This is a genomic window from Vibrio sp. JCM 18905, from assembly GCF_055393305.1.
In genome coordinates, this window is the sequence record NZ_AP043880.1 from 1,382,408 (window position 1) to 1,440,078 (window position 57,671).

The window sequence follows — 57,671 nt, forward strand, 5'->3', positions numbered from 1 at the left end:
AACCAATGAAATTGGCTTTAGCTCCTTTTCTCAGTGCTGTGGATTTTACGCGTTGCTCTAGTCCTGCAAGGGTCATTAGCATCAAGGTTGGAGATATTATCCCTCCTTGTGGTGTACCCTCATCGGTGTCGTAGAACAGGCCTTTATCCACAAAGCCAGACTTCAGCCATTGCTCTAACATACGTTTATCTACGGTGATATTTTCCATAAGCCATTGATGCCCGATTTTATCGAAGCAAGCTTTAATATCGCCCTCAAGAACCCATTTTGCTGATTTCTTCTGTGCCAAACATATAAAGCACTGACTAATGGCATCAGCGGTGCTGCGGTTTGGTCTGAAACCATAACTATTGAGGTCGGCTAGTGTTTCAGAAACAGGCTCTAGTGCAAGCAGGTGGAGCGCTTGTTGCGCTCTATCTATCATACACGGAATACCTAGAGGTCTGAGTTTGCCATTCTTTTTAGGGATGTAGATCCGTTTGAGTGGTTTTGCTTTGTAAGTCTTGCGACTCAGTTGATTAACCGCTTTCATACGGCGTGCATCTGTGTTCCAGATGACACCATCTATTCCAGGCGTTTTACTGCCTTTGTTTTGAGAGACTCGCTTAACTGCCAAAAATTTAGCAGAGCGAGAATGAGTCAAGAGCCACTGTAAGGATTTCACCTTACCGTATTTCTTTTCTCTCGTTGCTTTTGCGATACGCATTTGAAGCTTTAATACGTGCGCTTCAGCGGATTTCCAGTCAATAGACTGCCACTGAGCACCGTCAGAAGATGCACTAATCTCTTTCGAGATCATCATTTGCTTTTCTCCTTAAATAAAGTTCTTCAAATTCTCTCGCAAAGGGAGACCAGTCGGAAGTGGGCTCACTTTCGTGATCAGGCATGAGCCTGTATCTGCATCATTACAATGCAACTTTCGCTTTTTCCGACCTCCTCTACCTGCATCACTATCGGCCACAAAGGCTTTCCCTTAGGGAGTGATACAGGCTTACCCTGTTCCGTACGTTACGTAAAATGTCAGGTTAGATGCCCACTCTAGTGCGGGGAGCGTATCGATCACGAAAGAGCATTGCCCAATCTCTTTCCGACTCCCATTGCCTTTTTGGCTACAGCGTAATAACCACTTCCGCTGCTTCATCGTATAACGCACCTTAAATGGATTCACTTACGTTCATCATACTGACTACCTAGCACTCACCCGATTTGTGGTTATCAGGAGGATCTTCTTCTCACGATTCAAATCCCGAACGGGATATTCCCGCTCTTCGTTACATTGTCTGAGCCGCTGCTTTATTCAGGCTCATAGGTTCATCTGGTGATACAGAGGGTTCACTCATAAAGCGGTGAACAACGCTTCATACGACTTCAGGTCGCACGGGCAAAGACGTGTTTGCCGAGTCTGAGTCAACACGTCCTTTGAAAAAATCATTTTCAACTCTTGCTAGTTTAGCGAGCGGTGAATTAACTCAGGTCTGGCTAATCGCTACGTCTGACAAAAGAAAGTGCTACTAGGTCAGCAGACTTAACTCTCAAAAAGGCTATTGCGAAGGGAGTTATTAATAAAGAAAGTATTGGTGTTGACGATGTTTAGTCGCTGGAGCTGTACGTATGAACTACATTGAAAAATATTTTGGTCATACAAAGCCTACTGAAATACTTTTCCGAAATACAAGCACGGCGTTAAACTTAGATAACATGTTTGGCTCGTTTTATTATTACGCCAAAGTAGAAGCAGGTGAGAGCGAGCGACAAAAGCCTAAAGCCTGCGTTTGTGATGTAGCCCATGGTTATGTCGATAGTTTATTGATTACACTGCGTGAACAGCCAAAAGAGCAAACTATTGAATAACTTATGTCACATTAAAGAACAAAAAGCACCGCATTGAGCGGTGCTTTTTTGTGGCTAATCAATCGTCTGACCATAGCTGCTCTAGGTCAACATCTTCACTGTCAGGTTGTTTTTCTTTAGCTAGCTCGTCAACCTGAAGCAGCATAGGGAGGTCGAATGCAGTGCCAGTAATGACACAACTTCCTCTCGATAAGTTGGGAATCATGCTTCTAGACATGCTATCAAGGGTGCTGATAGTGTTATCTATCAAAAACAAATCCCTGTCATTAACAAGTCGATGAATGAAGAAGTTATGAATCTGAGACACAATCGTGGGTGAAATGTCTGCTGGCCTTTGGCTTGATAGCGTTAAGAACATACCAAACTTCCGCCCCTCTTTGATGATTTCCTCAAAGGTTTCAAGTCTATAGTCTTTCCAGCTTTCGCTTTCTCTGTTCGACTGCTGAGATAGAATGTTATGAGCTTCGTCGATAATAAGGTGAATGGTCTTATCGGGTGGGTTGGCTACGCTTGTTTTGTGAGGATTGTAATAATGCTTGGCGACAAGTAGCGGCATGACCTTTTTTATGTCTTGATTGCATTTTCTTAGTGAAATCACCGTTACAGCTTTATTAGCTGGCGGCGTGTCTGTAACTCGAATGACCTTGGTTAGGTTCGTTAGAGAAGATTCAATCCTCTTTAATAGTGGCTGTATGAAGTCAAACTGCACATAGCCACTAATGAGGTCGCGAATCAACTGTATGTGACAGCGAATGCTGAACTGGTCTAGATTGCTTAACCCTTTGGGTATGGTTATAGCGTCAACGTCATCCCTGAGTCTGTTTCTATAACCAGCACCGTCAGCATTAAAATAAGTACCACCAATGGTGTAGAAGACTTTGTTTGTTCCGTGGAACGCAACCGTTTTTAACGTGTTTTTAATCTTCTCATTCCCTAGTGTACTTGTTATGCCACGAATGAGGTCAAGTAGCTCAGGATGGGGTGCTGCTGTGGTAAAAACTTTTTCGTATGTGGTTTTGATGTAGTTTAGAAAGTTCGCTTTTGAATCATAGAGTTGCTTTCCTTTGACTATACGATTGATGAATGGCTTTTGGGTATTTTGAGTGGCTTGAAACAATAAGCTCAAGGTGTCAGTATCCCAGAATTCTGACTTGGCCAGTGGAAACTTGTTTTCTGCCTTGCGAGTGTTGAGTGTATAGATGCGCTTGTGCTGCTCGCTTGTTAGCTGACCGTTGGTGTATTCTCCGTTAAAGTCGATTATAACAAACTGACTTTTGTCTTTGATTAACTTGATTTTTTTATCAAACAGCGTGGTGTACAAATTGGTTAAGGTGTTCGATTTTCCGCTGCCTGTGTTTCCAAAAATCCCAATGTGAGTGTTAAACAGCTTTTGCCAAGGTAAAGAGACTGGGAACTCCTCTTTTAGTAGCTTGCCAATCACAAAATCTCCCCCAACATTGCCATAGATGTCAGAAAGCTTGTTTTCTTCAAGCAGATAAACAGGGTCTTTGATTAAAGGTAGGTGCTTAATGCCCTCAAAGAATCTGCCAGACTCAAAGTAACCAATGGGCTTTAAGTCCACCGTCCTTATGCACTGCTGTTCGTCATCAACTCGTTTCTCGTCTAGGTATTCGCCCTCAACGATACAAATGATTTTCTTAAAGCCACGCTCTATTTGAACATATTCGCGAATGGACACACCTTTGTACTTTGTTCCATCGTAAAACAACGTGTCTTTATTTGAACTCTCAAAGACCTTAATGGACACCTTTACGCCGCGAACGGCTATCACTTCGCCAACTAGAATCGACATGTAAGACTCCTAGCTTGGAAGCTTGAAAACTTCGGTATTGAACAAGTTGAAATCAAGAAATGTGTCACGAGACACTAGTTTTACGTTATTGAAGCTACCGAAAAGCTCTTCCATTGCTTCAGTTGTCGGTATGTCGAAGCAGCAGATGTACATCGTGAGAGACTTGTTTCCGAGTGAGCGTTTGATTAAGTTAGTTATGTGTTCGTCCGCAAACGAAAACCCAAAAACAACAAGTACAGAGTCTTGCTTTTCAAGCTCATAGCTCATTAATCTGAGCATTTGATAGTAGTGTTCATCAAATACGGTTTCATGAAACTTCCACTTTGTAGGGTTTACTATCGGGAGTTTCTTGTATATCTCCCAGAACTTCTTTTCTTTGCCGCTGAACTCTGCGCAAAAATCAATGGAGTCGAAGTCATCTCTATCTGAGTGCTCGTCGTTTAAAATATCTTCTAGCTCTTCTAGTTCACCCTCAATGTCATCGAAGAAATCATCATCGTATTTTGGTTTATTGTCGTCGTAGTTTACTGAGATTCTTGCATCATCTAGATTCCAAAATGCAGAGCCGTGTAGATGAACAAGATTAGCCTGCGGAATCTCGCACTTGTTTTTGCCAAATACGCTGTGTCGAACTTCCAAGGTATCGAAGTTACGAGCCTCAAGGAACTTGCGGCGAAACCCTTTTGCGCCATCATTTAGCGTAAAGTCGAGATTGGCATGGTCTAAGAGTAACTCTTCATAAGCTTCAGCAAAGCAAGAATCATAGTTAGTAGTAAAAATGTTTGCCTTGAGTTGCGATTTATTTCTTGAAGCAATCGCTCTTAACGTTAAAAGCAACTGCTTGTAGTTCTCGATAACGGCCAGTTTTTTCTTGTCATCGGCATCGTTTAGTATGTCAGCGCCAATCTTTATAGATTCGAGGTCGAACATAATTACTGGCTCAATGCAGTTTCTATAGTAATGCATGAAAAGCAGTGTTTTAAGCTCGCTCTTTCCAGTGTCCTCAAAGTATTTCCCAAGCGTTTCAATAGACTCGCCGTCCATCTCGGTCGCAAGGGTAGGGAAAAGCCCGAAGGATGCGCCTGAGCCAATCAGAAGGTTGACGTTGTGTTGCCAGACATCATTGATGCTTATTTCTTCTATGAGTTCCATGGTTTCTTTCTTGAGAGCTTGTTGTTACAGGCATTATACCGAAATAGATTTTTCCCAGTCAGTGACTTAGGTTAAGTATGGGTTGTTTATTGCGCTTGTATTTCGCGTTAAAATACTAGTTGAGAAAAATGTTTACTTTTCTTAATCCAAACACTAAATACAGATGTGAAAATAGAGATGCTGACCTGCTCCACTACTTATTGCTGCCATGGTTAGGCTCCTGGCCTCCTGAACAATTCAATGCATTCCAATTACCACGTAGAGGCGGAGAAACTACTATTGCTTCCATCATGTTTCCTGTTTTCAAGTGGCATGTTGCATATCTTTTCACAGATTACCGACATGACGAAAACTAAGTCAAGTTACGCTTTGCCGACATTAGGATTTATACAGTACTAACACCGAATGGGGCGTGCGACGTGAAGTCGTATGAAGCGCTGTTCACCGCTTAATGTGTGAACCATCTGTATCACCAGATGAACCTAGGACTCTGAATAAAGTAGCGAGTCTGACAATGTAACGAAGACTGGTCATGTACCAGTCGGGATCTAAATCGTGAGAGGACGATCCTCCTGATAACCACAAAATTGGGTGAGTGCTAGGTAGTCAGCATGATGAACATACGTGAATTCGCATAAGGTGCGTTATACGTTGAAACAGCGGAAGTGGTTAATACGCTGTAGCCAAAAGGCAAGAGAGTCGGAAAGAGATTGCCCCATGCTCTTTCGTGATCATTGAACTCTCCGCACCATAGCGAGCATCTACCCTGACATTGCGTAACATACGGAACACGGTAAGCCTGTATTACTCCCTCTGGGAAAGCCTCTGTGGCCGATAGTGATGCAGGTAGAGGATGTTGGAAAAAGCGAAGGCTGCATTGTAACGATGCAGATACAGATTCATATCTGATCACGAAAGTGGGCTGACTTCCGACTGGTCTTCCATTGCAAGATAATTTGAAGAACTTTATTCAAGGAGAAACGCAAATGATGATTTCAAAAGAGATTAGTGCCTCTCCTGACAGTGCTCAATGGCAATCCATCAATTGGAAAGCCGTTGAATCCCATGTTTTAAAGCTTCAGATGCGTATTGCAAAGGCAACACGAGAAGGTAAACACGGCAAAGCGAAAGCATTGCAGTGGATATTGACTCACTCGCGTTCAGCAAAACTTCTTGCTGTTAAGCGAGTATCACAAAATAAAGGCAGTAAAACGCCTGGAATAGACGGCGCTATCTGGAATACGGATACGCGCCGCATGAAAGCAGTCAATCAATTGAGCAGGAAAGCTTATCAAGCCAAACCACTCAAGCGTATCTACATCCCCAAGAAAAACGGTAAACTCAGGCCGCTGGGTATCCCGTGCATGGTTGATAGAGCACAGCAAGCGCTTCATCTTCTTGCACTGGAGCCAGTATCAGAAACACTTGCCGATCCCAATAGCTACGGTTTTCGACCCAATAGAAGTACTGCTGATGCAATTGCTCAGTGTTTCATCTGTTTAAGTCAAAAGAGATCCGCGCAATGGGTGCTTGAGGGAGACATCAAAGCCTGTTTCGATAAAATCGGACATCAATGGCTTATGAATAACATTGCCGTAGATAAACGCATGTTGGAACAATGGTTAAAGTCTGGTTTTATGGACAAAGGACTGTTCTATCGCACTGACGAGGGAACACCACAAGGCGGGGTCATATCTCCGACCTTGATGTTAATGACACTTGCAGGGCTTGAACAGCGCATAAAGTCTACCGCACTAAAAAAGGGTGCGAGAGCCAACTTTATTGGATACGCCGACGATTTCGTCGTCACCTGTGCTTCAAAGGAAGTGCTGGAGAACGATATCAAACCGTTGATTGCTGATTTCTTAGCAGAAAGAGGCTTAACACTCTCCGAAGAGAAAACGCACATTACCCACATCAGCCGTGGTTTTGACTTCCTAGGTTTTAATCATCGGAAGTACAAAGGAAAACTGCTCATTAAACCGAGCAAATCCAACACATTGATGCTCTTGAGTAACTTGCGCGAACTCATCAAGAAGCACGCAATCATCCCTGTTAACGATCTAATCAAGTTGATAAATCCGAAACTCAGGGGTTGGTCGAATTACTATCGACACTGCGTTGCTAAACAGGTATTCGGATATGTAGGTCACAAGCTATTCCATGCGTTATGGCACTGGGCTAAAAGGCGTCATCCGACTAAGTCTAGAACTTGGATTGCCCTTAAATACTTCATCAACCGTCAAGGTCAATGGCAGTTTCACGGTTGGCAGAAGATCATGGATATGGATTGTCAGTTCAATCTGTTTCAAATAGCTAAGGTGCCGATTGAGAGGCATGTGAAAATCAGGAGTGCTGTAACGCCTTTTGATCCTCAATACCAAGAATACTTGGCAAAGAGAAAATCAAAGAAGTTATGTCGTAACTCTTGGCGTGAGCCTACTCTCGCTGCTTTATAAGTTGCTGGGTACCAACTGGTGCCTTCGTGAAGGCTTGAGCCTAGTGCGGTGAAAGTTGCACGCTGGGTTCTTAGAGGGGCGACACTTGGTAACAGGTGTCGTCTACTCGACAGATGTGTTTTAGGTTTTACTCTAGCTCAGCCGATTTCGATTAATAAAGTAAGTTTGAACCCTACAGAGCAGGACATTATCCTTCATCGAACAGCCTTTTGTAGGGCCAGATAATACTCGATATCATCAGGCTTTACTTTTTGCTTATTGCGACCAGAGCGAATATAGAAGTGTTCTCTACCCACCTTCTCTTGGTAAAAGAATAAGTAATCTTTTGATGGCCTTATCTTAACCCAAGCGACGGTATGACCATTGATCGGCACTAGAGTAGTGGATAGTAGTTCGCTTGGCTTTGATTGTTTTTGATTGGTCATCGTTAATAGCACGAATGGAGATCTTATCTCGAAAAAGAGAAGTTAGTTGCATCACAAACTTGTCTTCAGAAGAATTATGATAGTGCTCTAGCTCCTCTTCAATCCCATGAAATTTGAGATAGTGTCGCTGCTGTCTAGTGCTCTCTTAAAATGTTTGTTATGCGCGTGGTTGGGGAAGAACCATTTAGGGTAACCTGTCAGATCTTGTCACATCGAAGTAACGAAACTGACAGTTTAGAGTCAGATTAATTCATCTAAATGACCTAGATATAACTTCTAGGTGACCTGGCGAGTTTATGCATTATCTTCAGCGTTAATTAGTGACTAACGCTTCATCTATAAATTTTGATATCTTTGTATGGCGGCTAAAAGCCTTTGATATAAGGAGAGATTCGTATAGAACCGACACATCTCCTACAAACACAACTTGGTGCTTTGCTCTGGTTAACGCTGTATAAATTAGATGTCGGTCAATGACCCTCGACTTTTTGATTACAACAATTACACGGTCAAATTGACTACCTTGGCTTTTATGAACTGTCAGTCCGTATGCATGCTCTAAGTGCTTTAACTCTGACGGGTTTAAGGTTACTTGTGTACCTTCAAAGTCCACAAAAACCTCTTGATTGGTTGAGTTGATTATCTTACCAATAGATCCATTTCTAATCCCTTTGGAATAATCGTTTCTTGTATACATGACAAGCTCACCAACCCTCAAGGTGCTACCATTTATAGCGTGTTGTACTGTTCCATATTCGGTATCTGTAAACTCTATAGCATCTCCCTTGGAAAACTTGTCATGTATGAGCGTATTTAGGCTTAGAACGCCGCCTGAGGAGGATTTAATTGCAGACAAGAGAAGGACATCATTATTTTCACCGTTTCCACCTAATTCTTCGTATAGCCGCAATGATTCTGTCTCAATATCTGCGTTGCTACACTGAACGAAACTAACGCCTTGCCCAATACCTTTATAGGGAGCGAAAGGGATGGGTTCTCTCGTCATTGGATAGCATCTCACTTTGTTTGCTACCGTAGGTATGCCAGAGGCTTCTGACTGTCGCTTAACCGATGTCAGGTTAGGATTGAAAATATTTTCTACACCAACGAGAGCATGGAAAATAAGACCGATTCCGACTGGTGGTAACTGTTCTTCATCTCCCGTCAGTATAATTCTCCCATTACTTGGAATTCTTTTTAGTAATTGATATATAGAAAGAATATCTATCATGGACGCTTCATCAATGATGAATGTAGCATCCTCTGGAATGTCATCCTGATTGACGTGATACATGAACGCTGCAATTGTCATGGCTTGACGTCCTGTAGCCTCCGTAATTCTCATGGCGGCTTTTCCAGACAATGCCATCAAATAGATTTTGCTAGTCAGTTTTAAACTTTCCAATGCGAAACAGATAGCTTCAAGTACGGTTGTTTTGCCGCATCCAGCACCGCCTGTCAGGACAGATAGTCTGGCAGCAGTACAAATCGATACTGCATGTTGTTGCTCTTCAGTAAGCTCAAAACCAACTCGTGATTCGTATTGCGCAATAATGGCATCAATATGCTTGCTAACAATTGGATTTAATGGATATTTAGTAAGACTAGATATTATTGAAGCGACACCTGATTCAACGATATCCATGCTTCTGACCTGCGCTATGTCTTCGTCAACAATTACTTCTTTATCTTCAATCGAGATATCAATAGCTGTCAGGGCTAAGTCACCAATTTTTCTTCTTAGTTTCTGCCTTAATTCTGCAAGTGGTAGGCACGTGTTACCTGATTTGAATCCTTCATAAAGTGTTTCTTTTGCATACGCTACAAGGCGTTCTGGGGAGTCAGATTTAAAGCCAAGCCGATTTATTGCATACTCATCCAGGGCTTCTAAACTCGCCATAAACATTACAAGCACATAGGGATTAGCTTTAATCTTGTCATAAGCACTTAGCCCCCATATTTTTAAGACAGATTCACCCACATATGCTGGTACACCTAAGTCGTCTAATAGCTTTAGACAATGTAACTCTTGATACGCATTCAGACCATCGATCAACGTCTGAGCAACGTGTGCGCCTAAGATAGGGGTCAGCCTATCAGCATCATTATTAGCCGCAATTTGGTATAGTTCGTCGCCATAAAAGGACACTAGTTTTTCAGCCTTTACTCCACTTATCCCTTTGAATACTTTGGATTCTGACAGGAGTCTCTTTAAATTTTCGTTTGCAGCCTTAACAAAAGATATCTTTGTGGGTTTTATGACTTTTTCTTCCTTTGACGTGCCATCTTTCCACGTTATTTTTTGTTTTTCTACGGTGCCTTCGACATGCCAAAAATGCTTTTCTTTGAATATTGAAGGAGTGGGTGCTACATCAAATCCAGCTTTAATGACAAAACGCGTGGGACTATCACAAAGAGTTACAGCAGAAAATATAATTCCTCCCTTTGCCCCTTTACTACGAATGGAACGAATTTGCACATCACCAGAGAATTGCTCCATTACAAGCGTCCTGTTTCCATCATGTAGCTTTCAATCACTTCTAGATGCTTCAGTTTTTCTTCAGTTTTTTGAAGCTGAATTTTGGTTTCGCTAAGTTCTTGTTCTAGTGCAGCATTGCATTCCTGAGCAAATTTCAGAGTCTTTTTATCTACACTATTTGAGATAGCGGCAGATTTTTCACTTACCTGGTCTGTACCAGTTCTTGAATCCTTGGTGAGTATCCCTTTCTTTAATAAATCAGTGACGACTTCATCAAATTTTTCAATGATTTTAGAATTTTCATTAATTCTTTTCCTGTCAAAGCCACATTCTTTAGCGATAGCTTGTTTGTTCAAACTGTGATTGTCTCTAGAGCGATAATCTTCCCAATCTCCCTCAGATTCTCGCTCTCTCACAAATGTTATGAACTTTTGGTAATTAACTTCTGCTTGAGGATTCGCCATTAATTTTCCTTATGTTTTTTCAGCTTTGTCGGATAAATAAACTCAGGGTCAATACCTTGATCTTCCAGCATTTGATAACAGTCATTTAAGCGTAATTGAAGGGCTTCAATCTTACGGGTCAATTCCTGATTCGCTTCCTTTTGTGCTTCATACTTTTCCTTGTAGCCATCAATAGGCGTTGCTCCTTGCGAAGGATCTACGGTTTTATATCCTCGCAGAAATTCTCTGACTTCTTTATACCGCTTCATATATGGTGTGTTGCGATTCAAAGTCATACGAGTTACACCACATCTGTCAGCAATGTAATCATGTCCAAATTCGTGCTTATACTCTGGGTTTTTAATAAAAAACTCTAAACTACTCAGCGCAATAGTTTGCCACTCTGGAGCCTTACTCATCTTTTATATTCTCTGGATTAAATATTTGAACGATAGGAATTTTATGAGCTTCATTTTTTTCTGCGTTTTCATAGGCTTTTAGTGCAGCAATGCAACCGTTTATTGTGTCTATACAAAACTGTACATGTTGGTCTAGAGGTTCTTGGTTATTCAGTTTCAATGAAAGCTCATCGTAGTTTGGCAATAGCGCACTTAGCTGATTTTCATAATGAAGCTTTGTATTGTGAATATTAACTAGAGCTTCTTTATCGGTTGGATCTATTCCAAAATGATTGCATGTTTCACCATCATTACCCCGTAGACACATCATTCCTTTTTGACACGGTGATACGTCTAAATCTCTGTCGCAAGTTCCCCAAGGGGTGTAATGAACAGCAGACATGGTGTGATTTAGAGCTGTCTCTATTTCATCTAGCGAAACGTTATTATTTCTCATACGCTTTATGCGTCTGCCCAGAACATCATCGGGTGGATTTTCAGACATATACCGTTTACGCATTGCCTCAGCTCGTTCTTTCGCTGTTCGATGGTCGTAATGTCTTGTTTGTCCAGGCGTTCGCCCCATCCATAGGTCAATTGCTGATTCGTTTTTTCCCGCCCGAATTAGGGCTGTAGTAACCCAGTGGCGTATTTGATGTGAATTCAAAGAAACAACGTCACCGTTTTCATCTTTAATATCGTAGTTTTCGAATATCGTTTTATGGCGGCTTCCTTTTTCGTCATTGTTTATCCATCGAGTGTAAGCCCTATATGTCAAAGGACATGGAATTAAGCCATGAGATTTTGTCCCTGCGTCAAAAGTATCATTCTTAGCAATAAACAAAAATTCACTAAAAGGCATATCAATTGTATAGGAGGTTGATACAATCTCTTCTTTTGCATCAACGTTATCATTAGCTCGATACACCATCCTTTTGGTGTCTTCATACTCTTTCAAACAAAGTTTGCTAAGCTCTTCTTTTGAGATAATGACTCTTTGTCTTGCGGCTCTTTCGTCACCATACTTACACTTTAATTTACCGACAATTGATTGTGAGTATCGACCCTGAATAGCTTTACTTTCTCTCAACAAACTTACGGTTAGTCCCGAAACATGTATGTCACCACTTGTGCCTATTTCACTACGAGCAAAATGAAGAGCGGGGTCATATCCATGTTCCTTGAGAGCATTCTCAAAATTCTCAGGTCGATCTGGAAAGGTAAATGAATTTATAAATGCTTGAGCACCTTCTTGCTCAACTTTACGAGCAAAGTCTCGGTGAGGCTTTGTTATTTCAAGGATTCTTGCATGGGCATCTACTATCACTTTTTCCCAAATTTTAGGGATAGACTTAGCGAAAGCAAGTTCCCCTTTTTCGACTGGCACTCTGAGGAAATAACGCTGTCTGTCTTCATCGAACCCAAGGCAATCTTTGTGAAGACGAAGTACTTCTCCGATACGTAGCCCTAGACCTTCCATAAAAGGTGTAGCTAGCAATCTAAGCTCATCATATCCATCTTTTGGTTGAAAGTATTCTGGTGTACCGCCTGATTCGACAAGGCGTTTAGCCGCATCAAATTTTTGTTTTATGCGCCCAAAGTACAGACCAATATCTTCAACATGTTTTTCTTTCTGAGCTTCCTTTTTTGTATTCGTGGTTACGTCATTACGTTCCAATGCAGGGTTTTTCATGTTAACTTTAGGCACAAAGGTCTTACAAAAGCTCTTCTTAACTACAAAATTCTTGATAAAAGATACCGAGTCTTTATAACGCTCAAAGGTGCCTCTGGGCTTTTCATAATAGGTTTGTAGTAATGGTATTAGGGCATCAATTTTACTTTGATCCATTGATAGCAATGCGTTTTCATCAAAGTTTAGTGAAGTTCCTAGCCAGGCGATACGACTAAGTAAGCCTGGAATAGTTCGTTCATTTCCAGATTTGTGTTTTTTAATACTATGTAGTGTAAAAAGGCGATATATGTCTCCCCATATCCCTTGCATCAAGACGCTATCTTCAATTTTTGTATGGGAAGTAACGATTGCTCCATTTATATCAAGACATCCTCTAAAATAGATAGTGCGACCGCGATACTGCCAACCGCTCTCATCCCATTGACCTTTTATGGTTCCTTTCGACACTAATGTGTCGAAGTCAACTTGTGCTAAATTCCTCTCTTCATGAACACGGTCTATTAGTGTTTGTAGAGCCTTATTTACTTTTTGAGAGCGAAAATCGATAGGGTTCATCGTTATTTTTCACCCCTCATAATTTTTTGAGCTTCAACAATTTGTAAAGCACCTTCATATGCTTCGCTTAACTGATGTTGAACCGCTCCTGTTGAATTATTTTTGACAAATTCGACTTCTTTCTCGATTACTTCTAGTTGTTTTTGATGATTAGCGTCCTTGAAGGGTCTAAAGCGGCTACAGCCATAGCAACTCACTGTTGGATGATATTCACATAAGGTCTTTTTTAAACACTTCCCAATAGAGAGAACATCCGATACACGAATTAGGCTACCTTCAAGATTATCGTCTTCATCGATAAAATAACCTTGCCATCGTAAAGCGGCATTTTTTAGAGCAGTAGATACTTCAAACGTATCATCGATAAAATCAATAAGATCTTGATTGTATTTAAAATAGTGCTGTACTGATGCGGTTGTTGAATGGTCTAGAGCTAACGCAACTTCTTCAGGTGTCTTGCCCTCCATCACCATGCGAGTGCCTAACGTATAACGGAAACGATAGGCGTTCATTTTAAGTGGATAAGGATTACCGTCTTCATCCCTGCAATACACAGACTTTAATTGCAATAGTTGAGGAATTTCAATGCCAAATGTGGAAGTGATTCTTTTTGAGTTGACATGCCATGCATAAGGAGCCAATAGCTTATGTTTTAAGAATTCACTATTAACTTTTTTTGCTTTAAATAATGGTCTCGGAAGTTCTTTACCGTCTGCATCCATTTCAACTAAGTTGGAATGGTCTTGAATTAATTGATTAATCTCTGCTGCTAACTCTACTGGCAATTCGCGAACAGTAAAGTTCCCTTCGGTTCTACGCAATTGTGCGGCACGCCCCTTTACTCGTGGGATCAGAATATACCAAGCTAGCTTCTTTTTATCGTAATAAATATCGTCTTCACGTAGTAAAGCTAGTTGTATAGGTCTAAGTCCAAATCTTTTGGCTAATCCAACTAAAACGCGAAACTCAGTCTTAACTTTTTCATCCTGTATTGCTGTTGTTATTTGAGAAATTTCTGAGCGAGTGAAGGGGCCATATTCATGATCTAACATAGATACGCGCTCTTTACGTCCAATCGCTTTAACCGCGACTTCAGAAACTTTTAGTTCTAACTCATCTGTAAAGCCCCAGTAATCATTGGCGATACCGTACTTAACAAATTGTCTAATAGATAAGAAAGCTCGCTGATTATCCTTATTTTTGAGGATAACTGAAGATAGTTTTCTGCCTAGTTCTTTCGCAAATTTTCTTTCATTTGAGTAGGTATCTTCGGTAAAGCTAATACCTTGTAATACGTTAAAACCTTCGGAGATATGATTAATTGAAGCTGGAGATCTTTCAATTGCTGTATCTATCCAACATTTAGCAGCGATGTAGTCGAGGTAAGTATCGCCAGAATAATGATCACTTAAGTTATAAAAATCATGGCCTTTACCTACGTTGATTAGCTGAATTCTATTCAACAAACGTCCGCTTAGATCCCGTAACTGAACAGTTTGTCCAAAATAAGTTTCAATCTGAGATGGGAAAGGGTCACAATCACCATTTAAGCTTGAGACGAAATCATATACTTGAGAATAAGGATCAAATGAATCTTCTGATAAATATTGTGTAGCCGCATGCCCCATATTTATTCACTCTTTGCTAAATATTCAGATAGCTTTCTTTGTAGAAGCCCTTTTGTATAGTGCTTAGGCATATTACTGGTTGAAGACCAACCGCCCCAAGTCGTTAATGTATCTTGCATATCTCCCGATTTAGTCATTGGAGAGTTGGAACCTTCATAATCTTTATCAACGGCATCGCGAACTTCAATCCCTTTAGTAACTCGTAAGCGGTGAGGATGAATAGTGTTAACCAGTTCAGGCATTTTTCGATAAAGGCTGTCGATCAAATATGATAGCCCATCGGTAGTCATTGCTCCCCCATCTGATTTACTTACAAATAGGTAGTCTGTTAATTGATCATTAAATGGTTTACGTAGCTTAGGTCTATCTTCTTCAATATAATCAATAAGTAAGTTCGACAAACCTTGAGATATGGGCAATTCTCGCCCTAAGGTTTTATGCGAAGCTCCGTCTGCTCGACCCCGAAAACTTTTACTGTTTTTATCTTCTGTGGTAATCACCACAGTTGGATTGGTTGTTAGTTTCAGATGCTCGTCGTTATTTTTAATTAAAACTAGCTCAGCAGCACGGCAACCTAGCTCAATGAGTAATAGAATCGCACAAGCATTTCTTCTTTGAAGTTCTGGGCTAAAAGGGTTTACTTCATTAAAAAAGTCTATAGTCGAGGGTCTTACAATATCCCTAATTATGTTCACTTCCTCGACTGATAATGACTTAGCTTGGTTCGTATGGATTTCTATCTCTGTCTTGGAGTAGCGTTTTTTCCTAAACCGTCCGATCATCGCAAAAACATGTTTTTGTCGGTCATCCATACGTTCCAAGTCATTCAATCTATTAACATAACGAGAATAATGAAAACTTAAAAATTGTGATATAGAGTCAATTCGACGATTAAAGGTGGACGGTTTGACCACTACACCATCATCAACAGTGTAATTGTAATTCACTAATAGAGCTGAGCTTATAGCCGTAATTTGCCGATGGCTGAGAATTTTAATGGCTGCGGCATCTTCGAAAAATGAGGGATGATGTCTATCGACATACTCATAGAAAACAGCTAAGTCACGTAATCGCGCTTTTACTGTATTTAGCGGTTTGCTATGCCACAAATCGAATCCCCATAGCGCAGCCGATGGAAGTGGGCAGTCGCAATCCTCGGTATCAACCAGCATTGGAAGGAGTTGATTATCATATTTAGGGTGACGAATGTTTTTGACTTTGTATCTCATAAGCGATGTTACATATCCATGTAAGGTGAAATATCCTTATGGGTTTTAGGTTATATCTTAAATGTTACATATTCAAGTGGCGTGAAATATTTTCACTTTAAAATAAAAAAAGGCGTCACAAGGACGCCATTATAAGTAATTGTTTAATAAAAACATTTTTTAGTTAACCACAAAAAATGTTACATATATAAAAACACACCAGTTATATCTTACAACCGCCGCCAGCACAATCGTCATCTTGTGGTTGAACAGCGTCTTTCTGTTCATCTTTTGCGCCATCACGAGTGTTATGGTAGTAAAGCGTTTTCACACCAAACTTGTACGCTGTTAGCAGGTCTTGAAGCAGTTTCTTCATTGGTACCTTGCCAGTCTCGTAACGTGACGGGTCGTAGTTAGTATTAGCAGAGATAGCTTGGTCAACAAACTTCTGCATAATACCCACAAGATGTAGGTAACCGTCGTTCGAACCGATGTTCCAAAGCAGTTCATAGTTGTCTTTAAGTTCAGTGAACTCAGGTACAACTTGCTTCAGAATACCGTCTTTCGAAGCTTTTACTGAAACATAACCACGTGGTGGCTCAATACCGTTAGTTGCGTTTGAAATCTGAGAAGAGGTCTCAGACGGCATTAGCGCAGTCAGTGTTGAGTTACGTAGGCCGTGCTCCATAATTTCTTTACGTAGGCTGTCCCAGTCGTAGTGCAGCGCTTCGTCACAAATTAGGTCGATATCTTTCTTGTACGTATCAATCGGCAGTAAGCCTTTCGCGTAGTTCGTTTCGTCGAATGAAGGGCACTTGCCTTGCTCTTTCGCCAGTTCTACCGATGCTTTTAGTAGGTAGTACTGCATTGCTTCGAACGTACGGTGAGTCAGGCCATTTGCGCTACCGTCAGAGTATTTCACGCCATGTTTCGCTAAGTAATAAGCGAAGTTGATCACACCAACACCTAGCGTACGACGGTTCATCGTCGATTTGTATGCCGCTGGTAGAGGGTAATCCTGATAATCAAGCAGTGCATCTAGCGCACGAACAACAAGATCAGATAGCTCTTCGAAATCATCTAGAGACTTGATAGCACCAAGGTTGAAGGCAGAAAGCGTACATAGTGCGATCTCGCCCGAGTCATCTTCAACGTTAGTTAATGGCTTCGTTGGCAGTGCGATTTCTAGACATAGGTTCGATTGACGAACTGGCGCTACTTCAGAATCAAATGGGCTGTGAGTATTACAGTGGTCCACGTTCTGAATGTAGATACGACCTGTTGATGCACGCTCTTGCATTAGCAGAGTGAACATTTCAATCGCTTTAACCGTTTCTTTCTTGATTGAAGGATCGTTCTCGTACTTCACGTATAGACGTTCAAACTCTTCTTGGTTTTCGAAGAATGCGTCGTATAGACCTGGTACGTCTGAAGGTGAGAATAGTGTGATGTTGCCACCCTCAACTAAACGTTGGTACATCAGTTTGTTTAACTGAACACCGTAGTCCATGTGACGAACACGGTTCTCTTCAACACCACGGTTGTTTTTAAGCACCATTAGAGAGCGAGCTTCGCCGTGCCACATTGGGTAGAATACAGTCGCTGCGCCACCACGAACACCACCTTGCGAACAACATTTTACTGCGGTTTGGAAGTATTTGTAGAACGGGATACAGCCAGTGTGGAATGCTTCACCACCGCGAATCTCTGAACCTAATGCACGGATACGACCAGCGTTGATACCAATACCAGCGCGCTGAGATACGTAACGAACAATCGAGCTTGCTGTTGCGTTGATAGAATCAAGACTGTCGCCACACTCAATCAGAACACATGAGCTGAACTGGCGAGTAGGGGTACGCACGCCAGACATAATTGGCGTAGGTAGAGAAATCTTAAATGTCGATGTCGCATCGTAGAAACGCTTGATGTAATCAAGACGCGTTGCTTTTGGATATTTCGCAAATAGGCACGCTGCTACAAGGATATATAAGAACTGAGCACTTTCGTAAATTTGGCCCGTTACACGGTTTTGTACGAAGTACTTGCCCTCTAGCTGCTTAACTGCCGCGTATGAGAAGTTTAGGTCGCGTTTATGGTCGATGTACGCATCAAGTTCGTCGAGTTCTGCTTTTGTGTAGTCTTCTAGAATATGTTGATCGTACTTACCCATATCGACGAGGCGAGACACGTGATCATGAAGCGTTGGTGGCTCATATTGGCCATACGCTTTTTTACGCAGATGGAATACCGCTAGGCGAGCAGCTAGGTATTGGTAATCCGGAGTCTCTTCAGAGATCAGGTCTGCCGCAGACTTGATGATTGTCTCGTGAATATCTGTCGTTGTGATGCCGTCGTAAAACTGGATGTGAGCGCGAAGTTCTACTTGAGAAACCGAAACATTATCTAGACCTTCTGCAGCCCAAGTGATAACGCGGTGGATTTTATCCAGATCGATACTTTCTTTACGGCCATCACGCTTGGTGACGGTAAGTTGTTGGTTCATTCTGCTTTATTTCCCTAAGAAAACTGATAAAAGCCGTATTTTTGTTTGTTTATGTGCAATATGAGTAAAGCTTGCGGCGGCTTTGTGATCAAAGTCTATCTATATATTGTCGCTTAAACACAACATATAGGGGTTCATTTGTTTGCGGGTTACAAGATAGTGCTATTACACTGATTTATCAAGGTACAGATCGGGGATGACTTGTGGATAACTGACAAAATGAAAAAAATCAGTAAGTGAACACTAACCGATGAGAAAAGGGCAGACTTGAATGGTTAAAAGCACGGTTTTGAGATCGGTTTAGAAATAACCGCATGCAAAAATATTTTCCTTGATCTTTGGCCGTTTTTATCTACGAAAAATAGGTTGGTTAAAATGGAATCTAGAGCACGAATTTTAGGCATAAAAAGACAAAAAAAGCGGCAACTTTGTGCTACCGCTTTCGATTCATTTTCTACAAAAAATGTCAATCACAAAACACATTTTTTAACTTAATAGCGTTCAGTATTTTTTAGTATGAACGATGTAGTTTACATCTACATTACGACCGAGTTTGTAGCTGTCATTTAGAGGGTTGTAATGCAGGCCTGTAATGCCCATTTCTGTTAGGTCTGTTTGGTCTATCATCTTCATCATTTCGGCAGGCTTGATAAACTTCTCGTGCTCGTGAGTCCCCTCAGGAACAATCTTAAGAAGCTTCTCTGCACCGACAATAGCAAACAAGTATGACTTGATGTTTCGGTTCAAGGTTGAGAAAAACACGTGACCACCGGGTTTGACTAGCGCAGCACAAGAGCGGATAACGGAGAGAGGATCTGGAACGTGTTCAAGCATCTCCATACAAGTCACGACATCGTAAGTCCCTGCGTTTTCTATAGCGTGGTCTTCTATTGTGCTCTGAATGTAGGTCAGTTGAGTACCTGTTTCTAATGCATGTAGTCGTGCGACTTCTAAAGGTTCTTTGCCCATATCAAGCCCAGTAACAATAGCGCCTTCTTTCGCCATGCTTTCAGCAAGAATGCCACCACCACAGCCGACATCAAGTGCGCGCTTGCCAAACAAGCCATTTGCTTTTTCAAGTACATAGTTCAAACGAAGGGGGTTAATTTGATGAAGTGGCTTAAACTCGCCTTCTAAATCCCACCATCGAGAAGCCATGTCCTCGAATTTCTTAATTTCACTTGGGTCGACGTTTTGTGCTTTAGTCATAATTGGTTTTATTGCATTCAATCTGAGTCCTTTAGAGGGCGTCAGTATACTCCAACGTTTTATACCCAAACAACCTCGATGTGCTTAGTGAAGGGACAATGACAGAGTTCACTGGCGCGGCAAACGCGACAGGTTCCTGTAATTTTGAAAGCGCTAGCTATTGTTTTTGGTTCATCCTTGAACTAATGCCAGTGACAATACTCTAAAACCTGCATTTTCGCGTTGTGTGGTTAAAGGAATTTACCTCGCTTTTCCGCGTAAAGAGTCCGATTTTGCTCAATATTGACCGAAATATAACCACTAATCAGAAAGATATGGGATGAGTGTGCAAATTCTCGACATTTGATTCATAACCAAGCTCACAACCTGATAAAAGGAGAGGGAAAGTGATGCCGAAGTGATGAATTGTGTGTTATATTTTTGCACCTTACACGTATCGTAATTACGATCAGATAATAGAGGGATAATGGCTCTATGAGCGATTTAGCTAAAGAGATCACGCCCGTAAACATTGAAGATGAGCTTAGAGGTTCATATCTAGACTATGCGATGTCAGTCATCGTGGGTCGTGCTCTTCCAGATGTGCGTGATGGCCTAAAACCAGTACACCGCCGCGTTTTATTCGCGATGAACGTACTAGGCAACGATTGGAACAAACCATATAAAAAATCAGCCCGTGTTGTCGGCGACGTAATCGGTAAATATCACCCACACGGTGATAGTGCTGTGTACGACACAATCGTACGTATGGCTCAGCCGTTCTCGCTTCGTTACATGCTGGTCGATGGTCAAGGTAACTTTGGCTCGATCGATGGCGACTCTGCTGCGGCAATGCGTTACACCGAAGTTCGAATGGCAAAAATTGCCCATGAACTATTGGCTGACCTAGACAAAGAAACCGTAGACTACGTACCAAACTACGACGGTACTGAGCAGATCCCAGCGGTTCTTCCAACTAAAATTCCAAACCTATTGGTTAACGGTGCTTCAGGTATCGCAGTAGGTATGGCAACCAACATCCCGCCTCATAACCTTGGCGAAGTGATCGATGGCTGTCTTGCATACATCAATAATGAAGAAATCACTATTGATGAACTAATGGATTACATTCCTGGTCCTGATTTCCCAACGGCGGCGCTGATCAGCGGTCGTAAAGGCATTGTAGACGCGTACAAAACAGGTCGCGGCAAAATCTACATGCGTTCGAAAGCGGACATCGAAGTGGAGAAGAATGGTAAAGAAACCATCATCGTCACTGAGATCCCATACCAGGTAAACAAAGCTCGCTTGATCGAAAAGATCGCTGAGCTAGTTAAAGATAAGAAAGTTGAAGGCATCAGTGCACTGCGCGACGAGTCAGATAAAGACGGTATGCGTATTGTTATTGAATGTAAGCGCGACGCTGTGGGCGAAGTGGTTCTAAACAACCTATACGCTCAGACTCAGTTGCAAACCACTTTCGGTATCAACATGGTGGCCCTAAACAATGGCCAACCACAGCTATTCAACCTGAAAGATATGTTGAAGTGCTTCGTTGATCACCGTCGTGAAGTTGTGACTCGTCGTACTATTTTCGAACTACGTAAAGCGCGTGAACGTGCCCACATCCTTGAAGGTTTAGCGCTAGCGCTTGCCAACATTGATGAAATCATTGAGCTTATCCGTAAGGCGCCAACACCGGCTGAAGCAAAAGCGGGTCTTATCGCTCGTGGTTGGGATTTAGGCAACGTTTCAGCAATGCTAGAGCGTGCTGGTACAGATGCAGCACGCCCTGAATGGCTAGAACCTCAATACGGCATTCGCGATGGTCAGTACTTCCTGACTGAGCAACAAGCACAAGCTATCCTAGATCTTCGTCTACACAAACTAACAGGTCTAGAACACGAGAAGATTCTTGGCGAATACAAAACACTTCTAGAAGAAATCGCTGAGCTCATGCATATCCTTGCAAGCACTGAGCGTTTGATGGAAGTGATCCGCGAAGAACTTGAAGCGGTTCGTGACGGCTTTGGTGATGCTCGTCGTACAGAAATCACAGCTGCGAGCCATGATATCGACATGGAAGAGCTGATCGCACGTGAAGACGTTGTGGTTACTCTATCGCACGGTGGTTACGTTAAGTACCAAGTACTGAGCGACTACGAGTCACAGCGCCGTGGTGGTAAAGGTAAGAGTGCGACCAAGATGAAAGATGAAGACCATATCGAGCGTCTTCTAGTGGCGAATACCCACGATAACATCTTGTGTTTCTCTACTCGCGGTAAAACATACCGTCTGAAAGTTTACCAATTGCCTCTAGCGAGCCGCACTGCTCGTGGTAAGCCAATTGTGAACATCCTTCCACTAGAAGAAGGTGAGCGCATTACCGCGATTCTGCGTGTTGATGAATTCTCTGAAGACAAATTCATCTTCATGGCAACAGGTGACGGTACGGTTAAGAAAACGCCGTTGAACCAATTTGCAAATGTTCGTTCAAATGGCCTGATTGCGGTAAACCTACGTGAAGACGATTCGTTAATCGGTGTGGATATCACTAACGGCGAAAACGAAATCATGCTGTTCTCTAAAGCGGGTAAAGTGGTTCGCTTTAAAGAAGCAGAAGAAATTCCAGTACTTGACGAAAATGGTAAGCCAGTTCTTGATGAGAATGGTCAGCCAGAGATCAAGTTTAAAGGTGTTCGTCCTATGGGTCGTACCGCCTCTGGTGTGCGTGGTATGAAACTGGCTGAAAATGACCAAGTTGTATCACTTATCGTTCCTTCACACGAAGGCGACATCCTAACAGTTACAGAAAACGGTTACGGTAAACGTACAGCGCTGAGTGAGTACCCGACAAAAGGTCGTGGCACTCAAGGTGTCGTTTCTATCAAAGTTTCTGAGCGAAACGGCCCGGTAGTTGGTGCTATCCAGGTTGTTGAAGGTGATGAAATGATGATGATCACCGACGCTGGTACGCTAGTACGTACTCGTGTGGGTGAAGTTAGCCAGGTTGGTCGTAACACGCAAGGTGTAACGCTTATCCGTACTGCGGAAGACGAATCTGTTGTTGGTTTGCAACGTATTGAAGAAGTTGATGAAGAAGAGCTGCCTGCTGGGGAAGAAGCAGAAGCGTTAGAGTCAACAGACGAAAATACGCAGCAAGATACTCCAGAAGCGCCAGCCGCTGATGATGCAGAGGAAGGTAACGAAGAGTAATCTTTCGTCACTACTCTAATGTGAAAAGCCGAGCCTCAGTTGCTCGGCTTTTTTGTACCTCTATCAACGCAATACAAGCATTAAACCAGTACACTAATACTCAGTTTGTCTTGGGAGCGCGTTATGTCTGTTTGGTTTTTCATTGCCATCACTTTGATGGGATTATTCGTCGTCGTATTATCGCTCAGCGCTTCAAGAGTAAGAGCGGCACAATGGTTCGGTTTTTGTGCTTTGGTACTAGTGTTAACCAGCGCTAGCTTCTTATTGTTGCGTCAATCTCCTCCACAACCTATTCAAGCTGAAGTCTCTCGAATGATGACTGCTCGCGATATCATGCAGGAAATTCAAGACCAATTGCGTGAAGACCCAAACAATGCCGAATTGTGGTTTCAGCTAGGGCAGGGCTACCTACTAGAGGGAGAATTGGATGGCGCACTGATTTGTTTTGATTACGCCATCCAACTAACTGAGCCAGTCGGTGCCACGCAACTTGCTGCGAAAGCGACGACCTTATACTACATTCACCAGCAATCAATGACGCAAGAAGTCAGTTTGCTTCTAGAACAAGCTTTGCAGATAGAACCGCATAATGAAGCGGCTTTGTCGTTGATCGCCAATGATCATTTTCTGTCATTCCGCTTTCAGGAAGCCATTGATACTTGGGTGCTATTACTCGACTCGAACGATCCAAGCTTGGATCGAGTACAAATTATTAACTCGATCAATAAAGCGAAAGAGTTGTTGTAGGCGTAGACTCCAATAAGTAGTAGAAGAAAGGTGGGGGACGAATGAAGAATAAAGCGTTCGGAATATTGGTGGTGCTGTGCGGCTCCGTGTTAGTGGGTTGTAGCTCTTCCGAACATTCTGGCACCTCACCTACGGTTTATTACTCTTCCGGTTATTACGAACCTTGGTGGTACGATCATGACGACTACTGGATTTATTACTATCCGGGTTGTTGCGACAACGACGATGAATACAAAGAGAAACTAGAAGAGTGGTGGAATGGCTTGGATGAAGAGCAACAGCAATCCATCAAAGACAAAGTCGAAGATTGGAAAGACGATGATATGTCCGCCAATATCGATAACATGAAGCGACAGCTTGACGATCATTGGCAATCGCTGCCTGACGAGCAAAAGCAGGAGATTCAAACCAAGTGGGAGAACCGCCCCGAGCGCATCGAGCCTACGGCTTTACAAGATAAAGCCGTGAAAGAAAAGGTTCTACAAAGAAAAGCATTGCCGGAAACGAAGATCCAGCGCCCAGTTACACGCCCAAATGTGCAGATGCCTAAAACACGTCCACATATTCAGCCTAGGCCGAGACTTCCTCGTCGCTAATCTGTTTTCCTATGCCTTCTATCAAACAAAAAGGGCGCAACGTGCGCCCTTCGTTTTATCCATTTAACCTAGTGTAATCGATACTGATCAGTACGTTGCTTCGCGCTCAGCAGCTGCTTTATCCCATTCTGGTGCCACCGTTTCTAGGAAGTGTTTCTTATCTGCGTTCATCTTTTCTATATCCATACCTAGTGCTTGTTGCGCTTTTGCTTTGGTCGAGATATCTGGAATTTGAACTGGGTCAGTAATACCTTTTGTTGCCAGTAAACGAACTAACTTAGTACGAGCGTCAGCAGCGCGATCAACTGCGGTACCGAGTACTTCAAGTGCTACCTCAGGAGCATGCATGTGAACACCGTGAGAAGCAATCGCGTAGTCCCAACGCCATTGTGCATGGCGAATATCTTGTAGGATAGGTTGCATCTCTGCTTCTGTTGCTCCTGCTTCCCATGCTGCACCTGCTTCAAAGTGCGCCGCTACGATTTGCTTCTCGGCGGTTAGCTTCATGTTTAGTACTTGCGCTTTGCGAGTCGAAACGATGCCTTGTAGCTGCTCTTTGGTTTGAGTATGGCATTGCGCACAGGTGTCTTCAAAACGATCAAACGGGTTACCCACTTTGTGGTCGGTGTATACCGTACCGTCTTCTTTGGTTACTTTAGGCATGTGACAGTCCACACACACTACTTTGTTTTTGCCATGAATACCCGCTCTCCAAGTTTCGAAACCTGGGTGTTGGGCCTTAAGCATTGGTGCTTTAGAAACGGCGTGCGTCCAATCTTTAAAGTTCAACGCGTCGTAGTATTTCTCCATATCAGCGACGTTGGTCCCCATGTCCCATGGGAATTTGACTGCTTTAGTCGGACCTGTGAAGTAGTACTCGACATGACATTGAGCGCAGACTGACGCTTGTTTATCTAAGCGAGATTGTTGGTCAAAATTTTTGCCGATGGTGTCAAAAGCACGCTCGACGTATGGGCGAGTCAGTGCCAGTGCGGGTTCGCCTTTCTTGAAGGCTTCAGAACCCGTATTGTGGCAGTCGGAACAACCGATAGGGTTGACGATTTCTGAGCCCAAGCGCGCCCATTTACCTTCAAAATAGCCGTCTTCACCGCGCTCTTCAATTACGCGGGCGACATCTGGGCTTTTACAACTCCAACAAGCCATCGGCATTGGCCCGGAGTTTTCGTCTACTGGTGCGCCAGTTCTGAGGGTTTGCCTCACATCATCAAGCGCGTAAAAGTGACCGCGCGCTTTGTTGTAGTCTTTAGCAAAACCATAACCAGCCCACAAGATCACCATGTTTGGGTCTTCACTTAAGGCATCTTCAATATGCTCGCTTTCCGATGTGGCTTTCCAAGAGTGATATTGGTCAGGATGGTTTTGTTCAAAGGTATCATTGCGAGGCTCTATGAGACCAGTATCCTCTGCCGCCAAAGGAGCACCAACCAAAAATAATTGGCTGGCGAATAAGGTCGCAACCGCGATAGGTGCGCTCATCCAGTGTTTTATGCTCACGGTGTTATCTCCATATTCGTTTTTATTAGCAGCGTTGTGAGGAGCTATTCCAAATAAGAATCGGAGATCTATCGTTAATATTAATAGTGAATTGAATAGATGAAATAGTGACCGAAATTGGCCTTGTTTTAGATCAATTTATGCTAGTGATCTTAATCATGTTTAAGTTCATATACCCCTAAAGTGGTATGTTGTAATCCCCTTTAATCACAGCGTGTTATGGGTATAACCATTCTAAAAATAAGGTGATTAAGGTCGCTTTTTGAACATGTGATTCTACCTCTTAGGAATTATAGAGGTATTATAAATACAGGTTTAGCGTTGTGGCTTTCCAAAATAAGAATTGATGTCATTTGAAGGTGTAAAAATATCTTCAGAGGAAATTAATTGTTGCTCAAATAATAGTTGATAAGAGTTATCAATTATTATCGAGCTAAGGAAAGAAAAATATGGGCAATATAAAATTGACCATAGAGACAATGCTGAAATTTCTCTTCATCTTTGCCATCTATGGTTTTTTCACCGCCGCCCATGCGACTTCTTCAGAGCCAGTTGAAGGTGCTCAAGCTGAGCGTCATCAAGTCGAGTTGATCCGTGACCGAGACTATAAATGTCTTCAATGTCATAAGGATGCTAAAGATACTCTGAATCTATCGCATGATTCGCAAGCGTTATTGAGTCAAGGTAAGCAGCTCAATTGCACTAACTGTCACAGCAACATCGGCCCTGATCACCGTGAAGGTGCACCCGATGTGATTAAGTTTTCTGCTGCGCAATCGAAAGCGGTGCACGACAAAGTGTCCCTTGACCCAAGCTTGATTCTCAAAGCTAATAGCCAGTGTGTGGATTGTCACGCGCCACTTAAGTTAAGAGAAAAGCATTGGACGCACGATGTGCACGCCAAAAACCTCACTTGTTCAAATTGCCACGATGTACACGCAGCGAAAACCAAAGCGTTGTCGTACGACAGAAAACAACTGATCAAGCAGTGTGTGGATTGTCACTCTGAATTTGCCGTCGAACCTGAACTTGCCAAAGAAGAGGAGAGATAGCATGAAATGTTCGAGAAGAAACTTTTTAGCCGGCAGCGGCGCGTTGATTTTAACTACAGGCGTTGCAGGCACTTCCGTTGTTAGCTCCTCTCTTTATGCCAGCAACAGTGAACAAGCGAAACGCATGGGTATGGTTCATGACGAAAATGCCTGTATTGGCTGTACCGCCTGTACTGATGCTTGTCGCGAAGTAAATAAAGTCCCCGAAGGCGTGACCCGACTTAAAATTCATCGCAGTGAACCGATTGGCGAATTCCCAGATGTGGAATACCAGTTTACTCGCGAATCCTGTCAGCACTGTGATAACCCACCATGTGTGTACGTTTGTCCAACAGGTGCTGCATACAAAGATGAAGCGACGGGCATTGTGGATGTACTCAAAGAGAAATGTGTCGGATGTGGTTATTGCTTAGCGGCTTGCCCTTACCAAGTGCGTTTCTTTAATCCAGTCGATCACTCTGCGGATAAATGTAACTTCTGCCGTGATACCAACCTAGCACAAGGTAAGCAGCCAGCTTGCGTGGAATCTTGCCCAACAAAAGCTCTCATTTTTGGTGATTTGAATGACCCAACTAGTGAGGTGAGCAAAGCCATTGAAAGCCATGTTGTCTATCGCGATAAATCGCATTTAGGTACGCAGCCTAAACTGTACAAAATTCCGCATAGCAAAGGGGAGGTGTCATCATGAACGGCTTCGAAAGTGCATTCCACTTTGACTCGTTAGTCTGGGATTGGATTATTGCGATTTACTTATTCCTCGCTGGGATGTCAGCAGGTGCGGTGATGATTTCTATCTATTTAAAACGCAAAGTGATTGAAGGTGATCCCGCAAACAACGGCATTATGAAAGCGATGGCTTGGCTAGCGCCATTTGGCATTATTTCTGGCTTAGTGATTTTGATTTTCCACTTAACTAAACCGCTTGAGTTTTGGAAGATCATGATCTACTACAACCCAACGTCTGTGATGTCGATGGGCGTGATCTTGTTCCAAGTGTACATGCTAGTGCTGTTTGTTTGGATCGGCGTTATCTTCCGCCATCAAATCATCAGCTTTTGTGAAGGGAAGTTACCGAGCAAACTGTTGGATTTTGCCGATGGCATCTTGATTAAAGCAGGGAAAGCCAACAACGCGATTGAGTTGTTCTTGGGCTTTTTAGCGATCATGCTTGCGGCATACACCGGCTTCTTATTGTCTGCATTGAAGACTTACCCAATGCTAAACAATCCAGTACTGCCAATCTTGTTCCTGTTCTCTAGTCTGTCATCTGGCGCAGCAGCATGCTTGATGTTCGGCATCTTGGTGTTTAAAGAGTCGACCAGCAGCCCAAGTGTGTCTTGGGTACACGGATTTGAACGCCCAGTAGTATTGTTTGAGCTGTTTGTCTTAGTGACATTCTTTACTGGGCTTATCTTTAGTGGCGGGCAAAATGAAGCCGCGGCTTGGAATGCCATTTCGAGTGGGTTCTGGGCTCAGTGGTTCTGGGTTGGGGTGGTGCTCATCGGAATGATCACACCGTTGACACTAAACTGGCTAACGCCTTCAGAAGTTCGTCATAGAGGAAGTTACGTTTTTGCGGTCACAACGTTGAGTTTGGTTGGCGTACTCATGCTGCGTACTTTCATTCTCTATGCTGGTCAAATGACCATCGTGTAAGGAGGCTAAATGGAGGCTGAGCTCGGTTTCTTTTTGTTGATATTGGTGGCTGTCGCATCGACATGTGCGACGCTGCTGCATTGGGTTTGCTTTACGCTGCGGAAGAAGGGAGTGTTGCCACACCAAACCGCAACGTCTCATATTATCAGCTTAGCCTCCTTAGTTTGTTTGGCGCTTTTGATAGTCTGTTTTATTCAGGATAATTTTGCGCTTGAGTATGTGGTTACACACTCGAACAGCCAGTTACCTATCGCGTTTAAGATTGCAGCTGCTTGGGGCGGCCATCAAGGGTCTATGTTGTTTTGGGTGGTTACGTTGAGCTTATGGGCCTCTTTTATTGCTATCAAGTCGCCAGTTTGCACTCAATATACAGGCGATTGCTTGGGTATCATGAACTTACTTATTGCTATTTTCGCTTGGTTTACCCTCACCACGTCCAATCCTTTTGAGTATGCTCAGACGCTAGCGTTGGAGGGGCGAGATCTCAATCCGATGTTGCAAGATATCGGGCTTATTATTCATCCGCCGCTGTTGTATTTGGGTTACGTTGGTTATGCCGCGATACTGGCGTTCGCCTTAGCTGCGTTATTAGCGAAACGACCTATAAATGAATGGTATGGTGTTGCCCGTAGTGCCGCTTTCTTTGCTTGGGGTACGCTAACAATTGGAATTTTGATCGGTTCTTGGTGGGCATACAATGAGTTAGGTTGGGGCGGGTGGTGGTTTTGGGACCCGGTAGAAAACGCGTCTTTGCTGCCTTGGTTAATGGGTACCGCACTACTGCATAGCGGTGTGTTGTCGAAGCGTAATAAAGGAGCAATTTGGAGCACCTACGCATTGGCTTTTACGACGTTCAGTTTGAGTATTCTCGGCACATTTGTGGTGAGATCGGGTGTATTAACCTCAGTACACGCGTTTGCGGTTGATCCAACCAAAGGTGTAGTACTTCTTGCTGTTCTCAGCATTTTGGTGATTGTCACCTTTGGTGTGCTCATTATGCGAGGGCTACATATTCCTCGTTTTACGCTCGATTCGTTAATAAGTCGTGCCTACATGGTATACATCGCTATTGGACTTCTCGTTGTTTGTATGGCGATTGTTTTCCTCGGTACCTTTTACCCAATGCTTTATCAACTGCTTGGCTTGGGTAATATATCCGTTGGGGCACCTTACTTTAACAGCCTCGTTTTTCCCCTTACATTACTTGCTCTGACCTTTCTCGCCTTTATGCCCGTGTTGAAGTGGACGAAAGGAGCCAGTTCTCATGCCGTTAAAACCATTGGGTTTGTCGGTATTCATGTTATTGCGGTTAGCGCTATTTTCGTTTTTGCTACTAAAGAGCTTCATATAACGACTTTGATTACTCTGGTATTAGCGACGTGGGTAGTGGTTTCTCATGTGCTATTGCTGTTTTGTGCAGAAAACAAGAGCAAATTAATGCCTATGTTTCTTGCTCATGTTGGCTTTGCGTTGGGTGCAAGCGGGGCAGTATTTAATAGTGACTATTCGTATGAATACAACTTACGGGCAGAGCCTGGTAGCTCGTATCAAAAAGCGGGTATCACCGTTGATTACCATGGGATTGAATGGTTAGTTGGGCCGAACTACACCGCAGAACAGGGAAGTGTTGATCTTTATTTGGAGAGCGGTAAGGCGCTGAACTTTCAACCCGAGAAACGGCATTACCCTGTACGCGTGATGAATATGACCGAGCCCGCTATTCGATCACTATGGCATGGAGACTACTACATCACTTTGGGTGACAAGCTCGACAACAGCGCCTACGCAATTAAAGTGCAATATCGGGCGGGTATCTGGTGGATATGGTTTGGTGGCGCTTTAATCGTAATAAGTACTTTGGGGAGTATGACGAATCGAAGGGGAAAAGGTAATGAGATCGAAAAATACGCTTAAACTGATCGTTCTCATATTGTTAGTTGCGATTTTTGTTGTCACCGCGACAATGGCATTATCCGATAGACCAAACGTGGAGATACAACAAAATCGTGTGTTATCTATCCCGGATTTTACCGCTTACTCACTTATTTCAGGCAATCGAATCACCGATGCAGTACTAGAAAATCAAGGTTATGTGCTATTGAATGTTTGGGCGTCTTGGTGTGGGGTTTGTAAACAAGAACATGATGATTTGCTCAACTTAGCTCGACAAGGTGTGCCCATCGTTGGTCTTAACTATCGAGATAAAGAGAGCGCGGCTAAACGCTATTTGAGCTCTTCACACAATCCATATACCGAAGTTATATCCGATCCTAATGGGCAACTGGCGGTTGAACTTGGTGTAATAGGAACACCTGAAACTTACTTAATTGATCAAAATGGCAACGTTTTGATCAAATATAGAGGTAAGTTAACAATAGACAAATGGAACTCGTTATTTTCGGGGTATTTTAATGTCTCACTTTAAATATGCTTACTTCATTATTGTTTTGTTTTCTTTGTGTTCTTCTTGGGTCAAAGCAGAGCAAATTACGCAGCATGTTGATCTGTTTGAATTTCATTCCGTTGAACTGCAACAAAGAGCAAATGCATTAGCCAAAGCTTTGCGATGCCCACAATGTCAAAACCAAAACCTTGTTGAATCTAATGCACAAGCCGCTAAAGATTTAAGATTGAAAGTGTACTCGATGGTAAACGAAGGAAGTACGGATCAAGAGGTAAAAGATTATTTGGTTCAGAGATATGGGAATATCGTTTTGTATCAGCCACCATTTAATTATTCGACAGCAGCGTTGTGGATCTTTCCTCTATTACTTTTGATCTTTTTTATCCTATTTTCGATCAAAATGATAAAGCGTCAATAATGTGACCACTATTCCACTATGGGAAATAAATCGTGCAGATAACAAACAGAATGTTATCATTTTTCCGAATTTATGAAGATTCCAGTATAAAGAAAATCAACGATTTGAGCTGGAGAAGTAATAAAAGAACTAAGTAGGTGCACGCAGTGGATTCAGTTATATTACAGTTAAAAAAAGACTTTTATTCGCAGATTCGTGCATTGCAAACCTCGAAACTGCCTCAAGTTACATCGTCTCTTGCCGTATTAACCGAAGAAGAAATTCAAGAACTCGAAGCGGTATGGATAGAGCTTACGGTTTGGAAACGTAGCCAAACACATTAAATCATCACCCCTACATACAACTCATTATCAACCCCAGACAAAATTTGTCTGGGGTTTTTTATTGTAGTTTTTCAAAATTGTTATACTATAACAATTCGTCAGCGTGGGGAGTTGTTCTCTTTGGCTGTCTTTAGGGGATAACTGCTCTCAATTGTGATCTCTATATTGAAAAATGCGGTATCAATCCCCATAGTTGAAGAGCAATGAGTGAATCCCATGAATGCAATAACGAAAACGCATCAAGCGCATCAAGCAATAAATCGAGTGAGTATAGATATGGCGGAAGTACGTGCCAGAGTAGATTTTAAAGTCGGGGCTAAAAGTAATATCGATGCTGAAATCCTGTCTTTTCGTGGCCTGAAGACAGATAAAGAGCATGTGGCAGTTATCTTTAGGCAAGCGGATCAAACGCAAGAAACGCCTTTGGTGCGTATGCATTCAGAATGTCTTACTGGTGATGTTTTTCACTCATCCCGCTGTGATTGCGGCGAGCAATTAGAAGAAACCATTCAACGCATGGGCGAATCTGGCGGTATTATTTTATACCTACGTCAGGAAGGTCGTGGTATTGGTCTATACAACAAAATTGATGCGTACCGTTTGCAAAGCCAAGGTATGAACACCTATGAAGCAAACAACCATTTGGGTTTTGACGATGACCTGCGTGATTTCACTGAAGCAGCGCAAATGCTCGAAGCATTAGGTGTAAGTAAAATTCGCCTTGTGACCAACAACCCTAAGAAAATCCGTGAATTAGCAGAATACGGCATCGAGATTGTTGAGGTTGTCAATACCTCTGCACATATTAAAGATGGTAATGAAAGCTACCTAAAAGCAAAAGTTTCTCATGGTAAGCACAATCTAAAATTCTGATTTTATTTATTAAATTATCAGTTTTGCATGTTAAAAGCCTCACAATGATGAGGCTTTTTTTGTATCTAGAGTTGAAAATAAATTGTAAATTTGTATTATCTCGTGACTAATAGTGCAAATAAGAATAATTAGCACTACGAATAAAACAAATAAATTGCTCAACAAGGATGCTTCAGATGAATGCAAAAACAGTTTTAGTCCAATCTATTGCTGCATCACTCCTCATTGCCAGTGGTTCTACCGTTGCTGCCCAAGTAACGAAACAACAAGTCGTTGAACATTATGCAGACGTTGCACATGCAGTCTTTGCTGACTCAGTGACGACGGCGAAAACGCTCGACGTAAAAATCGACGAATTCCTAAAATCGCCATCAGCGGATAAGCTTGAAGAAGTAAAACAAGCGTGGCTAGACTCTCGCGTTCCGTACCAACAATCTGAAGTATTCCGTTTTGGTAACGCGATTGTTGATGACTGGGAAGGGCAGTTAAATGCATGGCCACTTGATGAAGGCCTAATTGACTACGTAGCGACAGATTACCAATATGAACTCGGTAACGAAGGCGCTGCTGCAAACATCATCGCAAACACTAGTCTACAGATTGGTGCTTCTAAACTAGACGTTTCAAAAATTACTCCAGAATTGCTAGCGGATCTCAACGAAGTAGGTGGCTCTGAAGCAAACGTGGCCTCTGGTTACCATGCGATTGAATTCTTACTTTGGGGTCAAGACCTAAACGGCACAAACGCAGGCGCAGGTCAGCGCGCTTACACGGACTTCGTTGTCGGTTCTGAGTGTACGAATGGTCATTGTGACCGTCGTGGTGAGTACCTAAAAGCGGCAGCCGATCTACTAGTTCAAGACCTTGAATGGATGGAAAAACAGTGGTCTGCGGAAGTGAAAGGCAACTACCGTGAAACGCTTCTTAATGATTCTGCGGATAATGGCCTACGTAAAATGTTGTTCGGTATGGGTTCATTGTCTTTAGGTGAGCTTGCTGGTGAGCGCATGAAGGTGGCGTTGGAAGCAAACTCGACAGAAGATGAGCACGATTGTTTCTCAGACAATACGCACAACTCTCATTACTACAACGAGCAGGGCATCTATAACGTTTACACAGGTCTTTACAAGCGTGAAGACGGCACATTGCTTTCTGGTCCGAGTATTGCTGATCTGGTGGCTCAAAAAGACAAACAAGCAGCTAAAGAGATCCAGAAGCAGTTTGATGTTACGCGTAATCAAGTTGGTAAATTGGTTACGTCTGCAGAGAAGAACAACCAACACTTCGACCAGTTAATTGCAGCGGGTAATGCACAAGGCAACACGTTAGTGAATGACACCATCATGTCATTGGTTGCTCAAACCGGTTCAATTGAACGTGCTGCGGGTATCATTGGCATTGATAGCCTAAGCCCTGATACTGCTGACCACGAGTTTTAATCAAAGTACAAAAAATAATTGAAAGGGCTCGTTTGAGCCCTTTACCGTTTTAACTCGCTGTTATCCCACCCCTCTTGTTGTATTTTAGAGCAATGATATGAAGCCATACTTAATTTCGGCCTTGGCCGTGATCTTTTCTTCTACTGCTATCGCGTATGATATGAAATCTGGTGGACAAACGAGCGTCAAAAAAGAAGGCGCCAACGCGTATTCTCTTCCTGCCGCGAACCTTCCTATGAGTAAACGTCTTGATTTTAGCGTGGGCAATAGTTTTTTCCGCAACCCTTGGGTACAAGCGCCAGCGTCTACCGATGCCAGAGATGGTTTGGGACCTCTTTTCAATACAAATGGTTGTCAAAACTGCCACATCAAAGATGGTCGTGGTCATCCTCCAGAGCAAAATGATTTGCATGCGGTGTCCATGTTAGTGCGTTTGAGCATCCCTGCGATGACGTCAGAACAAAAAACAGCGTACATCAGAGACGGCGTTATACCTGAGCCGACTTATGGCGGCCAGCTCCAAGATTTCGCCCTGCAAGATCAAACGCCAGAAGGCAAAATCGAAATTACTTACACCGATGTGCCAGTAAAATTTAAAGACGGTACGACGGTGACACTAAGAAAACCTTATTTGAACATTACCGATCTGGGTTACGGCGATATGCACCCAGATACCGAGTTTTCAGCACGTGTGGCACCGCCAATGATCGGCCTTGGTTTGTTAGAGAGTATTCCTGACGAAACGCTACTTGCATGGGCTGATGCACAAGATGCAAATAAAGACGGTATCTCAGGTAAAGTAAACAAGGTTTGGGATATTGAGAAGGACGATTTCTCGATTGGTCGTTTTGGCTGGAAAGCCGGACAACCGACGTTAATGCAGCAAAATGCAGCAGCATTCAATGGTGATGTGGGTCTGACGAGCCATTTATTCCCCAATGAAAACTGTACCTCGAAACAAAGTATTTGTGACGACATGCCAAATGGCGGCAAACCAGAAGTGAGTGAAAATATTCTCGACTTCGTTGAGTTTTACAGCCAGCACTTGGCTGTGCCAATTCGTCGTAATGTGAACGATCCTAGCGTAAAACTCGGTCAGAAAATCTTTGCTGCAGCTGGCTGTGAAAGCTGCCATAAGACCAGTGTCAAAACGGCGAAGCGACCAGAGTTACCAGCGCTTTCTGAGCAGCTTATCCATCCATATACAGACATGCTTCTGCACGATATGGGTGAAGGTTTAGCCGATAACCGTCCTGAGTACTTAGCAAACGGCCGTGAATGGCGAACGGCACCCCTATGGGGCATTGGTTATACCGAAGAAGTAAACGGGCATACTTACTTCTTACATGATGGCCGCGCCCGTAATCTGATGGAAGCGGTACTGTGGCACGGCGGTGAAGCGGAAACGGCGAAACAAAACGTCTTAGCACTGAATAAAAAAGAACGTGACGCATTGATTGCGTTTCTGAATTCTCTATAAGGAAGCAACCATGAAAAAAACACTGTTAGTGAGTGCGGTTGCCGCAACGTTAAGTTTGGTTGGCTGCCAATCGACAGTCGGTTCGAGCTCTGCCAAGCCTGAGAGTACAAGTCATATTTCTCAAGCGGTCTACGAAGTTGAGTTTCAATCAGCGCAGACATTTTTAGGGCAAACCACAGAACTAGAACAAAGCTTCGCGGATTACTGCACATCAGAGACGAAAGATGATGCGCAAGTAAAACAGCAATGGCACCAAACTATGCTGACGTGGATGGCATTACAAGGTCAAGAGCGTGGCCCTGCTACGGCGTTGGAGCAAAGTTGGAATGTCCAGTTTTGGCCAGATAAAAAGAACACCACCGGCCGAAAAATGTCTGTGCTGACGAAATCTGACCAAGTTTGGAGTGCGGAAAAGATCTCCACGCAAAGTGTTACTGTGCAAGGCCTAGGTGCACTAGAATGGCTGCTTTACGATAAAGCGTCGACCTTATCTAGCAACAGCAATACCTGTGCGACAGGTGTTGCAATTGCTGAAAACCTAGAGAACAAAGCGCAGATCATCGCAGATTCTTGGGCACAAAATCCTTGGAAGTCGTTAGAGATGACGGAATGGAAATCCGAGTACATTTCGCTGCTCTCTAATCAGCTTGACTACAGCATGAAAAAGCTGAGCAGACCGTTAGCTAAAATTGGTCAGCCTCGTCCTTACTTTTCTGAATCTTGGCGTTCAGAGACGTCGCTTTCAAACTTAAAAGCAAACCTTGAAGCAATGGAAGCGCTGTATCTTGCCAACGGTAATGGTCTAGATGCGCTACTAAGAGAGCAAGGCCATGCAGGTCTCGCAGACCGTGTTGTTCACCAGTTTGAAATGGCGTTGGAAACATGGCCGGAAGATAAGAGTTTGTTCACGGCTTTACAAAGTAAAGAAGGCTACCGCATGGTACTCGCTCAATACAATAAGCTAGAGCAATTGAAGTACTTGATCCATGAAGAGGTGGCGATCGAGCTTGGCGTGGTTATAGGATTTAATGCAACCGATGGTGACTGATCAAACCCGCCGAACCTTACTGAAAGCCGCACTCTTTGGTGCGGCCGCACCTATGATGCCATTTGGTTGTGCTTCAACACGTTCACGTCAACCAGCGTTGATTGGCTGCTCAATCATCGGCCGAGATAAATACGCAGCGGTAGTGGCCGATGAGCATGGTATGCCGCTATCTTCGTTGCCGATTCCTGAGCGTGGTCATGGTGTGGCGACCAACCCACAAGGTCACGCTGTGGTCTTTGGTCGTCGACCAGGAACTTTCTTCATGGTGTTTGATTATCGCTCTGAGCAGATGATCAAGCTGCAGCTAGCAAAACCGGATCGCCATTTCTATGGTCATGGTGTTTACTCCCGTGACGGCACGTTGCTATTTGCTACAGAAGGAGAAAGGGGCACAAGCCGTGGGATCATCGGTGTTTATGATGTGCAAAAGCAATATCAAAAGATCGATGAGTTAACGGGTTTTGGCCTTGGCCCTCATGAAGTGATCATGATGCCTGATGGCGCATTAGCGATTGGCGTCGGTGGCGTACACACCAACGGCCGTGAACCGCTCAATCTTGATAGCATGAGACCAAGCCTGAGTTACCTTTCACAAGAAGGTGAGCTGTTGGATCAAGTCTCTTTACCAGATTATAAGTTGAGCATCCGTCATTTAGCGCATGATGGTGCAGAGACGGTACTGTGTGGTCAGCAATATCGTGGAGAGCCGGATGAATACCCAGCTTTACTTGCGATGCACACTCGTGGAGGCGTGATGCAATCTTTGCATGCGGAACCCGAAGAGTGGGCGAGATTTAATCACTATGTCGCGAGTATCGCGGCGACGGATGAATGGATCCTTGCGACTTCTCCTCCGGGCAGTTGTTATGGGATATGGTCCAAAGCTACAGGTAAGTTGGTTGAGTTAAGTGCTTTGCCAGATGCATCGGGAGTAGTGACGTATGGAAAGGAATTCAGGGTCAGCTCTGGTGCTGGCAAAGTGGTTGAGCAAAGGCCAACAACACATAAAAGCGCTTCTTTTAGTGGTGTTCAATGGGATAACCATTGGTCAAAGATTGTTTGAACCCAAATAGATAAAGAAACTTGATGTTAATTTCGACATCAGATTCTTAATTTTAAACCTGCAAGCTGTGAGATATTTGCCATACTTTTCATTATGGCAAGTAGCGCAAGGATCGTTTCAGTGTTTGCTAGGGTTTTAATCATGACGGCACTTATGGTGCCGTTTTTCAGCTTTTCTACCGTCGTTTCTCTCGAAGCTTCTGCACAAACAGAGCAAGAGGGAGCGGTACAAAAGCTGTCTGTCGAAAAAATGATCCATTATCCAGAGGTGATTGACCAGCTTTATCAAAGTACCAATTACCGTTTGAACTGGGAAAATGAAAGCGATATTGAGCAGTTTCTTTTTCAAGTAAACTTGGTTGCTCTTGCTGGCGTCACGGACGAATTCGAGAATCAACTCCATCGTATAAACCAAGTTCGATGGCAGGGAGATAACCTCGACTTTGATTTGGTGATGACAGATTCACTGTTGATGTATCTCAGCTATCTCGAGCAGCTCCCTGAAGAAGGTATCAATTGGTTATTTGCTAACAAAGCCCACGTGATTTTACCTGCTCCTAGCATCGATACTTTGTCCGTACTGAGTAACGAAATTACGGTTGGCAAACTTGGTCAATTCTTAGCAAGTCTTCGTTCTCCTTTACAAACGGACGAAGCTTTTTATTCCGCTTACTCCTCTTTATCCGAGCATGCTCAGTATCAATACCCACTCTATGAACAAACGGGCCTTGCCCGTGTTGGTGACCAATTAGAAAATAAACCGCTTCTGATTGAGCGTATGGAAGTGGTTGGTGTGGATGTATCGTATTTAGATATCACGACCCAACAGTATGATGAAGAATTAGAGTTAGCGGTGAAAGAGTTTCAGCGTATTCATGGCTTGAAAGAGGACGGGGTGATTGGCCCGAATACCATTCGATGGATCAACTTTTCTCCTCAAGAACGATTGCACCTATTGGCGCTGAACTCAGAACGTTCAAGGATTTGGTCCAAAGACAGAGATAATGTTGTCTTTGTAAATGTACCTGGATACGAAGTAACGTATTGGCACGATGGTCAACCGTTGTTCGAGTCTAAAGTTGTGGTTGGCAGAGCCTCAAGAAAAACACCAATCATGTCGGGAACGCTTGACTCCGTCATTCTCAACCCCACATGGAATGTGCCATGGACCATAATGGTGAAAGACATCATTCCTAAAGTGAAACGTAATCCGATGTATTTGATTAACCATAACATTCAAATCATCCGGTCTTGGACGTCAAACGAAATTATTGACCCTACAACCATCAATTGGGCGACGGTGAATCCGAGAACATTTCCTTATCGTATGCGACAGGCATCGGGCTTACACAATGCATTGGGATTGTATAAGTTTAATATGCCAAACCCCCAAGCTATCTATTTGCATGATACGCCAAGTAAAAACTTGTTCGAACGAGATAGACGCGCATTCAGTTCCGGGTGTGTCCGCGTTGAACATGCCGACCAACTGGCGGAGCTCTTATTCAAAACTCAGGGACTAGAAGAGCGCTTAGCGAAAAAAAGGGAAAGTACGCGTCGCTCTAACACGTCGGTTCCTTTAGGAGAACGCATCCAAGTGCACATTATTTATCAAACCGCATGGCTAGAAGAGGGAACACTTTACTACCGAGATGATATCTATAAATACGATCACCGTAGTTGAAATCTTTAAGTAAAATTTACAAAACTAAGAATCTTCTGTTTGTTCAATAATTAAGCGTTAATCACCACGTCTTAAAATTAGGGTGGAGCGATTTATGCATTTGACGTGACAAATGTGTTTGGGTAATGTCCGCGACTTGTTTAGTTGTTGAGCATTGTTTTTTGAAATGGTAAGTCGTAATTTTTCCCGCCGAGATTTCCTTAAAATGACCGCTGGTGGCGTAGTATTGGCATCTGCCTTGCCATCGATTTCATGGGCTTCATTCCCTGACGAGCCACGTGAGTTGGCGATGAACAACCTTAATACTGGAGAGCTCCTTGAAACATGCTATTTCGATGGTAGACGCTATCTTGATGATGAACTAAAAAAGCTGAATGAGTTTTGTCGTGATCACCGTCGAAACGAAGTTCATCCGATGGATCGACGCTTGTTCGATCAAATCAGCCAGATTCAAAAGCTGATCGGTACAGATGCAGAAGTCATTGTAATTTCTGGTTACCGTTCGCCTTTGACCAATGCGTCCCTGCGTAAAGGGGCTAGCGGAGTGGCAAAGAAAAGTCTTCACATGGAAGGTAAGGCCATAGACTTCCGTCTTGATGGAGTGAAATTGTCTACTGTACGCGATGCAGCAATTAGCTTGAAAGCTGGTGGTGTTGGGTATTATCCAAGTAGTAACTTTGTCCATATCGATACAGGTGCTGTGCGTTCTTGGTAAGTCAATAGCAAGCCTCAGCAGGTCTTGAAGTCGCATGGGGTTAGTGTCATAGTTGCGCCAGTTTTAACGCAAATTTGTTTGGTAATAGGTTTTCTATGGCTCTGAAATACCAAGTTGTCCCAGTGACATCTTTTTCTCAAAACTGTTCTATCGTGTGGTGTGATGAAACGATGAAAGGCATCGTTATTGACCCAGGCGGTGACGAAAAGCAACTTGCTATGCTCATTAAAGAGCTTGGCATCGAGATCGTCAACTTGGTGCTAACCCATGGTCACCTAGATCATGTTGGCGGAACAGAGCCGCTGGCTGCAATGCTTGGTGGTACTGAGATCATTGGTCCTCATAAAGCGGATAATTTTTGGCTACAAGGTCTAGAAGGGCAAAGCCAAATGTTTGGTTTCCCATTGACTGAAGCCTTTGAACCGCATCAATGGTTAAATGAGGGTGACACTGTCACATTTGGTAATCAAGTATTAAAGGTATTCCACACACCAGGTCATACCCCTGGTCACGTTGTTCTTTATAGTGAAGAAGCGCGATTGGCGTTTGTGGGCGACGTATTGTTTAACGGTAGCATTGGACGAACTGACTTCCCACAAGGTGATTTCAATACCTTGATTAGCTCTATCAAAGAGAAATTGTGGCCTTTAGGCAATGATGTCACGTTTGTCCCAGGTCACGGCCCTCAATCGACTTTCGGTCACGAGCGTAAAACTAACCCGTTCGTTGCTGACGAGATGCCGCTTTACTAAAAGCGCGTGTACTAAGCATTATTCTGGCTCGGCGGCAGCTAAGTATCGCCGAGTCAGTCCCACAAAATCCTCTGCTTCACGATCTAGGTCACTGGCTGATATAAACAGATCGTAGCCGTAAAATCCTCTTTGATATTTCATACGGTTGGCGAGCATCGCCAGCAAGCCTTTATACTCAACCCCGTTGCTGTTTATGTATGGCTTAGGATCAAGCACCATATCTTCAAACTTTTCTTCACACTGATTCTGCTTCGCACCTAAATAAAGTAGTGCGCGTTGGCTAAGGAGAATTTCTGTCGCTATACGAGGGCAGATCGAATCCAAATAAGGTGAGTAGTGTTTTAGACGAATACCAATCCAAGGTAGCGGCTGATGCCACCCTTCCTGCTGGTAGCTACAAATCCCTATTGACTCAATATTTCGCCATCGGACGACCCATCCGCCTTTAAAAAGATGTTGTTGGAAGTGAGAAGCTGTCAGCGTAAAAGTGACTTGGCTTTTTTTGATCATCAAGATGGCGAAACCAACAATTGCAGACATCAAAATGACCGACAACATGGCTTGCTTCCATCCCGGAGAAATGACAACCAAAAACAGGGTTATCAGTGCAACGAGCAACAAAAGTATTCTGTTGATAGGGGAGTCGGGTTTGAAATGTGAATTTGTTAGGTGCAGCGTTTCCATGCTTATAACCTCATCGAATACTTGATCAAAAATGCGTGGATGACTAAATGTGCATTGACTTGCATTTGAAATAAAAGAAACCTCTGTTTTTATACCCAGTATTCAATAAATCCGTTCATAAAATATCTGATTAAATAGTAGACGTTCTATGCTTTGAGCGCATTTTTCATCGCGTTTCGCCGCTAAAACCTACAAATTGCTTGTGAATTTTGGTATAAAACGCGCTTCAAATTTTCATCCCTGCTGAGATGCAGTGAACTGGAGAAATATTCAATGAGACTTGCTCATAAGCGTAAAGTGCAGATGAAACTGCAAAAACGCATTAAAGCGACAGTAGCAAACTTAGCTGCAGCACCTAAAGCAGTGAAGCCTGTTGCCGAAAAAGCAGTAGCACCTTCTGTTGCTGAAAAAGCTGTTGCGGAGAAAGTAGTAGCTGAGAAAAAAGTAGCTGCAGTGAAAACAGTTGATGTTGCCCTTACTCCTAAGCAACAACAAGTATTAGACATCGTTGTAGCAAATGCTGAAGGTATTAACCCTAAAGGCATTGGTCTAGCTGCAGGTCAAGAAGATACTAAAGCGGCATCATGGGCTACTGGCGCACTGAAGAAGCTTCTTGAAGAAAACCTAGTTCAAAAAGAGCAGTTAGCAGGTAACAAAGTTATCTACAAAGCAGTTTAATTACCGCTACCGTTCTAGATTGAATACCTCGGCCAATGCCGGGGTATTTTTTTATCTTCGTATTGAAAGTAATCCATTAGGTATTGATTTTAACGCTGCCAATAAGTGCTTTGTCACATTTTCTTAAATACTATGTAAATTTTTTGGCAGAGAAGTACGTACGTATCATTTTTCTTTTTACATCGTTAAGGGAAAAGTAACTCATTAATTTTATGATAGTTAAACTTGTCGCATAACGGCTGTCCTACGTAGTTATACGTAATACCTAAGGCTAATGTCTTATTGATGAATTACTCGCTTCCGTGTTCATGCCCATTTCGCATTCGACCACATTGTTACATCTTTTATACCGAATACAGCCAATCCTAATGAAATGGATGACAACAATAACCTTGGTGATAAAGGACGTGAACGATGAGTCTAATCCAAAAATCTTTAAAACGAGTGCTCAAAACAACCGCTGTCGTTGCCGCGATGACATTCGTTGTGACTTCTGCAAATGCTGCTGAAAAAGTCTATCGTTTAAAGCTTGCTGAAACTTGGGGACCTAACTTCCCTATTTTTGGTGATGCGACAAAAAACATGGCAAAAATGGCAGAGGAGATGTCCAACGGGCGTCTGCAAATCCGTATTGATTCCGCAAACAAGCACAAAGCGCCTTTTGGGGTGTTTGATATGGTTAAGTCTGGTCAATACGACATGGGCCACTCAGCGTCTTACTACTGGAAGGGCAAGGTTCCAAACACACTTTACTTCACTTCTATGCCTTTCGGTATGTTACCAACTGAGCAGTATGCGTGGTTTTACTACGGCGGTGGTATGGAGCTGATGGAGAAGGTGTACTCTCCACATAATTTGATGTCTTTCCCTGGCGGTAATACCGATACTCAGATGGGCGGGTGGTTCCAGAAAGAGATCAAGTCCGTCGAGGATTTGCAGGGTTTGAAAATGCGTATCCCAGGTTTTGCTGGTGAGATCTTGGCAGAGCTAGGTGCAAAACCAACGAATATCGCCCCTGGTGAACTATATACCTCTCTAGAGCGTCGCACAATTGATGCCTTGGAGTGGGTTGGTCCATCATTGGACTTGCGCATGGGCTTCCACAAAATCGCGCCATACTACTACACAGGTTGGCATGAGCCAGCAACTGAGCTTCAGTTCCTTGTTAATAAGCGTACTTGGAACCGTCTACCTGATGATCTAAAAGCGATTTTACAAGTAGCAATGAAAACCGCCGCTTACGATATGTACACGCAATCGAAACACGAAAGTGGCAAAAACTGGGCATCTATCAAATCTGAATACCCAAATGTTGAAGTCAAAGACTTCCCGCCTGAAGTAGTGGCTGCGTTGCGAGAAGCAAACGATCGTTTGTTGAAAGAGCACGCAGAAAAAGATGCTTTGGCGAAAGAGATTCAAGAGTCGCAAGCGAACTACATGAATCAAGTTCGACCTTGGTCAGACATTTCACACCGAGCTTACTTAAACAGTCAAGCTCAACAATAACGTTATGACGCAGGCGACGCCGAGAGGTTTAGCCTGCGAACGAAGCCCAAGAAAACTTCATAATGAATGCTCCGCACCATAGCGGAGCGTATCCAAACGTTCCACGGAGTTCGGAATGAGAAGTCTTATTTATATTGAGCGATTATTTAACCGCTTTAGCGATTTTCTCGGATGGTTGTCCAGCATCCTGTTTATTTTATTGTTGGTGAATGTGGTTTACGACGTTGTGATGCGATATGTATTCAACGATGTATCCATTGCATTCCAAGAAATGGAATGGCATCTATTCTCCGCCGTATTTCTGCTTGGTGTGCCTTACGCGATTAAGTCTGGTGGCCATGTTCGCGTTGACATTTTTTATGAACGCTTATCTTACAAAGCACAATCCATCATCGACATCATAGGCACGCTATTTTTCTTATTCCCTTTTTGCCTACTGGTGGCTTGGTTTGGTATCGATTTCGCCAAAGAAAGTTACGCGCTAGGCGAGACGTCTGGTGATCCAGGCGGATTGCCATATCGTTGGATCATCAAAGCGATGATTCCGCTGTCATTTTTCTTTATGGCAGTTAGTGGCATTGGACTGCTGCTGCATTCGATCAACAAGATTGTTAACCCTCATCTTATCTATGCCGGTAATAACGGTAAGTCGTAAAAGGAAGTCATTATGATCGGTATAGTGATGTTTTTTGTCGCGCTCTTTGCGCTTTTATTGGGATTCCCCGTTGCCTTTACTTTTGGCGGTATTGCACTGATTTTTGGTGTTTGGGCTGAAGGCATCGAGATGTTTGCTTTCATGCCATATCGTATTCAATCCATTATGGAAAATACGGTGCTAATGGCCGTACCATTGTTTGTCTTCATGGGACTAGTACTTCAGAAGACGAAGCTTGCAGAGCAACTGCTTGAGTCAATGGGACGTCTGTTTGGCGGCGTCCGTGGTGGTATTGCTATTTCGACAGTATTAGTTGGCGCATTACTTGCCGCGTCAACGGGCGTAGTCGGCGCATCAGTTGTTGCGATGGGGCTGATCTCACTCCCTGTGATGCTTAAATACAATTACGACAAAGGTTTAGCGTGTGGGACTATTTGTGCGTCTGGTACCTTGGGACAAATTATCCCGCCTTCTATCGTGTTGATCTTGTTAGGGGATGTACTCGGCGTTCCGGTCGGGGACTTATTCCAAGCTGCAATCTGGCCCGGTATTACACTTGTTGGCGCCTATGTGATCTACATTCTTATTTACGCGAAGTTGAACCCTCAAGCCGCACAGGCGATAGAGCGCGATGAGTCGATCAGTCGAAAGCAAGAAGTGTTCACCGCGCTGAAAGCCGTTTTACCGCCACTAGCACTGATCATTGTGGTATTGGGCTCCATCTTTGCTGGGATTGCAACGCCAACAGAGTCAGCGGCTCTGGGCGGCGCTGGTGCGATAGTTCTGTCGTTACTGTATAAGCAGTTTAGTTGGTCGATGATTTATGATGCATCGAAAGAAACCGTTAAAGTAACCGCAATGGTCTTTGCTATTTTACTAGGGGCAACCGCCTTCTCAATGGCATTTACCTACACTGGCGGTGATTATCTAGTCGAAGAGTGGATGCTAGAACTGCCTGGAGAAAAGTGGGGCTTCCTCATCATTACCATGGTGGTGATTCTTATTTTAGGCTTCTTTATCGACTTCGTTGAAATCTGCTTTATCATCGTGCCAATTATTGCGCCGGTCGCTGAGTTGATGGGTATCAACATGACGTGGTTTGCGATTCTTATCGCAATGAACTTACAGACATCATTCCTAACACCGCCATTTGGTTTTAGTTTGTTCTATCTAAAAGGCGTCGCACCAGCAGGTGTCACTACGCGAGATATTTACAAAGGTGTGATGCCGTTTATCGCGATTCAAATTGTCGTGTTGGCTTCTTTGCTGTTTTTCCCAGGCTTTTATGGCATGAGTTGATCACTCGATAATAAAAGAGATTTTGTGAACTGAGAGTTTTTACCTTTTGAGACAAGTTGTTAAGCTGCTATTTATGTCTAGGCGGACGAAGTCGAGTTATTTGTGCTGCTAAGATAGTGAGCTGTAAAGCAGCGTTTCATGGAGGAAAGGGATGCCTCTCAAAGCAAAGTTAATTCTGCTGACATTGATACCCGTGGTATTGGTGTCAGCGAGTATCAGTTGGATTTCTATCTATCAAACCAAGACTCTTGGCAAAAGGGAGGTAGAGATCTTTCATCAAAACCTGATCCAATCAAAAGAGGCGGCGCTGAAAGACACGGTCGACGTCGCCTTTGACTCCATTTCTTATATCTACAACGATCCAACCTTAGAAGAGAGCGTTGCTAAAACACGTGTGAAAGCGATTTTGAACCGTTTAAGCTACGGAGCAGACGGCTACTTTTTTGCTTACGATAAATACGGCACCAACCTTGTACATCCTGTTCTTCCAGAGCTAGTCGGGGAGAACTTACTCTATCTTGAAGATGAAAATGGCGATCGTCTAATAGAAGCTTTGTTGTATCAAGCTCAATCAGGTGGCGGATTTCATCAGTACCTATGGCAAAAGCCATCTACGGGTGAAGTCGTCCCAAAGCTTAGCTACGCCGCATGGCTCGATAAGTGGGAATGGATGATAGGGACAGGGCTCTATATTGAGGACGTCAGCCAAGAAGTTGCCAATATGCGTGCTGCGGTGAACAAAAATATCGAAACGACTTTTTTCTCGGTCGTCGTGATCTTAGCGGTGACCGTTGCTGTAATTATAGTTCTCACTTTAGCGATCAATCTGCATGAACACCGTCTTGCCGATAAAAACCTTAAAGAGTTGGCACATAAAACCGTCATGTTTCAAGAGGATGAGAAAAAGCATCTAGCGAGAGAGTTGCATGATGGAATCAACCAGCTGTTAGTTTCTAGTAAATGTCATTTGGATTTAATGAGTCATAGACTGGAAGACGAAAAACTCAAATCCCACTTAGACAAATCGCAACGCTCATTGGTCACCGCGATAAATGAAGTAAGGCATATTTCTCATCAGCTCCGTCCTAGCGCCCTTGATGATATCGGCTTAGAGGCGGCACTGACCACTTTACTGCAAGACTTTCACTCTCACTCTGGGATTGATATAGAAAGTAATTTTGATACTCAGCAGTACAAACTGACGTCGGAAGTCGCGACGACCTTGTATCGTGTTGCTCAAGAGTCTTTGAACAACATCGAAAAACACGCAAGAGCGAAAAAAGTGACGGTTACTTTGCAAAAAATGGGCAATATGCTGCAATTACTCATACGTGACGACGGTGTTGGCTTTGTGGTTAACCAAGCAGTGCACCAACAAGGGATTGGGTTAAGGAACATGCAAGAGCGTGTAGAGTTCATTGGTGGTGAGTTTGAACTGATGAGTGAGCTTGGTTTAGGAACAGAGATTACCGTGCTGCTTAATTTGGATGAATTAGTTTATGGATAAACCGATTAGTGTGGTGATTGTTGATGATCATCAAGTGGTCTTAGATGGCTTCATGGCTCGCTTGGAGTTAGAGCCTGACATTGAAGTGGTCGGTACGGCAAGCAATGGGCTGGAAGCGATTGAAGTCGCAAAGCACCTTCAGCCTGATGTCATCTTGATGGACATTAGCATGCCGATAATGAACGGTATTGAAGCGACTGGGGTAATTAAAGAAGAGCGACCAGAGAGCAAAATACTTATGCTGACCATGCACGATAACCGTGAATACATCATGAAAGTCATGCAAGCTGGCGCAGTAGGGTACATGCTCAAGGAAATCTCGGCCGAGAAAATGGTGCAAGCAATAAAAACGGTGAATCAAGGTTCAACGTATTTCTGTGAGTCTGTCACACAAACGCTTTTTACCCAAGAGGTGGTGCCAGCCACTCAAAAAACGAATCCACTTAGCCGCAGGGAAGAAGCGGTGCTTAAATTAGTCGCTCAAGGAAACAGCAGTAAGAAAATCGCCACACTACTTAACATTAGCTACCGAACGGTAGAGACGCATCGCCACAACATTAAGCACAAGTTGGATTTACATTCGACGGCGGAGCTAGCGAAATATGCGTTTGAAACAGGGTTAACGGAGTAGGAGAGTAGTGCCCGCAAAAAGCGAGCACGTGAGAGCGAAATTAATCGACTTTTGTAATGCTGCCAAGCTCTAGCATTGGAGCGACATCGATATCCTCTGCATTCATCATTGTTGAGATGCGTTGAACGGAAGATAGCAGCAGAGACTGCTCCCATTCTTCCAATTTTTGGAATCGATTAATGAAGTGTTCCTGCAATGGCGTTGGTGCTTGCTTTAGGGCTTCTTGGCCTTTGCTCGTAAGTACAGCATGCACTTTACGCTTGTCTTGAACACTGCGTTGACGCTCAACAAACTGGCCTCGTTCTAGTCTATCTAGAATGGTCGTTGCGGTCGCTTGGCTCATGTTAGTGTGGCTAGACAACTGTTTAATCGTTACGTTATCTAACTCATTGATAGCACGCATCAAAATCAACTGTGGAGCGGTCAATCCAGACTCTTTGCTCAGCTTTTTAGAATGTAAATCAATAGCGCGGATGATCTGACGAATCGAGACCAATACTTCTTCGTACTTTTCCAATTTATTCATCCAGTCTGTAGGGAACATTTATCGAGGCGACACTAACTTAAATGCGCCCTTATTTAAAGGGGTGGAATCAAAAATTACCACTACAATTTTAAGTAGTGTCTCCAATTTCATTTTGTCGCGTCGTGTAGACAAAATAAGAAGACCTAAAATTATTATAGCAATAAATGTTTGTGGTCTAACTATTGCGCTAGTGGTTTATCCTTTTAAAGGCGGAAATTGCTGAGTGAAAAGTAAGTTATTGGATTTTTTCATAGCAAAAAGATAGACAAAAACGTGTCAAATGATAGGATCTTGCGCCTTCACGGAATGTAAAACGTATCGTGTTCGAAAGATTTTTTTGTTTGGTACGTAAAAACAGTACAAAAATAGAGAGGAACGATGACAAAGGGTATAGATAAGTACAGTATCGATAGTACCGACTATACGGTAGGTCAAGACAACGTTCAAAAATGGGGTTTTGATGTTCATAACCCAGTTTTTGGTATTAGTGCAGGTTTAATTGCGCTGTTTCTTGTCGCTGCATTAGTTCTAGATGCACATACCGCAAAGACGGCACTTGATGGGCTGAAATGGAAGATCATTGGTTCATTCGATTGGTTGTTCATTATTGCAGGTAATATTTTCGTTATTTTCTGTTTGGCACTTATCGTTTCGCCAATGGGTAAAATCCGCCTAGGTGGTAAAGACGCTGTTGCCGATTACTCGTTCATGTCATGGCTTGCAATGCTATTTGCGGCTGGTATGGGTATCGGTTTAATGTTCTGGAGTGTCGCAGAACCTGTCGCTTACTTCACTGGTTGGTATGAAACGCCACTCGGTGTTGAAGCAAACACACCAGAAGCAGCGAGATTGGCACTGGGTGCGACGATGTTCCACTGGGGTCTTCACCCATGGGCAATTTACGGTGTTGTAGCACTTTCTTTAGCATTCTTTGCCTACAACAAAGGTTTACCGCTTTCTATGCGCTCGATCTTCTACCCGCTTCTGGGTGATCGCGCGTGGGGCTGGGCTGGTCATATCGTGGATATCTTGGCCGTTCTTGCGACCTTGTTTGGTCTTGCAACGTCACTGGGCTTAGGTGCACAACAAGCGGCAAGTGGTATTCATCACGTATTTGGTGTTGAGCCAGGCCTGGGCCTACAAATCGTCGTCATTACCGTTGTAACTTTGCTTGCTGTTGTTTCAGTCGTACGTGGTATTGATGGTGGCGTTAAAGTCATTAGTAACATCAACATGGTTGTGGCGTTCTTGCTACTGATTCTTGTTGGTCTTATCGGTTGGGCTGCGAGTTTAGGCTCGATTCCAACCACACTTATGGCATACGTAGAGAATATTATTCCGCTAAGTAACCCGTTTGGTCGTACAGATGAGGCATGGTTCCAAGGCTGGACAGTATTCTACTGGGCTTGGTGGATTTCATGGTCACCATTCGTAGGTATGTTCATTGCGCGTGTTTCTCGCGGTCGTACCGTTCGCGAATTCATTACAGCCGTTCTATTGGTTCCAACCGCTGTTACTGTTGTTTGGATGTCAGTATTTGGTGGTCTAGCGATCGAGCAAGTTGTTGATAAAGTAGGTGAGTTGGGCACGAATGGTTTGACTGACGTTTCACTTGCTATGTTCCAAATGTTCGATGTTCTTCCATTTGGTAGCATGCTTTCAATCATTGCTGTTGTGTTGGTACTTGTGTTCTTCATCACGTCTTCTGACTCTGGTTCACTTGTTATCGACAGCATCACAGCGGGCGGTAAAGTCGACGCTCCTGTACTTCAACGTGTTTTCTGGGCATTTATGGAAGGTGCAATTGCGGTTGCTCTACTGTGGATTGGTGGCTCAGAAGCAGTTCAAGCGCTTCAGGCAGGTGCAATTTCTACAGCACTACCGTTTACCTTCATTCTGCTTGCAATGTGTGTGAGCTTATTGATGGGTATGAGAACAGAACGTCAATAACTCAGGCATTTTATAAATCTGTCTGAGTAACAAGTAATCAAAAGGCCAGCATTTTGCTGGCTTTTTTTGTGCGGTTTTTATGACGGTGAGACAAAAAAATGACACATGAAAGTTCATATTTTACAAAGAGTTAATGTGCTATTTTGTTTTTTAAAAATTAGTGAATAGTCGTGAAAAAGTGTGTAATATTCACACACCTTAACTGTTCTCCCAACTCAAAAACTATAAATATGAAATTATCATTAAAACAAAAGCTTATTGGCGCAAGCCTTTCTGCTGTTGTTGTGATGGCAACAGCACTTACTTGGTTGTCGGCTGGTCAATTATTTGATCAGACTCGTTCAGGTGTCTATTCACGTGCGCAAAGTCTAAGTACTACTGCGTCAGAAGGAATTTCTGATTGGGTCAATATCCGTAAAGATATTGCTACCGCATTCAACGACTACTCGACAGAGCAAGACGTTGTCCCTTTCCTACAACAAGCTCGCAAGGCTGGTGGCTTTGATGACATCTTCCTTGGTACACCAAACGGTGATATGTATCGCTCTCACCCTGAGCGTAACCGTGCTGATTACGACCCTCGTACTCGCCCTTGGTACAAAGATGCTAACGCCGCAGGTAAGCAGATCATCACAGCTGCATATCAAGATGCAATCACTAACGCGCTGCTTGTAACCATTGCTGAGCCAGTAATGAAAAATGGTCAGTTTGTTGGTGTTGTTGGTGCAGATGTACTGATCGATCAGCTTATCAGCGACGTGATTAACCTAGATGCAGGTGAAAATGCGCATGCGATGTTAATCGATATGAATGAAGGTACGTTCCTAGCGCATCCAGATAAAAGCTTAACGCTTAAGCCTATCACCAGTGTTCTAAAAGACTTTTCAGAAGAGGCAATCGAGCGCGCTGCAGATGAAGGTCGTATCGAAGATACAGTAATCAAAGGCAAAGAGAAGCTTTACTACTTTAATAAAGTCCCTGGCACGCATTGGATGTTCGCGATTGAAATGGATCGCGCAACGGAAGAAGCAGGGCATGCGGTATTGCTACGTGACCTATTGATCACTGCAGTGATGATCACCATTGTGGTTATTCTTGCGGTATCTTGGTTGGTTGGTTTCTTGTTCCGTGACTTGAGCCGCGTATCACATGCACTTGAGGAAATTGCATCTGGTGAAGGTGACTTAACGCAACGACTAGAACCACGCAGTGATGATGAAGTCGGTAAACTGGCTGAAAACTTCAACCGCTTTGTTGGCAACATGCACACGATGGTGACCAAGCTTAGCCACGTATCATCTGCGCTTTCAGAGCAAGCACGCACGACGGCACAGCAAGCTGAAGAGCGTAGTCAGCGTATCTCTTACCAGCAAGATGAGATCAACATGGTGGCGACGGCTGTGAACGAAATGGCTGCAGCGACACAAGAAATTGCAGGTAATGCAGATAGCACGGCAAGTAACTCAGAGGAAGCGGTTCAAGCTTGTTCACACGGTTCTAGCCAAGTGACTCAGACGCAAGGTTCTATCCAGAACTTGGCGCAAGAAGTTCAAGTCGCCACTGATGTGATTCAAGAGCTAGAAGCACACGGAAATAGCATTAATACGATTCTATCAACGATTCAAGGTATTGCTGAACAAACTAACCTACTTGCACTTAACGCGGCAATTGAAGCAGCACGTGCAGGTGAACAAGGCCGTGGCTTTGCTGTGGTTGCGGATGAAGTTCGCGTATTGAGCCAACGTACTCATGCTTCAACGCAAGAGATTCAAGAAACTATCGAGATGCTACAGGGCACAACAGCGAAAGCGGTTGGCATCATGGGTGATAGCCGTCGTCTGGCTGACACCAGTGTTGATGATGCAAACGCGGCAGCAGCGAGCTTGACGCAAATCCATACTGCTGTTGAGCGCATCAGTGACATGGCAACGCAGATTGCATCGGCGGCAGAAGAGCAAGCATCGGTAACAACCGAGATCACGCGTAATACTGAAGGCATTCGTGACGTTTCTAACGAGCTGTCGGTAGAAGCTCATCAAGCAGCAGAACAAGCTGCCCACCTATCTGAGCTTTCACACGAATTAGAGCAAGAGATTCAACGCTTTAAGCTGTAATCGGATACCGACCTAAATAAAAAGGAGCCATTTGGCTCCTTTTTTGATCGCTTATTAAGCTAGAAAGACGTTATAGCCAGAACTCACTGATCGGTTGGTCTTCGCTATAATGATGGGCGATTTGCGCTTGTAGCAGTTCTGCCGTAGCAATTGCATCGGTTAATGCATGGTGAGGGGTATAGTCTGGCAGACCATAACGGCGTCGAGATTGCGCTAGCCGAACCGATTCTGGCTTTTTCCCTTTTAAACGCTCCCAGAGTGAGCCAGAGCGTTTCTGTTGAATGGTTTCTTCAAGATGCAGCGTATCTATCACTGGAAACTCAATTCCTTCCCCTAAACGGCTTTTGAGTGCTTTATCCAGAAACTCTCTCTCGATACGACGATAATGCACAACAATGATTTTTCCGCTTAAGCATGGTAGTAGCTCGCTTAAGATGTCGCCCAAGTCAGGTGCATCGATCAATTCACTGTGAGTAATACCATGTATGATTACCGAGTCTTCATCGAGTGCTCGCTGCGGGCGAACTTTCCAATGACGTGAATTGCGCAAAAAAATCCGCTTCAAGTTAAACGGCACTAAACCAATGGTAATGATGTCATGTTTCTCGGGGTTCAACCCCGTCGTTTCGAAATCTAGCGCGACGAACTCCACCTCAGACAGGGGGGTCTCTGGTGCAGGTGGTTTATTGCTATAAAACGCAATTAAATTCTCATCTTTAGCCATCTCCAACTTTTGTTCAAATTTCGTTGGCCACTGAATGGTTGGCTTCTGAAAGAGCTTTTTGATCATGTTCAACCTCACTTAAAGCTCTTATTCGCTTGGTAGCGGAACTTAAGGAAGTTCTGACCATTGCTTAGGATTTGGAAAGCATCTTTTAGGTTGCGACGTTCAAATTCAGAGAGATTTTCTGGTTCGATATTGTTATCTGGGTCAATGCCTAATTCCACGTCCGTCGCTTGGTGACGAATACGCACCATGGAAATAAACTCTAGTGCGTCTTTTAAGTCTTGTGCACGACCTTTTGGCAAAATGCCAGCATCAATGATGTCGTCGAGACGCTCAAACGAGTTCTGTGCACGTGAGCCAACCGCCAGAGAGTGAACGCGAATTAAGTCGACCAGAGGAGCCGTACCGCGACGTTTGAGGTTGATGGAGTTGTTGTGTCTGCCATCTTTCTCCATCACAAAGTCTTTAAAGAAGCCAAGTGGCGGCGTTCGGTTAAGTGCGTTGCGAGCCAGACAGGCTAAGAAGCGATTGTTTTTACGCGCACGACGAACAATAAAGCTGGTTAATTGTTCTGCCCATTTTAAGCGACCGTAAACGCCATCCAAATCGAAAAAGATGGACGCGTTGAGTAGCGCTTTCGGATTCGGGTTATCAATCCAGTCAGCGAAGCACTCTTCCCACTCTGAACGAGTCATGCGCCATAATGGGTTGGTTGCCATAATATCGCCCGTACAATACTTGTAGCCACAGGCATCTAATCCATCACTGACGTATTTCGCTAAAGCTTCGAAGTACTTACCATGTTTCTCTTCTTGGTAGGTCTCATCTAGAATGATGGCGTTATCTTGGTCAGTCACCAACAGTTGCTCATCACGTCCCATTGAGCCAAGTGCAAGGAAACAATAAGGAATTGGTGGTGGGCCAAGCTCTTCTTCAGCCATTTCTAACAGACGCTGTTTGAAGCTTCGACCAATCACGGACATCGCACTGCCCACCATGTGTGAGTTGGCATCTTCGTTGACTAGGCGTACAAAGCTGCTTTTTACTTCTTCAGCAACAACTGCCAAATCTTCGATGGTCTGTTGTTGGAAAATGCTGCTCACCAATAAGAGCGAGTTTTGTGATTCATAACGAACAATGTCGGTTGTTTCGATAATACCAATAGGCAATTGGTTTTTAACCACAGGCAGATGGTGCACGTTGTAACGCAGCATGGTTAACATTGCTTCATAGATGTAGGCATTGTGATCAAGAGACATGACTTCAGTGGTCATCACACTTGATACATCGTCCTGTGGAGACAAGCCTTCGGCCAACACACGGGTACACAAGTCACGGTCAGTAATAATACCAAGTACCGGAGACTGTGGGTCATCTTCGTCACGAACGAAATCTGGATCGACGATAAGTAGAGCAGATACGTTGTCATTCGCCATCTGCTGCGCGGCTTGCTGGATTGTCTGTCCACGATCAATTGTATGAGCATCGCCAGTCAGCAAGGTTTTCACTTTCGATGTCGTCAGGTCATTGGCATCTTTGTTTTCTGAAATGGCTTGGCGTAAACGAGCACTATTTTCCACTTCGACAAAGTCTGCAAAGGAATCAAAGTTGTCGTATATTTCTTGGAAAACGTCACCAGGAATACAGTAGAGCAGAGTATCTTCAATGGCTTTTACCGGAAAGCGTACTTTGTTGTTGGTTAGCATTCCCATCTGGCCAAATAGGTCACCTTCATCAAGACGGTTATAAAGCTCTCCTTTGCGTCGATAAACTTCTACGACCCCGCTTCGCACCACGTAGAGATCTTGGATATAGTCTCCAAAATGGATGATTGGGGTATCTTCTCGGTAGTACGAGATCTCGACGCTCTCTGTCACCTTGTTTAGTGTTTCTTCAGGGAGTTCATTGAACGGGGGGTACTTGGCGAGAAAGTTATAAATCTCGAGAAGTTCTGCATCCATCGAAGGTGCCTTTTAGTTCGCAAATAATAAAGTAATCTTAACTTAGTTTTAAAACAGAGTCTTATCTGAACCGTGATTTTCGTACTCAGTCATAAGATTCTGACATATCGCACGATAAGGAATCGGCATTTCTACTACTATATAGTCACTTAAAAGGTGAGCGGACGTGGTCGACATATTTTGGGCCAATGCTTGATTTAGAGGCATAGCAGATTTCAAATCGTTACCGCGTCTGTAAACTAAGTTATTTTTGTTGAACTAAGCCACTCAAGGTGATTTTGGGGCGGTGTTTAAATAATTCTCATGAAAGGAAGTCGAATGGTGAGAAGTTTATTGCTTGCGTCTTTAGCTGCTTTGCCAGCAGCAACTAGCGCGGCGGTCATGGACCAAGCAGAAAAATTTGGGTATGAACACATTCACCTGGATGTGGGGGCCGGAACCACAAATGAAGAGTGGTTAGATAATTCGAACGCGACCACAATTGGGCTCGGTGGTAATTACTTATTTACTGAGAACTGGTTGTTTAATGTCGATTACTCGGCACAGTTTTTCCATCCGGACGACTTTACTCTTCGCATTGACCGTTTGTTGTTTGGTGGTGGTTATCGTTATGGGATTACGGATCAATTCGATATCTACGGTAAATATGGAATAGGTGCAATCAAAGCGAAAGCGACGGACGACAAAACGGATAATACGTTATCTTCAGATAGTGAACTGCTTCAAGCCGTCACCATTGGGGTGAATTACTTATTCAGTGAAAAACTTATTGCGACGGCCGAGGTGGAAGTTAACCGCAGTGATATCGTCGATGAGAACAATTTTAAGATAGGTTTTAACTACCAATGGCATGATGTTATTGGTACTGGTCTTTTTTATCAGTTTAGAGATACCGATTACAGCGGTGAGAGCTCTGATTATGTCAATGAAGTGGGGCTGAGTTTGAAGTTTGTCTACTAGCGGACAGGTTCATTTATTGGCAATAAATAAAAAAGGTCAGCTTATGCTGACCTTTCCTTTTAATAAAGTATGCGACTATCGATTATAAAACCGCTGCAATGCCTTTACATAGAGGACCCATATTTGACTTCGTCATACCAGCAACACTGATTCGGCCTGAACCGACGATGTAAATACCGAACTCTTCTTTCAGACGGTTTACTTGCTCTTTAGATAGGCCAGAGAAAGAGAACATACCATTTTGACGTCCGATGAAGCTAAAGTCTGCGTCCACACCTTCTGATTTTAGTGTCGCTACAAATAGTTCACGCATCTCTTGGATACGGTCACGCATTTCTGCTACTTCAGCTTCCCATTCCGCACGCATTTCGGCATTGCCAAGAATGTGAGTCACGACCGCGCTGCCGTGCGCTGGTGGGTTAGAGTAGATAGAGCGAATAATGGCTTTAACTTGCGAGAATGCGGTTGTTGCGACTTCTTCTGATTCCGCTACTAACGTGAAGGCACCAACGCGTTCGTTGTATAGGCCAAAGTTTTTCGAGAAAGAGCTCGCGACTAGGATTTCTTTGTTGTACTTAGCAAAAGTACGAAGACCCGCCGCATCCTCTTCCACACCTTTAGCAAAGCCTTGGTATGCGAAGTCAAATAGAGGAAGCAATTTCTTTTCTGCGACTAGTTTCGCCAATGTTTCCCATTCTTCAGCAGTTGGGTCGATACCAGTAGGGTTGTGGCAGCAGCCGTGTAGAAGCACGATGTCACCTTCAGACGCAGATTGCAGATCGTTTAGCATTGCATCGAAGTCTTTGTCTTTTGTTTCTGCGTTGTAGTAGCTGTATTGTGCCGTTTCGATACCAGCGGCAGTAAATACGCCGTTGTGGTTTGCCCAAGTAGGGTTGCTGATCCAGATTTTTACATCGCCAAGTTGGCGTTTAATGAACTCACCAGCAACACGTAATGCACCAGTACCACCTGGAGCTTGAGCTGTTTTAGCGCGTTTTTCGTTTACAATTTCTGCATCAGAGCCGAAAAGCAGTTTTTGTACTGCAATGCCGTACTCAGCTGTGCCTTCGATAGTTAGGTAAGATTTGGTTTTTTCAGTTTCAACAAGCGCTGCTTCAGCTTTCTTTACTGTTGCAAGAACGGGAGTTTCGCCTTGCTCGTTTTTGTAAATACCTACGCCAAGGTTAATTTTGTCTGCGCGAGCATCTTTTTTAAACTCTTCAGTAAGGCCAAGAATAGGGTCAGCCGGAGCGGCAACTACTTTTTCAAACATAATCTTCATCCATGTTAATCGAAGGGGTGTGCTAACATTTATACCTTTCAGCAATATTGGTTACAACCGTTACTGAAAAGAAAACCTAAAAAAGTTGCGATTTGAAACAGAATTCTAACATAACTAAAGTTTTTGCCATGAAAACGTTTGGTAGGCACAGAGTTTGAAGGGGATTTATACCATGGTTGATGAAGTTTTGTTCACGTACCAATCGTTTGACTTCAGTGCTTTGCGTTAGTGATTTACGTGGAGTGGCGGTTACTAGTTGAGACAAAAACGCCCCACTAAATAAAGGTGGAGCGTTTGCTTGTAAGAAGTATAGAGGCCGATTGATGTTATTTCTTCAGATCGATTTCAGACTCAACCGCATTGGTTTCGATGTCTGGATTAGAAGAAAGCTTCTCAGTCGCCCAGTCGTTCAT

The 57,671-nt window shown here is 43.5% G+C and carries 47 protein-coding genes (2 of these 47 running past the window's edge); 29 read left to right on the forward strand and 18 right to left on the reverse strand.

Features of this window, described 5'->3' with window-relative positions; genetic code table 11:
* Window positions 1-802 carry the 5' portion of a group II intron reverse transcriptase/maturase gene (gene ltrA / locus ACZ5ZC_RS23070; RefSeq protein WP_005398564.1) on the reverse strand. The gene continues 671 nt to the left of window position 1, outside the view, so the window shows 802 of its 1,473 coding nt (coding positions 1-802); it begins with the start codon at window positions 800-802; its stop codon lies off the left edge, out of view.
* 809 nt (window positions 803-1,611) lie between these two features.
* Here ltrA (ACZ5ZC_RS23070) and ACZ5ZC_RS23075 point away from each other — a divergent pair.
* Window positions 1,612-1,851: a hypothetical protein gene (locus ACZ5ZC_RS23075; RefSeq protein ID WP_054868463.1), complete on the forward strand. Its 240-nt coding sequence runs from the start codon at window positions 1,612-1,614 to the stop codon at window positions 1,849-1,851.
* A 58-nt stretch (window positions 1,852-1,909) separates the two neighbouring features.
* Here the strand turns inward: ACZ5ZC_RS23075 and ACZ5ZC_RS23080 are convergent, their stop codons facing one another.
* Together ACZ5ZC_RS23080 and ACZ5ZC_RS23085 are read right to left on the reverse strand one after the other, a co-directional pair.
* A complete protein-coding gene (locus ACZ5ZC_RS23080) occupies window positions 1,910-3,664 on the reverse strand; it encodes an ATP-binding protein (RefSeq protein WP_047725742.1) in 1,755 nt (584 codons plus the stop codon).
* Between the two features lie 9 nt (window positions 3,665-3,673).
* On the reverse strand, window positions 3,674-4,816 hold the full coding sequence (locus tag ACZ5ZC_RS23085) for an SIR2 family protein (protein WP_047725741.1): 1,143 nt from the start codon (window positions 4,814-4,816) through the stop codon (window positions 3,674-3,676).
* A 986-nt stretch (window positions 4,817-5,802) separates the two neighbouring features.
* On the opposite strand from ACZ5ZC_RS23085, the gene ltrA (ACZ5ZC_RS23090) reads away from it, so the two are divergent.
* Complete coding sequence (gene ltrA, locus ACZ5ZC_RS23090) at window positions 5,803-7,275, forward strand: group II intron reverse transcriptase/maturase (protein WP_464931487.1); 1,473 nt, start codon at window positions 5,803-5,805, stop codon at window positions 7,273-7,275.
* 738 nt (window positions 7,276-8,013) lie between these two features.
* On the opposite strand, the gene ACZ5ZC_RS23095 is transcribed toward ltrA (ACZ5ZC_RS23090), so the two are convergent.
* From ACZ5ZC_RS23095 to ubiG, 8 genes are all read right to left on the reverse strand, one after another.
* A complete protein-coding gene (locus ACZ5ZC_RS23095; RefSeq protein ID WP_047725739.1) occupies window positions 8,014-10,200 on the reverse strand; it encodes an ATP-dependent DNA helicase in 2,187 nt (728 codons plus the stop codon).
* Entirely contained in the window at window positions 10,200-10,643 is a 444-nt protein-coding gene (locus ACZ5ZC_RS23100) for a hypothetical protein (RefSeq protein WP_054867917.1), read from the reverse strand. The genes ACZ5ZC_RS23095 and ACZ5ZC_RS23100 overlap by 1 nt, the downstream gene beginning before the upstream one ends.
* A complete protein-coding gene (locus ACZ5ZC_RS23105; protein WP_047725737.1) occupies window positions 10,643-11,041 on the reverse strand; it encodes a hypothetical protein in 399 nt (132 codons plus the stop codon). Before ACZ5ZC_RS23105 ends, ACZ5ZC_RS23100 begins: the two co-directional genes overlap by 1 nt.
* Window positions 11,034-13,268 carry a hypothetical protein gene (locus ACZ5ZC_RS23110; protein ID WP_464932330.1) on the reverse strand — a complete coding sequence of 745 codons (2,235 nt, stop codon included), beginning with the start codon at window positions 13,266-13,268 and terminating at the stop codon, window positions 11,034-11,036. Before ACZ5ZC_RS23110 ends, ACZ5ZC_RS23105 begins: the two co-directional genes overlap by 8 nt.
* A 2-nt stretch (window positions 13,269-13,270) precedes the next feature.
* On the reverse strand, window positions 13,271-14,896 hold the full coding sequence (locus ACZ5ZC_RS23115) for a site-specific integrase (protein WP_078231368.1): 1,626 nt from the start codon (window positions 14,894-14,896) through the stop codon (window positions 13,271-13,273).
* Window positions 14,897-14,898: 2 nt separating this feature from the next.
* Window positions 14,899-16,125 (reverse strand): tyrosine-type recombinase/integrase, encoded by a 1,227-nt coding sequence (locus ACZ5ZC_RS23120; RefSeq protein ID WP_078231369.1) that lies wholly within the window; start codon window positions 16,123-16,125, stop codon window positions 14,899-14,901.
* Between the two features lie 202 nt (window positions 16,126-16,327).
* Window positions 16,328-18,610 (reverse strand): class 1a ribonucleoside-diphosphate reductase subunit alpha, encoded by a 2,283-nt coding sequence (gene nrdA / locus ACZ5ZC_RS23125; protein ID WP_006743144.1) that lies wholly within the window; start codon window positions 18,608-18,610, stop codon window positions 16,328-16,330.
* A 501-nt stretch (window positions 18,611-19,111) separates the two neighbouring features.
* Window positions 19,112-19,819, reverse strand: coding sequence for a bifunctional 2-polyprenyl-6-hydroxyphenol methylase/3-demethylubiquinol 3-O-methyltransferase UbiG (gene ubiG, locus ACZ5ZC_RS23130; RefSeq protein WP_031780424.1), 708 nt, complete (start codon window positions 19,817-19,819; stop codon window positions 19,112-19,114).
* A 474-nt stretch (window positions 19,820-20,293) separates the two neighbouring features.
* On the opposite strand from ubiG, the gene gyrA reads away from it, so the two are divergent.
* From gyrA to ACZ5ZC_RS23145, 3 genes are all read left to right on the forward strand, one after another.
* On the forward strand, window positions 20,294-23,014 hold the full coding sequence (gene gyrA, locus ACZ5ZC_RS23135) for a DNA topoisomerase (ATP-hydrolyzing) subunit A (RefSeq protein ID WP_085343492.1): 2,721 nt from the start codon (window positions 20,294-20,296) through the stop codon (window positions 23,012-23,014).
* A 123-nt stretch (window positions 23,015-23,137) separates the two neighbouring features.
* Window positions 23,138-23,761 carry a TPR domain-containing protein gene (locus ACZ5ZC_RS23140; RefSeq protein ID WP_006743142.1) on the forward strand — a complete coding sequence of 208 codons (624 nt, stop codon included), beginning with the start codon at window positions 23,138-23,140 and terminating at the stop codon, window positions 23,759-23,761.
* 41 nt (window positions 23,762-23,802) lie between these two features.
* On the forward strand, window positions 23,803-24,357 hold the full coding sequence (locus tag ACZ5ZC_RS23145; protein ID WP_054867923.1) for a hypothetical protein: 555 nt from the start codon (window positions 23,803-23,805) through the stop codon (window positions 24,355-24,357).
* An 87-nt stretch (window positions 24,358-24,444) separates the two neighbouring features.
* Here ACZ5ZC_RS23145 and nrfA read toward each other — a convergent pair whose 3' ends face one another.
* Entirely contained in the window at window positions 24,445-25,854 is a 1,410-nt protein-coding gene (nrfA, locus tag ACZ5ZC_RS23150; RefSeq protein ID WP_464932391.1) for an ammonia-forming nitrite reductase cytochrome c552 subunit, read from the reverse strand.
* Window positions 25,855-26,321: 467 nt separating this feature from the next.
* On the opposite strand from nrfA, the gene nrfB reads away from it, so the two are divergent.
* The 15 genes from nrfB (at window position 26,322) to ACZ5ZC_RS23225 (ending at window position 40,778) form a co-directional block, all read left to right on the forward strand.
* The gene (gene nrfB, locus ACZ5ZC_RS23155) at window positions 26,322-26,924 is read left to right on the forward strand and encodes a cytochrome c nitrite reductase pentaheme subunit (protein WP_012841633.1); all 603 of its coding nucleotides are present in this window, start codon (window positions 26,322-26,324) and stop codon (window positions 26,922-26,924) included.
* A 1-nt stretch (window position 26,925) separates the two neighbouring features.
* On the forward strand, window positions 26,926-27,612 hold the full coding sequence (gene nrfC, locus ACZ5ZC_RS23160) for a cytochrome c nitrite reductase Fe-S protein (protein ID WP_464932331.1): 687 nt from the start codon (window positions 26,926-26,928) through the stop codon (window positions 27,610-27,612).
* Complete coding sequence (gene nrfD, locus ACZ5ZC_RS23165) at window positions 27,609-28,580, forward strand: cytochrome c nitrite reductase subunit NrfD (RefSeq protein WP_464932332.1); 972 nt, start codon at window positions 27,609-27,611, stop codon at window positions 28,578-28,580. Before nrfC ends, nrfD begins: the two co-directional genes overlap by 4 nt.
* A 9-nt stretch (window positions 28,581-28,589) precedes the next feature.
* The gene (locus ACZ5ZC_RS23170) at window positions 28,590-30,494 is read left to right on the forward strand and encodes a heme lyase CcmF/NrfE family subunit (RefSeq protein WP_464932333.1); all 1,905 of its coding nucleotides are present in this window, start codon (window positions 28,590-28,592) and stop codon (window positions 30,492-30,494) included.
* On the forward strand, window positions 30,472-31,005 hold the full coding sequence (locus ACZ5ZC_RS23175; RefSeq protein WP_170902998.1) for a DsbE family thiol:disulfide interchange protein: 534 nt from the start codon (window positions 30,472-30,474) through the stop codon (window positions 31,003-31,005). The genes ACZ5ZC_RS23170 and ACZ5ZC_RS23175 overlap by 23 nt, the downstream gene beginning before the upstream one ends.
* Window positions 30,992-31,402, forward strand: a complete 411-nt coding sequence (gene nrfF / locus ACZ5ZC_RS23180) for a heme lyase NrfEFG subunit NrfF (RefSeq protein ID WP_005394762.1) — start codon at window positions 30,992-30,994, stop codon at window positions 31,400-31,402. The genes ACZ5ZC_RS23175 and nrfF overlap by 14 nt, the downstream gene beginning before the upstream one ends.
* Window positions 31,403-31,548: 146 nt before the next feature.
* The gene (locus ACZ5ZC_RS23185; protein ID WP_005394761.1) at window positions 31,549-31,725 is read left to right on the forward strand and encodes a hypothetical protein; all 177 of its coding nucleotides are present in this window, start codon (window positions 31,549-31,551) and stop codon (window positions 31,723-31,725) included.
* Window positions 31,726-31,941: 216 nt separating this feature from the next.
* The gene (locus ACZ5ZC_RS23190) at window positions 31,942-32,598 is read left to right on the forward strand and encodes a GTP cyclohydrolase II (RefSeq protein WP_005394759.1); all 657 of its coding nucleotides are present in this window, start codon (window positions 31,942-31,944) and stop codon (window positions 32,596-32,598) included.
* Window positions 32,599-32,774: 176 nt separating this feature from the next.
* Window positions 32,775-34,037 carry an imelysin family protein gene (locus tag ACZ5ZC_RS23195; RefSeq protein ID WP_047009973.1) on the forward strand — a complete coding sequence of 421 codons (1,263 nt, stop codon included), beginning with the start codon at window positions 32,775-32,777 and terminating at the stop codon, window positions 34,035-34,037.
* 97 nt (window positions 34,038-34,134) lie between these two features.
* Window positions 34,135-35,517 (forward strand): di-heme oxidoreductase family protein, encoded by a 1,383-nt coding sequence (locus ACZ5ZC_RS23200; protein ID WP_464932334.1) that lies wholly within the window; start codon window positions 34,135-34,137, stop codon window positions 35,515-35,517.
* A gap of 10 nt (window positions 35,518-35,527) precedes the next feature.
* Window positions 35,528-36,565: an imelysin family protein gene (locus tag ACZ5ZC_RS23205; protein WP_054867926.1), complete on the forward strand. Its 1,038-nt coding sequence runs from the start codon at window positions 35,528-35,530 to the stop codon at window positions 36,563-36,565.
* A complete protein-coding gene (locus ACZ5ZC_RS23210) occupies window positions 36,546-37,628 on the forward strand; it encodes a DUF1513 domain-containing protein (RefSeq protein ID WP_464932335.1) in 1,083 nt (360 codons plus the stop codon). The genes ACZ5ZC_RS23205 and ACZ5ZC_RS23210 overlap by 20 nt, the downstream gene beginning before the upstream one ends.
* 120 nt (window positions 37,629-37,748) lie before the next feature.
* On the forward strand, window positions 37,749-39,311 hold the full coding sequence (locus tag ACZ5ZC_RS23215) for a L,D-transpeptidase family protein (RefSeq protein ID WP_457786027.1): 1,563 nt from the start codon (window positions 37,749-37,751) through the stop codon (window positions 39,309-39,311).
* Window positions 39,312-39,477: 166 nt separating this feature from the next.
* Window positions 39,478-40,026, forward strand: a complete 549-nt coding sequence (locus tag ACZ5ZC_RS23220; protein WP_048625700.1) for a peptidoglycan L,D-endopeptidase MepK — start codon at window positions 39,478-39,480, stop codon at window positions 40,024-40,026.
* 95 nt (window positions 40,027-40,121) lie between these two features.
* Window positions 40,122-40,778 carry an MBL fold metallo-hydrolase gene (locus ACZ5ZC_RS23225; RefSeq protein ID WP_048625699.1) on the forward strand — a complete coding sequence of 219 codons (657 nt, stop codon included), beginning with the start codon at window positions 40,122-40,124 and terminating at the stop codon, window positions 40,776-40,778.
* Between the two features lie 18 nt (window positions 40,779-40,796).
* On the opposite strand, the gene ACZ5ZC_RS23230 is transcribed toward ACZ5ZC_RS23225, so the two are convergent.
* The gene (locus ACZ5ZC_RS23230; protein ID WP_048625698.1) at window positions 40,797-41,462 is read right to left on the reverse strand and encodes a DUF2982 domain-containing protein; all 666 of its coding nucleotides are present in this window, start codon (window positions 41,460-41,462) and stop codon (window positions 40,797-40,799) included.
* A 273-nt stretch (window positions 41,463-41,735) separates the two neighbouring features.
* On the opposite strand from ACZ5ZC_RS23230, the gene ACZ5ZC_RS23235 reads away from it, so the two are divergent.
* The 6 genes from ACZ5ZC_RS23235 (at window position 41,736) to ACZ5ZC_RS23260 (ending at window position 47,738) form a co-directional block, all read left to right on the forward strand.
* Window positions 41,736-42,140, forward strand: coding sequence for a hypothetical protein (locus ACZ5ZC_RS23235; RefSeq protein WP_005394736.1), 405 nt, complete (start codon window positions 41,736-41,738; stop codon window positions 42,138-42,140).
* 414 nt (window positions 42,141-42,554) lie between these two features.
* Window positions 42,555-43,646: a TRAP transporter substrate-binding protein gene (locus ACZ5ZC_RS23240; protein WP_005394734.1), complete on the forward strand. Its 1,092-nt coding sequence runs from the start codon at window positions 42,555-42,557 to the stop codon at window positions 43,644-43,646.
* A gap of 115 nt (window positions 43,647-43,761) precedes the next feature.
* A complete protein-coding gene (locus ACZ5ZC_RS23245; RefSeq protein ID WP_012841642.1) occupies window positions 43,762-44,301 on the forward strand; it encodes a TRAP transporter small permease subunit in 540 nt (179 codons plus the stop codon).
* A 12-nt stretch (window positions 44,302-44,313) separates the two neighbouring features.
* Complete coding sequence (locus ACZ5ZC_RS23250) at window positions 44,314-45,600, forward strand: TRAP transporter large permease (RefSeq protein WP_005394731.1); 1,287 nt, start codon at window positions 44,314-44,316, stop codon at window positions 45,598-45,600.
* A 151-nt stretch (window positions 45,601-45,751) separates the two neighbouring features.
* The gene (locus tag ACZ5ZC_RS23255) at window positions 45,752-47,107 is read left to right on the forward strand and encodes a cache domain-containing protein (RefSeq protein ID WP_005394729.1); all 1,356 of its coding nucleotides are present in this window, start codon (window positions 45,752-45,754) and stop codon (window positions 47,105-47,107) included.
* Window positions 47,100-47,738 carry a response regulator gene (locus ACZ5ZC_RS23260; RefSeq protein ID WP_005394727.1) on the forward strand — a complete coding sequence of 213 codons (639 nt, stop codon included), beginning with the start codon at window positions 47,100-47,102 and terminating at the stop codon, window positions 47,736-47,738. Before ACZ5ZC_RS23255 ends, ACZ5ZC_RS23260 begins: the two co-directional genes overlap by 8 nt.
* A gap of 40 nt (window positions 47,739-47,778) precedes the next feature.
* Here ACZ5ZC_RS23260 and ACZ5ZC_RS23265 read toward each other — a convergent pair whose 3' ends face one another.
* Entirely contained in the window at window positions 47,779-48,255 is a 477-nt protein-coding gene (locus ACZ5ZC_RS23265) for a MarR family winged helix-turn-helix transcriptional regulator (RefSeq protein WP_031780419.1), read from the reverse strand.
* A gap of 387 nt (window positions 48,256-48,642) precedes the next feature.
* Between ACZ5ZC_RS23265 and ACZ5ZC_RS23270 the strand changes: the two genes are divergently transcribed.
* The gene (locus ACZ5ZC_RS23270) at window positions 48,643-50,214 is read left to right on the forward strand and encodes a BCCT family transporter (RefSeq protein ID WP_005394723.1); all 1,572 of its coding nucleotides are present in this window, start codon (window positions 48,643-48,645) and stop codon (window positions 50,212-50,214) included.
* Between the two features lie 230 nt (window positions 50,215-50,444).
* A complete protein-coding gene (locus ACZ5ZC_RS23275; protein ID WP_054867931.1) occupies window positions 50,445-52,328 on the forward strand; it encodes a methyl-accepting chemotaxis protein in 1,884 nt (627 codons plus the stop codon).
* A 70-nt stretch (window positions 52,329-52,398) separates the two neighbouring features.
* On the opposite strand, the gene ACZ5ZC_RS23280 is transcribed toward ACZ5ZC_RS23275, so the two are convergent.
* Window positions 52,399-53,118 carry a 3'-5' exonuclease gene (locus ACZ5ZC_RS23280; RefSeq protein ID WP_080936826.1) on the reverse strand — a complete coding sequence of 240 codons (720 nt, stop codon included), beginning with the start codon at window positions 53,116-53,118 and terminating at the stop codon, window positions 52,399-52,401.
* A gap of 8 nt (window positions 53,119-53,126) precedes the next feature.
* The gene (locus tag ACZ5ZC_RS23285; protein ID WP_005396868.1) at window positions 53,127-55,016 is read right to left on the reverse strand and encodes a DUF294 nucleotidyltransferase-like domain-containing protein; all 1,890 of its coding nucleotides are present in this window, start codon (window positions 55,014-55,016) and stop codon (window positions 53,127-53,129) included.
* A 318-nt stretch (window positions 55,017-55,334) separates the two neighbouring features.
* Here ACZ5ZC_RS23285 and ACZ5ZC_RS23290 point away from each other — a divergent pair, with 318 nt between their 5' ends.
* Entirely contained in the window at window positions 55,335-55,976 is a 642-nt protein-coding gene (locus tag ACZ5ZC_RS23290; RefSeq protein ID WP_053808923.1) for an outer membrane beta-barrel protein, read from the forward strand.
* 82 nt (window positions 55,977-56,058) lie between these two features.
* Here ACZ5ZC_RS23290 and ACZ5ZC_RS23295 read toward each other — a convergent pair whose 3' ends face one another.
* Window positions 56,059-57,249, reverse strand: coding sequence for an amino acid aminotransferase (locus ACZ5ZC_RS23295; RefSeq protein WP_054867933.1), 1,191 nt, complete (start codon window positions 57,247-57,249; stop codon window positions 56,059-56,061).
* A 335-nt stretch (window positions 57,250-57,584) separates the two neighbouring features.
* Window positions 57,585-57,671: the 3' end of a hypothetical protein gene (locus tag ACZ5ZC_RS23300; protein ID WP_005396873.1), read on the reverse strand. The gene runs 213 nt beyond the window's last position; 87 of the gene's 300 nt are visible here — the last part of the coding sequence; its start codon lies beyond the right edge, outside the window; its stop codon occupies window positions 57,585-57,587.

Excerpts from the sequence above, each read along its gene's own strand:
- ACZ5ZC_RS23105 (WP_047725737.1), bottom strand. The coding sequence starts at position 11,041 with ATGAGTAAGGCTCCAGAGTGGCAAACTATTGCGCTGAGTAGTTTAGAG.
- ACZ5ZC_RS23145 (WP_054867923.1), top strand. The coding sequence starts at position 23,803 with ATGAAGAATAAAGCGTTCGGAATATTGGTGGTGCTGTGCGGCTCCGTG.
- nrfA (WP_464932391.1), bottom strand. The coding sequence starts at position 25,854 with ATGAGCGCACCTATCGCGGTTGCGACCTTATTCGCCAGCCAATTATTT.
- ACZ5ZC_RS23250 (WP_005394731.1), top strand. The coding sequence starts at position 44,314 with ATGATCGGTATAGTGATGTTTTTTGTCGCGCTCTTTGCGCTTTTATTG.
- ACZ5ZC_RS23245 (WP_012841642.1), top strand. The coding sequence starts at position 43,762 with ATGAGAAGTCTTATTTATATTGAGCGATTATTTAACCGCTTTAGCGAT.
- ACZ5ZC_RS23190 (WP_005394759.1), top strand. The coding sequence starts at position 31,942 with ATGAATGCAATAACGAAAACGCATCAAGCGCATCAAGCAATAAATCGA.
- ACZ5ZC_RS23120 (WP_078231369.1), bottom strand. The coding sequence starts at position 16,125 with ATGAGATACAAAGTCAAAAACATTCGTCACCCTAAATATGATAATCAA.
- ACZ5ZC_RS23205 (WP_054867926.1), top strand. The coding sequence starts at position 35,528 with ATGAAAAAAACACTGTTAGTGAGTGCGGTTGCCGCAACGTTAAGTTTG.
- ACZ5ZC_RS23275 (WP_054867931.1), top strand. The coding sequence starts at position 50,445 with ATGAAATTATCATTAAAACAAAAGCTTATTGGCGCAAGCCTTTCTGCT.
- ACZ5ZC_RS23280 (WP_080936826.1), bottom strand. The coding sequence starts at position 53,118 with ATGATCAAAAAGCTCTTTCAGAAGCCAACCATTCAGTGGCCAACGAAA.
- ACZ5ZC_RS23225 (WP_048625699.1), top strand. The coding sequence starts at position 40,122 with ATGGCTCTGAAATACCAAGTTGTCCCAGTGACATCTTTTTCTCAAAAC.
- ACZ5ZC_RS23235 (WP_005394736.1), top strand. The coding sequence starts at position 41,736 with ATGAGACTTGCTCATAAGCGTAAAGTGCAGATGAAACTGCAAAAACGC.
- ACZ5ZC_RS23195 (WP_047009973.1), top strand. The coding sequence starts at position 32,775 with ATGAATGCAAAAACAGTTTTAGTCCAATCTATTGCTGCATCACTCCTC.
- gyrA (WP_085343492.1), top strand. The coding sequence starts at position 20,294 with ATGAGCGATTTAGCTAAAGAGATCACGCCCGTAAACATTGAAGATGAG.
- ACZ5ZC_RS23100 (WP_054867917.1), bottom strand. The coding sequence starts at position 10,643 with ATGGCGAATCCTCAAGCAGAAGTTAATTACCAAAAGTTCATAACATTT.
- ACZ5ZC_RS23075 (WP_054868463.1), top strand. The coding sequence starts at position 1,612 with ATGAACTACATTGAAAAATATTTTGGTCATACAAAGCCTACTGAAATA.
- ACZ5ZC_RS23260 (WP_005394727.1), top strand. The coding sequence starts at position 47,100 with ATGGATAAACCGATTAGTGTGGTGATTGTTGATGATCATCAAGTGGTC.
- ACZ5ZC_RS23085 (WP_047725741.1), bottom strand. The coding sequence starts at position 4,816 with ATGGAACTCATAGAAGAAATAAGCATCAATGATGTCTGGCAACACAAC.
- nrfD (WP_464932332.1), top strand. The coding sequence starts at position 27,609 with ATGAACGGCTTCGAAAGTGCATTCCACTTTGACTCGTTAGTCTGGGAT.
- ACZ5ZC_RS23115 (WP_078231368.1), bottom strand. The coding sequence starts at position 14,896 with ATGGGGCATGCGGCTACACAATATTTATCAGAAGATTCATTTGATCCT.
- ACZ5ZC_RS23240 (WP_005394734.1), top strand. The coding sequence starts at position 42,555 with ATGAGTCTAATCCAAAAATCTTTAAAACGAGTGCTCAAAACAACCGCT.
- nrfC (WP_464932331.1), top strand. The coding sequence starts at position 26,926 with ATGAAATGTTCGAGAAGAAACTTTTTAGCCGGCAGCGGCGCGTTGATT.
- ACZ5ZC_RS23140 (WP_006743142.1), top strand. The coding sequence starts at position 23,138 with ATGTCTGTTTGGTTTTTCATTGCCATCACTTTGATGGGATTATTCGTC.
- ACZ5ZC_RS23170 (WP_464932333.1), top strand. The coding sequence starts at position 28,590 with ATGGAGGCTGAGCTCGGTTTCTTTTTGTTGATATTGGTGGCTGTCGCA.
- nrdA (WP_006743144.1), bottom strand. The coding sequence starts at position 18,610 with ATGAACCAACAACTTACCGTCACCAAGCGTGATGGCCGTAAAGAAAGT.
- ACZ5ZC_RS23285 (WP_005396868.1), bottom strand. The coding sequence starts at position 55,016 with ATGGATGCAGAACTTCTCGAGATTTATAACTTTCTCGCCAAGTACCCC.
- ACZ5ZC_RS23230 (WP_048625698.1), bottom strand. The coding sequence starts at position 41,462 with ATGGAAACGCTGCACCTAACAAATTCACATTTCAAACCCGACTCCCCT.
- nrfB (WP_012841633.1), top strand. The coding sequence starts at position 26,322 with ATGGGCAATATAAAATTGACCATAGAGACAATGCTGAAATTTCTCTTC.
- ltrA (WP_464931487.1), top strand. The coding sequence starts at position 5,803 with ATGATGATTTCAAAAGAGATTAGTGCCTCTCCTGACAGTGCTCAATGG.
- ACZ5ZC_RS23175 (WP_170902998.1), top strand. The coding sequence starts at position 30,472 with ATGAGATCGAAAAATACGCTTAAACTGATCGTTCTCATATTGTTAGTT.
- ACZ5ZC_RS23295 (WP_054867933.1), bottom strand. The coding sequence starts at position 57,249 with ATGTTTGAAAAAGTAGTTGCCGCTCCGGCTGACCCTATTCTTGGCCTT.
- ACZ5ZC_RS23290 (WP_053808923.1), top strand. The coding sequence starts at position 55,335 with ATGGTGAGAAGTTTATTGCTTGCGTCTTTAGCTGCTTTGCCAGCAGCA.
- ACZ5ZC_RS23200 (WP_464932334.1), top strand. The coding sequence starts at position 34,135 with ATGAAGCCATACTTAATTTCGGCCTTGGCCGTGATCTTTTCTTCTACT.
- ACZ5ZC_RS23255 (WP_005394729.1), top strand. The coding sequence starts at position 45,752 with ATGCCTCTCAAAGCAAAGTTAATTCTGCTGACATTGATACCCGTGGTA.
- ACZ5ZC_RS23095 (WP_047725739.1), bottom strand. The coding sequence starts at position 10,200 with ATGGAGCAATTCTCTGGTGATGTGCAAATTCGTTCCATTCGTAGTAAA.
- ACZ5ZC_RS23080 (WP_047725742.1), bottom strand. The coding sequence starts at position 3,664 with ATGTCGATTCTAGTTGGCGAAGTGATAGCCGTTCGCGGCGTAAAGGTG.
- ubiG (WP_031780424.1), bottom strand. The coding sequence starts at position 19,819 with ATGACTAAAGCACAAAACGTCGACCCAAGTGAAATTAAGAAATTCGAG.
- ACZ5ZC_RS23220 (WP_048625700.1), top strand. The coding sequence starts at position 39,478 with ATGGTAAGTCGTAATTTTTCCCGCCGAGATTTCCTTAAAATGACCGCT.
- ACZ5ZC_RS23270 (WP_005394723.1), top strand. The coding sequence starts at position 48,643 with ATGACAAAGGGTATAGATAAGTACAGTATCGATAGTACCGACTATACG.
- ACZ5ZC_RS23210 (WP_464932335.1), top strand. The coding sequence starts at position 36,546 with ATGCAACCGATGGTGACTGATCAAACCCGCCGAACCTTACTGAAAGCC.
- nrfF (WP_005394762.1), top strand. The coding sequence starts at position 30,992 with ATGTCTCACTTTAAATATGCTTACTTCATTATTGTTTTGTTTTCTTTG.
- ACZ5ZC_RS23110 (WP_464932330.1), bottom strand. The coding sequence starts at position 13,268 with ATGAACCCTATCGATTTTCGCTCTCAAAAAGTAAATAAGGCTCTACAA.